This window comes from Methylobacterium sp. J-077 (assembly GCF_022829365.1).
Lineage (GTDB): Bacteria > Pseudomonadota > Alphaproteobacteria > Rhizobiales > Beijerinckiaceae > Methylobacterium.
On record NZ_JAKSYJ010000246.1, the window covers coordinates 57,423 to 114,383 of the forward strand.

Genomic DNA, 56,961 nt, shown 5'->3' on the forward strand with positions numbered 1-56,961 from the left:
CAGGCCGGTGAGGCAGCGCAGCAGCGTCGTCTTGCCGGCGCCGTTGCGGCCGAGCACGGCGAGGCAGGCCCCCGGCTCGACCGCGAGGGCGATCCCGCGCAGCACCTGCGCGCTGCCGTAATGCTGGTCGAGCCCCTCGACGGCGAGCCGTGCGGGCGGAGATGGGTTCGTCATCGGCCGAGGAACACCTCGATCACGCGGGGCTCGGCCCGGGCGCCCGCCATGCTGCCCTCGTAGAGCGTGCGGCCCTCGTGCAGCACCGTCACCCGGTCGGCGATGGCCTCGACGAAGCCCATGTCGTGCTCGATCACCAGGATCGCCCGGTCGGGCCGGCGCAGGCTCCGGATCAGCGCGGCGGTCTGGGCGGTCTCGGCGTCGGAGAGCCCGGCCACGGGCTCATCGAGGAGGAGCAGCGCCGGCTCGGCGGCCAGCACCATGCCGATCTCCAGCCACTGCTTCTCGCCGTGGGCGAGGCGGCCGGCCGGCACCTCCGCCCGGGGGCCGAGGCCGATCTCGCCGAGCACGGAGGCGATGCGGTCGGGGCGGTCCCGCGCCGGTAGGGCCGGCCCGCAGCCGATCTCTAGGTTTTCCCGCACGGTGAGCGCCGGGAAGACGCTGGGCTTCTGGAACTTGCGCCGCACGCCGGCCCGGGCGATCTCGACCTCGGAGCGCTTGGTGAGGTCAATCCGGTCGCCGAGCATCACCCGGCCGGAGACTGGCTTGGTGATCCCTGAGATAACATCGAGCAGCGTGGTCTTGCCGGCACCGTTCGGGCCGATCACCGCCCGCACCTCGCCGGGGTCGACCGCGAGCGAGACGGCATCCAGCGCCGTGAAGCGTCCGAAGGCGACGGTGAGGGCATCGACCACGAGGGCGGTCATCGGGCGCCCCTCAGCCAGGTCGGGCGCGGGCGCCAGCCCACGAGGTCGAGGAGCCCGTTCGGCAGGACCAGCACCACGAGCAGCACCAGCCCGGACAGGATGAAAGGCCACGCCTCCGGCATCGCGGCGCTGAGCCAGAACTTCAGGCCGTTGACCAGGATCGCGCCGATCACCGCCCCGCCGAGGCGCCCGAGCCCCCCGATCGCCACCCAGACGGCGATCTCGATGGAGAGATCGGGCGCCAGCACCCGCGGGTTGATGATGCCGACCTGCGGCACGTAGAGGATGCCGGCGAGCGCCGCGATCATCGCCGAGAGGCACCAAATCCCGAGCTTCAGCCGGGTGGTGCTGTAGCCGAGCGTGCGCAGGCGGGTCTCGTCGTCGCGGCAGGCGAGCATCCGCCGCCCGATCGCGGTGCCGACGAGGAGCCGCGTGCCGGCAAGAATTGCCGCCAGCGTCAGGAGGGCGGCGACGGCAAGGCCTGTGACCACGCCGGGGGAGCCCATCGGCCAGCCGAACAGCAGCGGGAAGCCGGTCATGCCGTTGTTGCCGCCGAGCCCGGTGTCGTTGCGGTACATCAGCAGCATCGCGACGTAGACAAGCGCTTGGCTGATGATCGAAAAGTAGACGCCGTTCACCCGCGAGCGGAACGAGGCGAGCCCGAACACGAAGGCGACGAGGCCGGCGAGCGCCAGCGCGAGGACGAGGGCGTACGGCGCGTGGTCGAGGCCGACCCAGTAGGCCGGCAGGCTCTTCCAGCCCATGAACTGCACGAAGTCCGGCAGCACGCCGGTGACGGCGACGCCGTGGGCCAGCAGGTGCATGGCGCAGACATAGCCGCCGATCGCGAAGAACAGCCCGTGTCCCAGGCTGAGGATGCCGAGATAGCCCCAGACCAGATCCAGGGACACGGCGAGGATGGCGGAGGCGGCGAGCTGGCCGAGCGCATTGACGAGATACGGCGCTGGCGGCGCCACGAGGAGGCCCGCCGCGGCGGCGAGGCAGAGCCCGACGAGCCCAGCGACCAGGGGATCGCGCACGGCACGGCGGGCCGGTCCGGCGGGGGCGGCCAGGGCGGTCTGCACGGCGCCGCTCATCGCCGCCGCCGCACCGCGAACAGCCCCTCGGGCCGGCGCTGCAGGAACAGGATGATGCCGACCAGCACGATCACCTTGGCTGCGACGGCCCCCGAGATCGGCTCGATCAGCACGTTGGCGCCGCCGACCCCGAGGGCCGCCACCAAGGTCCCGATGAGGCTGCCGACGCCGCCCAGCACCACCACCATGAAGCTGTCGACGATGAAGCCCGAGCCCATGCCGGGATTGACGCTGTAGATCGGGCACAGCGCCACCCCGGCGAGCCCGGCCAGGCCCGAGCCCAGCCCGAAGGCGAGGCGGTCGATCCGGCGGGTCGGCAGGCCGAGGCAGGCCGCCATGTCGCGGTTCTGGGTGACGGCACGGATGTCGAGCCCGAGCGGGGTGCGGCGCAGGATCAGGAGCGTCAGCACGAGGGTCGCCGCCGCGAAGGCGATGGCGAACAGGCGGTTCCAGGTCATCACGAAGTCGGCGTAGAGGGGAACGCCGCCGCTGACATAGGCCGGCATGACGAATTGCAGGTTCTGGGTGCCGACCGTCACGCGCACGAGGTTCACCAGGAACAGGCTCACCGCCCAGGTGGCCAGCAGGCTCATCAGCGGCCGCCGGTAGAGGTGGCGCAGGATCAGCGCCTCGACCCCTATGCCCACCAGGGCGACCGCCCCGAAGGCGACCGGGATGGCAGCGAGCAGGTACAGGTCGAGCAGGCCGGGGGCGAGGCGGCGGAAGGCCTCCTGCACGCCGTAGGTGGCGTAGGCGCCGAGCATGATGAATTCGCCCTGGGCGAGGTTGATCACGCCCATCAACCCGAAGATGATCGCGAGCCCGGCCGCCGCCATGAACAGGATGCTGGCGAAGCTCAGGCCGTTATAGACGACCGCGAGCCCGTCCCCGATCGCCACCGCCCGGGAGACTGTGGCGAGCCCGGTATCCAGCGCCGTCCGGAAGGCCGGGTCGGCGGCGTAGGCGGGATCATTCTTGAGGGCCGCGAGCCGCGCCTGCGCGGTCCCCGAGGGACTGGCCGCCACGGCCGCGATGGCCGCCCGGCGCCGGGCCGGATCGGGCGACGACAGGGCGGCCGCCTGGGCGAGGCCGGTGATCGTCGCTTTCAGCCCGGCATCCGTCTCCGCGTCCCGCGCCCGGTCGAGCACAGCCGCCGGGACGGTGGCGATGCGGCGCTCCACCACCGCCAGCCCGGCGGCGCGGGCGGCCGGATCCGGGCCGGTCAGCAGGGCGACGGTGCCGCGCGCGGTCTCGACGGCGGCGCGCTGGCGCAGGCCGAGGATCGGCGCGCGCGCCGCCGCGGCCGGCCGCACCGCGCCGGTGAACGCGTCATGACCCTCGGGTGCGTCGGGGCGGTCCAGCAGGAGGGCGCCGTCCGCCGGGCAGGACAGGCGGCGCTCGGCCAGCGCGCCGAGGAGCCCACCCGCGAAGGCGAGGTCGTCGGCCGGCAGATCCCCGCCGGCCTGCACGAGCCCCTCGGCCCCGCGGACCTGCGCGGCGCCGTCCCCGCACAGATCCGCCGCGAAGCGCGCCCGGTCGAGGGGCGCGGCGGCGGCTGGGACCGTCAGCAGCGCCAGACAGCAGAGGAGGGCCAGGAGCGCGCGGAGCGGATCAGCCATAGGGGCTGAACGGGACCGGCGTAGGCGCATTCGGGGATTGCCAGAGCACGTCGAAGCCGCGCTTCTCGTTGACCGAGCCGATGAACACGCCGCGGGAGACGTAAGTGTTCTCCCCCGTCATGGTCAGCGTGTAGCCGGACGGGTCGTCGAAGCTCAGGCCCGCGAAGGCCTTGCGCACCTCCGGCACCGCGAAGGAGCCGGCCTTGGCGGCGGCGAGCGCCCAGAGGTTGACGCTGTCATAGGCCGAGACCATCGGGTCGATCACCGTGTCGGCGCTGAACGGGACGTTCTTGGCCTTCACGTAGGCGGCCCAGTCGGCAAGGAACTTCTGATTCCGCTCACCCTTGGCGGCCTGGAGATAGGCCCAGCAGTTCAGGTGGCCGACGAGCTTGGCCGTATCGAGCCCTTCGAGATCGGCCTCCACCATGTCGAGCCCGAGGATCGGCACGTCGGTGGCGCTGATGCCCTGGTTGGCGAACTCGCGCAGGAAGTCGGGGATCGAGGAGCCCACGACGGTGAGCACCACGATCGCCTGGCCGCCCGGCTGGCTGGCGAAGCTCCGGACCTGATTCACCAGCGTCTGGAAGTTCGAGAAGCCGAACGGCACGTATTCCTCGCGCCATGCGGTCTCGGGGATGCCCTTGCTCTTCCAGTATCCCTTGAGCTGCTTGTTGATCGTGCGCGGCCAGACGTAGTCCGAGCCGATCATGAAGAACCGCTTCGCCCCAACCCCGTCGGGACCCATCAGGTAATCGACCGCCGGCAGCACGGAACTCGCGGGCGGCGAGTTTACGTAGACGACGTTCTTGGAGTTCTCGTCGCCCTCGAAGTGCAGCGGATAGAACAGCAGCCCGTCATTCTGCTCGACCACCGGCAGCACCGACTTGCGCGACACGGAGGTCCAGCAGCCGAACAGGGCCGCGACCTTCTCCTGTTGCAGCATCTGGCGGCCGACCTGGGCGTAGAGCGGCCAGTCGGAGGCGGGATCGGAGGTCATGACCTCGATCTGGCGGCCGTTGACGCCGCCGCGCCCGTTGATTTCGTCGGCGGCCATGCGGACCACATAGTTCAGCCGGCCCTCGAGATTGGCCATCGTGCCCGACGACGAGAACAGGCAGCCGAGCTTGACGGTGTCGGCCGCGAAGGCCGGGCGGATGATGGCCGGGGCCGCGAGCAGCGCCGCCGTGCCGACGAAGCTTCGCCGCGTGAGATGCGTCATCGACCTCGAAGCCCCTGTGAACGACGGGTCGATTGTCGGCTGCCGCCCGAAAGACGGGAAGGTCAAAGAGACTGCAGGTCGGCGACGCGCTTGCGCATATTGGCGGCATCTGCGCGCCCGCGGGGCGGCTCTAAGCCCAGAATGTCAAAATTGACGTTCCGGATACGCGTCCGTCCGCCGGATCCCGTGCGAGCGACTGTCTTCCGACGAGGAAGACGATGACGCAGTGGCGGGGCCATGTTGCCGGATGCGGCTCAACCGGACGTCTCGCGCCGGGTGGCATGCTTCTTGTGAGCATTCCAGAAGCGCAGCGTCGCCCCCGGCGGCCGCTCCAGGTTGGCGTGCCGTCGAGACCATGAGGTGCCGGATGGCCGGATCTCATCGACCGACCTGACACGGCCCCAAGCCACACATCTTCGCGCGCTCGGCCGGACGCCGGCGCGCACCGCCCGCAAGACCCGACATCCGCCTCCTGAGGAGAGCCGATATGTGCGACCGTCACGGCGAGTACCGCGTTCCCGACTTTTCGCCCGACTTCTCGCGGTTCAAGCCCAGCCGCCGGCGCTTCCTCGGCGGCACCGCCGCCGCGCTCACCTTCGCGGTGGGGCCCGGCATGACCGGCCGGGCCGCGGCCGCCACCGGCATCCGGGCGACCCACGGGACAGGCTTCTGCAACCTGAACTTCTTCCTCGCCGAGGCGATGCAGCTCGCCAAGGATGACGGGCTGACCATCGACTTCGTCAACACGCCGACCTTCTCGGATCAGGTCACCTTCCTCGGCATGGGCCAGGTCGATGCCGGCGTGATGCCCTATACGAGCTTCATGGCCCTCTACGACGCAGGCGCCCCGGTGAAGATCGTGGCGGGCGGCGGCATCGAGGGCTGCGTGCTCGTGGCCCAGCCCGGCCTCGACAGCCCGGAGAAGCTCCAGGGCAAGACGCTCGGCACCTTCCAGCTCGATACGCTGGAAGTGCTGCCCTACGACTGGCTGAAGAAGAACGGCGTCGCCTTCAAGGACATCACGGTCCGCTACATGGGCTCGACCCCGGAGGCCGTGGAGGCGTTCCGGGCCGGTGCGCTGGACATCATCTCAACCATCGAGCCCTACGGCACGGCGCTGCTCACCGACGTGAAGGGCGCGGTCAAGCTCTCCGACGGCACCGACATCTACGGCAAGGGCTACACCGACTGCGTGCTGGCGGTGCGCAACGAGCTGATCGCCAAGAATCCGGGCGCCGTGAAGGCCCTGATCAAGGGCATGATGAAGGCCCAGGCCCTGGCCGAGGGCGATCCTCAAGCTGCTTTGAACAAGCTCGTCGGCTCCTACTACAAGACCTCGATGCACAACGCCCAGCTCGCCATGGGCCGGCAGCCCTCGGTGGTGGACGCCCGCAACCAGACGCAGTTCATCCTCGACCGGACCGATTCCGTCGCCGAGATGGGCTACATCAAGAAGAAGCCCGGTCGCGACGCGATCGACTGGACCCTGCTGGAGCAGGTCATCGCCGAGAACCCGGATCTCTACGGCAAGCTCAAGCTGAAGTCGGCCTGAGCGGATGGCCGTCGATCTCGCCCGCGCCGCCGTCCCGCACGTCCGGCCGCGCCTCCCGTTCGGTCAGCGTCTCGCGCTGCCCGACGGCTTCGTCCCGCTCCTGCAACGCACCGGCTGGATGCTGGTCTCGGTCGGCTGCTTCGCCGGCCTCTGGGAGCTGCTCTGGGCGTTCGGCATCGCCGACGCCAAGCTGCTGCCGCCGCCGCACATCTTCCTCGGCAACCTCGCCGAGCAGGCGCGCTTCTTCAACACCGCGCAGCGCTGGCAGATCGGCACCGGCATGAATGCCGGCCCGAGCCCGGCCATGGCGGTGCTGATCACCGTGCTCGCCTCCACGGGCCGGGTTCTGGCGGGCCTCGCCCTGGCCGCGACCCTGTCGATCCTGGTCGGCGTGGCGATCCGCTACGTCGTGCTGTTCGAGCGGCTGACCCTGCCGACCATCACGCTCCTGGCGCCGGTCTCGCCGATCGCGTGGCTGCCGGTGGCGATCTTCATGTTCGGGATCGGCAACGCCCCGGCGATCTTCATGGTGTTCATCGCCCTGTTCTTCACGATGGTCCTCTCGACCATCCACCAGATCGACGGGGTCAACCGGAACTACATCAACGTCGCCCGGACCATGGGCGCGTCGAAGCGCCAGATCTACGCCCGGGTGATCGTGCCGGCGATCCTTCCGGGCCTGCTCGCGGTGCTCCGCCTCAACCTGTTCGGCGCCTGGATGGTGGTGCTGGTCGCCGAGGCGACCGGCGTCGGCTACGGGCTCGGCCAGGTGATCATGCTGGCGCGCAACACCTTCAACCCGTCGCTCGTGTTCTTCACCATCACGCTGATCGGCCTGCTCGGCTTCGCCTTCGACCTGCTGTTCCGGCTGGTCCAGCGGCGGCTGCTGTACTGGCTGCCGCGTGACACGGGGTCCGCCCTTGGCCTCTGATCCCCTCTCCCAGGATGCCGTCTCGTGCCGCGGCGTCGCCAAGGTCTGGGCGTCCGGCACCGCCCGCGCCCACGAGGCCCTGCGCGACATCGACCTCACCGTGCGGCCCGGCGAGTTCGTGGTGTTCCTCGGCCCCTCGGGCTGTGGGAAGAGCACGCTGCTCTACCTGATCGCCGGGCTGGAGGCCGCCTCCGGGGGCGAGCTCCTGGCCTTCGGTGCGCCGGTCACAGGCCCCTCCCCCGAGCGCAGCCTGATCTTCCAGGAGACCTCGCTGCTGCCGTGGCTGAGCGTCTGGCAGAATGTCAGCTTCGGCCTGTCGCTGAAGGGCGTGCCGGAGGCCGAGCGCCGGAGCGTCGCTCGGGCCGCGCTTCAGCGCGTCGGCCTCGCCGAGGCCTTCGACAAGCGGCCGGACGAGCTGTCGGGCGGGATGCGCCAGCGGGTGGCGGTGGCCCGGGCGCTCGCCATGCGCCCGAAGGTGCTGCTGATGGACGAGCCCTTCGCGGCGCTCGACGTCCAGACCCGCCAGAAGATGCAGGATTTCCTGCTCGACGTCTGGCGCGACAGCGGCGCCTCGGTGCTGTTCGTGACCCACCACATCGACGAGGCGGTGGCGCTCGCCGACCGGGTGGTGGTGTTCACCGCCCGCCCCGGGCGGATCAAGACGATCGTCCGCAACGACCTCGCCCGCCCGCGCGATCCGTTCTCCCCCGAGGCCGAGGCGATGCGGCGGCATCTCACCGAGCTCCTGCGCGACGAGGTCGACCGGGCCTTCGCCGAGCAGGAAGCGCTCGTCTGACCCTTTCCCAATCAAGATGGACCCAGCCATGGCCACATCGCTGATCCGCAGCCGGCGGATGATCACCCGCACCCTCGACCACGATCGCTGGGAGGAGATTGCCGACGGCGCGGTGCTGCAGAAAGACGGGGTGATCGAGGCGGTCGGCACCTACGCAGATCTGCACGCCCGCTATCCCGACGCGCCGGTGATCGGCTCCGGCCGCGAGATCCTGCTGCCGGGCTTCGTCAACGGCCACCACCATGTCGGCCTCACGCCGGTGCAGCTCGGCTCCCCCGACATGCCCCTGGAGCTGTGGTTCGTCACCCGCATGGTGGCGCGCAACCTGAACCTCTACCTCGACACCCTGTACTCGGCCTTCGAGATGGTCGGCTCCGGGATCACCACGGTCCAGCACATCCACGGCTGGATGCCCGGCAGCCTGAAGGAGGTCGAGGCGCGCTCCAACGAAGTGCTGCGCGCCTATCGCGACATCGGCATGCGGGTCTCGTACTGCTTCGCGGTCCGCGACCAGAACCGCCTCGTCTACCAAGCGGACATGGACTTCGTGGCGAGCCTACCGGCCCCGCTGCAGGACCCGATGAAGCGCTGGTTCGAGCGCTTCCAGATGTCTCTGGAGGATAATTTTTCCCTCTTTCGCAGCCTGCACAGCGGACAGGAAGGCGCCACCCGGGCCAAGATCCAGCTGGCGCCGGCCAACCTGCACTGGTGCTCGGACGCGGCCCTCGAAGGGCTCGCCGGGCTGTCGGAATCCTACGACGTGCCGATGCACATGCATCTCGTCGAGACCGCCTATCAGAAGGCCTATGCCGAGAAGCGCGGCGGCGGCACCGCCCTCGACTATCTCGACCGGTTCGGCATGCTTGGTCCGCGCCTGACGCTCGGCCACGGCGTCTGGCTCAACGAATCCGATATCGACCGGGTGGCCGCGACCGGCACCTGCATCTGCCACAATTGTTCGTCGAACTTCCGGCTGCGCTCCGGCGTGGCGGCGCTCAACCGCTTCGAGGCGAAGGGCATCAACACCGCGATCGGCCTCGACGAGGCTGGCATCAACGACGACCGCGACATGCTCCAGGAGATGCGCCTCGTGCTGCGCGCCCACCGAGTGCCCGGCATGGACGAGGCCGACGTGCCCAGCATGGCGCAGGTGCTGCGCATGGCCACCGTCGGCGGCGCCCGCACCACCCCCTACGGCGAGAGCCTCGGCACGATCGAAGTCGGCAAGGGCGCCGACCTCGTCCTGCTCGACTGGGACCAGATCGCCTACCCCTATCTCGATCCGGAGACACCACTCCTCGACGCGGTGATCCAGCGGGCCAAGACCGGGGGCGTCACCACGGTGCTGTGCGACGGCGAGGTGCTCTACGCGGACGGGCGCTTCACCCGGGTCGACCGGGACGCGGCCCTGAAGGCGCTGCACGACGACCTGTCGCGGGCGCTGTCGGACGACGAAGTCGAGCGGCGCCAGCTCTCCAAGGCCCTGCTGCCGCACGCCCGCCGCTTCTACGCCGACTACATCGACCCGTCGCGGCACGAGCCGTTCTACCGCCCGAGCTCGCGCGTCTGACGGCGTGCGGCTCCTCCTTATCAACCCGAACACCTCGGCCGCGATGACGGCCCGCATGGAGCGGGAAGCAGCGGCCGTGCTTGCTCCCGACGTGACGCTCACCGGGCTGACGGCCGCCCGGGGCCTGCCCTACATCGCGAGCCGCGCGGAGGCGCAGCTCGCCGGTGGAGCGGTGCTGGAGACCCTGGCCGAGCATCAAGCCGGCTACGACGCCGCCGTGATCGCTGCCTTCGGGGATCCCGGGCTGATCGCGGCGCGGGAGCTGTTCGACCTGCCCATCGTCGGCATGGCCGAGGCCGCGATGCTGACCGCCTGCCTGCTCGGCCAGCGCTTCGGCCTCGTGACCTTTTCGGGCACGCTGCTGCCCTGGTACGAAGATGCCGTAGCCCTCTCCGGCCTCTCGGCCCGCTGCGCCTGCGTCCGGGCGGTCGCGGCTGCGTTCCGCTCGGTCGCTGAGGTCCAGCACGAGTTGGAGGACGAGATCGTCGCCCTGGCCAATCGGGCCGTCACCGAGGACGGAGCCGATACGGTGATCCTGGCCGGCGCCCCGCTGACCGGCCTCGCCGTGCGGGTCAGAGACCTGGTGCCGGTACCGCTGATCGATCCGCTGGCGGCCGCCCTCGGTCAGGCGCAGGCGGTGGTTCGGCTCGGTGCGCGTCCGCCGCGCGCGGGCCGCTTTGCCCGGCCTCCGGCCAAGCCTGCCACCGGGCTGGCACCGGCGCTGCGGCGCTGGATCGAGCGGGACGACGGCTGATTGACGCCGCTCAATGCGGCGCGAACAGGCTGCCCCAGCCGGTGATCCCTGCGGTCTCTAGCCCGGCGAGGTCCATCGCCTTCCACAGGCTGACCGCCACGGAATCGAAGACCGGGATCCCGAGTTCCGCCTCCAGGGCGGGCGCGATGGCCGCCCCCGCGAGGTTGGTGCAGACGATGGCGGCCGCCTCGGCGCCCTCGGCCGCCACGGCGCGGACCATCCCGGCGATCTCGACCTCGTCGGCCTCCGCGAAGGCAAAGTTCTCCGACAGGCCGAGATGCCGCTCGGTCGAGCAATCGAGCCCTTCGACCTGCCAATTCGCTTGGATCCGTGCCTGGACGTCGCCCGTATAGGGCGTCACCAGCCCGACGCGCGTGATCCCGCGCCTGCGGAACAGGTCGCGGAAGGCGAGCGCCGAGGTCGAGGCCGGCACGCCGGTCCGCTGCGTGATCGCCTCCGACAGGGCCGCATCGTACGCGAAGCCGAGCCAGGCGCCCGCCGTACCGTTCCACAGGATCGCGGCGACGCGGGCATCGGCCAGCAGGTCCGAGGCGGCCAGCATCGGCGCCTGATCGAACTGATCGCGTGCGGCCGTCGACAGCCCGATCTGCGTCACCCGCAGGCGCGCGAAATGGGCGGTGATCCCGGGTTGCCCGACCAGCATGCGTGCCGTCATCGGCTCGAGGACGCTGTTCGAGGATGGCGTCAGCATCCCGAGCCTGATGGACCGCCGCATGTTCACCTTCAGGCTCTCACCACTACGGCTCAGCGCGAGCCATGCCGGCGCCTTGGCAAGGATCATTCCGACGCGGGCGGCACGGAAGTGGCAGGGTGGTGCCGTCGCGGCTCGGCTCGGAGCTGCACGTCGGGAGTATCGGGATGGACAGGGTATCAGCGATCGACGCGGCGGTCCGTGCGCAGCGCGGCCGGGTGGAAGCCCTGTTCGACGAACTCGCCCGGTGCGGTCGTACGGATCCCGGCTTCACGCGGCCCTCCTATAGCCCGGAGGAGACCGGAGCGCACGCCATCGTAGCGCGCTGCGGCGCCGATCTCGACCTCGCGATCCACCGGGATATCGCCGCCAACACCACCATGACGCTGCCAGGGCAGGATCGGAGCTTACCGCCGATCCTGATCGGCTCCCACCTCGACACCGTGGCGCAGGGGGGGAACTTCGACGGCGCCGCCGGCGTGGTGGCCGGTCTCGCGGCCGTCGCGGCGCTTCGCGCGCTCAGGCTGATCCCGGAGCGCGACATCACCGTCATGGGCGTCCGCGCCGAGGAGAGCGTCTGGTTCCAAGTCTCCTATATTGGCAGCCGGGCGGCGCTCGGAGCCCTGCCGGACGGGGCGCTCGACGTCCCGCGGATCGACAGCGGCCTCAGTCTCGCCGTGCACATCGCCCGGGAGGGCGGTGATCCGGACGCGCTGCGCTGCGGCCGGTCCGCCCTCGACGCCGCCGCGATCCACGCCTTCCTGGAGGTGCATATCGAGCAGGCGCCGAGCCTTGAGGAGGCCGGGATTCCGGTCGGCCTCTGCACCGGGATCCCGGGCAATGTCCGCTACCCCGACGTCCGGATCGTCGGGCGCCACGATCATGTCGGCACGCCTCGCCGCTTCCGCCGCGACGCCGCCATGGCGGGCGCCGAGATCGCCCTGGCCCTCGACCGCGTCTGGGCGGCGCACGAGGCGGCTGGCTGCCCGATGGCGGTCACTTTCGGCCGGTTCCACACTGACACCGCGGTTCATGGCCTGACGACTGTCCCTGGGGCGTTTCACTTCAGCCTCGATATGCGCGCCTACGCGGCCGAGGTGCTGACGGAGCTGGAGGCTGCGTTCCTGGCGGCGGTGAAGGAGGTCTCGGAGCGCCGCGGCGTCACGGTAGCTCTGGGCTCCCGCGCCGAGGCTGGCGTCGGCGTGGTCTCGCCTCGGATCCGTGACGGGCTCGCGGCCGCCGCAGACGCGCTCGGCATCGCCATCCGGCCCCTCGGCAGCCCGGCCTCCCACGACGCCGCCGCTTTCGCCAAGGCCGGCGTGCCGATGGCCATGCTGTTCGTGCGCAACGCCAACGGCAGCCACAACCCGGACGAGGCCATGGCGGTCGACGACCTCCTCGACGCAGTGGCGATCCTGACCGCCTGGCTGGTGGCGGAGGCCTGCGGCGGCTGAGGTTGGCTCGTCAGGCGGCGAAGCGCGCGAGGGCGCCGGTGGGCGTGCCGAGTACCGCGTCGTCGCGCATCACGGGGTGGCCGCGCACGATCGTGGCGACGGGCCAGCCGGTCACGGCGGTGCCGGCGAACGGCGTCCAGCCGCAGGGCGAGACGATCCAGGAATCCTCGATCCGACGCCGCGCCTTCAGGTCCACGAGGGTGAAGTCGGCGTCGTAGCCGGCGGCGATCCGGCCCTTGCCGGCGAGGCCGTAGACCCGGGCCGGGCCGGCAGCCATCAGGTTGACGAGGCGCGCCAGCGACAGGCGCCCGGCCGCGACGTGGTCGAGCATGATTGGCACCAGGGTCTGGACCCCGGTGAGGCCGGCCGGGCAGTCCGGCCAGGGCCGCTCCTTGGCGGCCCGCGCGTGGGGGGCGTGGTCGCTGCCGATCGTATCGACGGTCCCGTCGCGCAAGGCCGCCCAGGCCGCCGCCCGATGCCGCTCGCCGCGGATCGGCGGGTTCATCACGCCGAAGCCGCCCAGCGTGTCGTAGCAGTCCGGGGCCACCTGGGTGAGGTGGTTGACCAGCACCTCGACGGTGGCGACGTCGCGGAAATCGCGTAGGTAGGCGAGTTCCTCGGCCGTCGAGACGTGCAGGATGTGGGTCGCCCGTCCGGTTTTCCGCGCGAGCGCCATGAGGCGCCGCGTGCCCAGGAAGGCGCATTCCTCGTCGCGCCACTCCATGTGGGTCCGGTACGGCTGCCCTCGGCTGAACAGCGTCTTGCGGGCCTGGAGTCGGTCCTCATCCTCGCTGTGGAAGGCCATGCGCCGATGGCCCGAACGCATCGCCCGCTCGAGATGGGCATCGTCCTCGATCATCAGCGCCGCCGTGGAGCTGCCGGCGAAGACTTTGACGGCACAGACCCCCGGCTCGCGCTCCAGCGCGGCGAGGGCGTCGATGTTGGCCTTCGTGCCGGCCACGTAGAGGCCGATGTCGCACCAGCTCCGGCCCACGACGTAATCGCGCTTCCAGGCGAGGCGCTCGGCATCGGCGATCGGCGGGACGGTGTTGGGCATGTCGAACACGGTGGCGATCCCGCCCAGCACCGCGGCGCGGGTGCCGGTCTCGATCGTCTCCACCGCCGGGTCGCCGGGATCGCGCAGGTGCACGTGGCTGTCGATCAGCCCGGGCAGGACGTGCAGGCCCGCGGCGTCGATCACCGACTCCGCGGTGGCATCGGCTGACGACGCGAGGTCCGCGATGCGCCCATCGCGGATGCCGAGATCGATCGTCTCGGTTCCCCACGGTGTGACGCAGGTGCCGCCGCGGATCAGCAGGTCGTAATGCATCGCCGTGTCCTTCTTACGGGGCCGCCCGGAGCAGCACCGCCCCGAGGGCGGCCGCGACCGCCTGCTGGCCGGGCTCGACGACCGGCCGCCCGATGGCCCGCTCGATCCCGGCCCGATGCGGCGCCATGCCGGCGCAGCCGAGCACGAGGACGTCGGCACCGTCGCGCTCGACCAGGGTCTGTGCCGCCGCGATCAGGCGGTCGCGGATGGCCTCCCCCGCCGTCTCGTCCGCCCGCGCCTCGACCGGCCGGCTGCCGGCATAGCGTTCACCGAGGCCCATCTGGCGGACCATCCGGCGCTGGCGCCGAACGCTGCCCTCCGACAGGGCGACAATCCCGAAGCGCTCGCCCAGGGTAAGGGCGCGGAGGATACCCCACTCGGCGATGCCCATCACGGGCCGGCCCCCGGCGACCTCGCGGGCGGTGTGCAGGCCCGGGTCGCTGAAGCAGGCGATGACGAAGGCGTCCGCCGCATCCGCCGCGATGCGCCGGGCCAGCGGCATCACGACGGAATCGGCGTCCTGCTGGGATCCGATGCTCGCCGGCCCCTCGGGCAGGTCTGTCACCGCGATGGCGGGGCCGCCGGCGAGGCGCAGCGGGTCCAGCGCCGCGTCGATGGCGGCGGTCACGCTCGGGGAGGAGTTCGGATTAATGACCAGGATGCGCGCGGACCTGACGGCGCCGAGATGGTGCATGCCGCCTCCTGCTGAACCGGCGCGATGGCCTGCCACTGACGATAGTGGCCGGCGCAATGCGAAACCCGGGCCGTACCGTCCCCGGTGCAACCCGGAAGGCACTGATCTTGCCCACCCCAGCGACCCAAGGGAGAGGTGATCGATGCACGACGACGCAGCGGACGAGTCGACCGGTGTCACCCTGGTGCAGGGAGCCCGGTGGGTCGTCGCCTGGGACCCCGACAGCGGCGGCCACATCTATCGCACCGGTGCGGATGTGGTCTTCGCCGACGGCGTCCTCACCCATGTCGGGCCGGGCTATGCGGGGCCACCGCCGGATCGGACCATCGACGCCGCCGGCTGCCTGATCATGCCGGGGCTCGTCGACATCCACACCCATCTGTTCTCGGAGCCGATGAACAAGGGCATGTGGGACGAGGTCGGCAGCCAGCGCCTCTACAACACCTCGCTCTACGAGTACCTGCCGATCCTGCGGCCCGACGCGGAGGGCACGCGGGCGGCCTACGGGGTGGCGCTCGCCGAGCTCGCGTTGTCGGGCGTCACCACGGTCTGCGACCTTGCCCTGCCGAGCGACGGCTGGCTCGATCTCCTGGGTGCCTCGGGCCTGCGGGTCTGCATCGCCCCGATGTTCCGCTCGGGCCGCTGGCTCACCCGGAACGGCCACAGCGTGGAATACGAGTGGGACGCGGCGGCGGGCGAGCGCGGCTTGGAGCAGGCGCTTACCGAGATCGCAGCGGCAGAGCGTCATCCGAGCGGGCGCCTGTCCGGCATGCTCTGCCCGGCCCAGGTCGACACCTGCACGGCGGAGTTGCTGCGGGACGCTCATGCCGAGGCGATCACGCGCGACCTGCGCTTCCATACGCACGCGGCGCAGTCCCTGTCGGAGTTCCACGAGATCACCCGCCGCACCGGGATGACGCCGATCGAGTGGCTCGACGATCTCGGCGTAATCACCGAGCGCACCATCGTGGGCCACGGGATCTTCCTCGACGACCATCCCTGGACCCACTGGCACAGCCCGGGCTCGGACATGCGGCGCCTCGCCGAACGCGGCGCCACGGTCGCCCATTGCCCGACGGTCTTCGCCCGCCGCGGCATCGCGCTTCACCATTTCGGCCGCTACCTACAGGCGGGGGTCAACATGGGCATCGGCACCGATGTCTACCCGCACAACATGCTCGACGAGATGCGCCTCGTCTCGTACCTCGCCCGGGTCGTCGCCGAGAACCCGCGCGATACCCGCGCGGCGGACGTGTTCCACGCCGCCACGGTGGGCGGCGCGAAGGCCCTCGGGCGCGCCGACATCGGACGGCTCGCGCCGGGCTGCAAGGCCGATTTCGTGCTCGTCGACTGCGCGCATCCGGCGATGCGCCCATGTCGCGATCCCGTGCAGTCGCTGATTTACTCGGCCGGCGACCGAGCGGTCCGGCAGGTCATCGTCGGCGGCCGCGAGATCGTGCGCGACGGCCGCGCCCTGACGATCGACTACGCTTCCGCCGCGGCGGCGCTGGAGGAGGCGCAGGGCCGTGCGCTCGCGCAGATCCGGCAGCTCGACTGGGCGGGGCGCGGCCCCGACGCGATCGCGCCGCCGACCTTCCCGGGGCTGTGACGCCCCGGGCTCCTCAGGCGGGCCGCACGTTCCAGAAGGTCGGGAACCCGTCGAGGATGCCGGTGAGGCCGGAGCGGTAGGCGGTCGGCTGCAGGTACTGGCCCAGCGGGTAGTAGGGCACGTCCTGCATCGCCTGGAGCTGGATGTCCCGGCAGAGGGCGGCGCGGGCCGCCTCGTCCGGGGCGGTGAACCACGCGTCGCGTAAGGACTCGATCCGCGGGGTCGTGGCCCAGCCGGCATAGCCGGTCTCGCCCGTCCCGCGCAGGGCGATGTAGCCGGCGGGGTTCAGCCAATCCATGCCGGACCAGTTGGTCACGAAGGCGCTCCAGCCGCCCTCGGAGACCGGCCCCTTGCGGTTACGCCGCTGCAGCATCGCGTTGAACTCGACCGCGTAGACCTCGACGGTCATGCCGACGCGCTGGAGCAGGTCGGCCGCGACCTGGCCGAGCGCCAGCAGGGGCGCCGAGTTCGACGGCACCATCAGCAGCACCGTCTCGCCATTGTAGCCGGCGGCCTTCAGCTCGGCGCGCACCCGGGCCGGATCGCGCGCATCGGTGAGCGGCCCGAGCCCGTCCGTCGAGGCCATCGGGGTGTCGGGGCAGAAGAAGCCGAGGGGCACGTGGAACAGGCCGGGATCGTCTACGCCCACGACGCCCTGCATGCAGGCGGTCTGGTCGATCCCGCCCCACAGCGCCCGCCGGATCGCCGGATTGTTGAAGGGCGGCTGCAGATGGTTGACCCGCAGCATCGTGACAAAGCCGGTCGTGTCGAGCACGCGGGTGGTCACGCCCTTCGCGGCCTTAAGCAGGCCGAGCTGGTCATGCGAGGCGTATTCCTGCCAGTCGGCCTCGCCGGCGATCAGCGCGGATGTCGCTGTCGAGGTGTCGCCGATCACCCGCCACTCGACCCGGTCGTAATGGACCACCTTCGGACCCGAGGTCCATGTGGGCGCGCCGTCCTTGCGGGGCACGTAGCCCTCGAAGCGGGTATAGACCGTGCGGTCTCCGGGCACGCGCTCGTCCGCCTTGAAGCGAAACGGGCCTGAGCCGATCAGCTCCGGCACCTGCTGGAACGGGTCGGTGATCGCGAGGCGCTCCGGCATCATGGCGCAGACCGGCACCGAGGCCTTGCCCAGCGCGATCGGCAGCAGCGGGAACGGCTGCTTGAGCTGGAACCGGATGGTCCGGTCGTCGGGCGCCGAGAGTTCGTCGGTCATCGCCATCAGCGAGCCGCCGAACGGATCGCGCTTGGCCCAGCGCCGGAGGGAGGCGACGCAGTCGCGGGCGAGCACCGGGGTGCCGTCGTGGAAGCGCAGGCCCTCGCGCAGGGTCAGGTCCCAGCGGCGCCCGTCCTGCTCGATCCGGTGGCCCTCGACCATCTGCGGCGTGGCGCGGTAAGCGCCGTCCATGCCGTAGAGTGTGTCGAAGACCATGTAGCCGTGGTTGCGGGTGATGTACGCGAAGGTCGTCACCGGATCGAGGGTGACGAGATCCTGCTGCGGGATGAAGCGCAGGGTTGTTGTAGCCTCTGCGCGGACCAGGGATGGTGCCGCGACTGCGCTCGCAACGACGGCTCCGGCTCCCTGCAACAGCGTACGCCGCTTCATCGGACAACCCCACTTTGCGCGGGCGGTGATTGGACAACCGCTCGCGGTAGTCCGGTACGATCACCAGACCCGGCAACCCGCAGGCTTGCAGGAACGAGGCCGCGGTCCGTCGGATTCGCCCGTCGAGGGTACCCCTTTGCCGGCAGGCTGGCACTGTCGGAGACTGTGCGCGACCAATCGAGCACATCGGCATCCTGAAGTTGCGCCAGCTTCGCGCGGTGCGGGGCCGCCGAGCCGCCGCGAAATCGTCTTGCCGACGCAGCCAACCTCGGAACGCGGTGAATGCTTCCACAGCATCCCGGTACGCAAGATCAGGATGATGCCTGCCAGCGCCGCCTCGTCCGAGGCGCGCGGCCTCCCGCCTTTCGGTTGCTCAAGCTCAGATGGCAGGAGCGGCTCGCCCCCCGCCCAGAGGTCGTCGGATACTTGCGCGTCTATACCCGCCTAATTTGCCTACTGCGGATTTGTTCGGCGTTCTCAGGCCTCCGCGCTTGTCCAATCGCGTCCGCTCATGAGGCATTGTCGAGGCTAGCCCGATGACCGGATTGGGCGCAAAGCCGAACGGCCGGTTTTGCTCTCATTAGCTGCCCAGCAGGGCGTAATATGTCCGAAAGCTGCCTGTCTCCTTCGGAGCTCAAGCGGGAGATAAGCGGACCTTCCTCTCGGCTTAAATACATCCCCCACATCGACCTTCAGGGGTTCGTCCGTTGCCGCTACTTCCTTCGAGTGGGCCATCCGTCCCAGCGATCTGTCGAAGACCTCGTTGTCGTTGAGATCCAGTTCTATCGCCGTTGCTCCCTCTCGCCATTCACCTCGGGTTTGTGCCGAGCCCGGCGGGCTTGACGAAGGAAAGGCTCCGTAGAGAACTTTGCGGACCGCCGCTTGCATTCTGTCACAGCTGAGAAACAGGAGTGTTGCCGGACCGAGCTTCCAGTCGGGCGGGCTTCCTCTGAAGCTTGACGTGACTCGACCTACCGAGCTCATTGGCGAGCGCGGCAGCCGACCCACGGAGCTGATGCGATGAGGCAGACGACGCTGATCAAAGGTGCTGACTGGGCAATCGCCTGGGACGCCGCGGCGGGCCAACATGTCTACCGGCGCGCCATCGATGTCGCCTTCACCGAGGACCACATCCTGCATGTCGGGCCCGGCTTCACAGGGGCTGCCGACCAGACGCTCGACGGGCGCGACCTGATGGTGATGCCCGGCCTCGTCGACGTGCATTCTCATCTCGGGCACGAGCCAGTCTACCGCGGCATCCGCGAGGAGCACGGCCTCCCGAGTATGTACATGACCGGACTGTACGAGCGCTCCCAGGCCTTCGATACCACCGATCCCGATCTGCGCTGCGCCGCCACCGAGGTCGCCCTGTGCGAGCTCCTGAAGAGCGGCGTCACCAGTATCTGCGACATTAGTTCACCCTATGAGGGCTGGTCCGAGACCATCGCTAAGAGTGGCGTTCGGGGCTTCCTCGCTCCCGGTTTCGCCTCGGCCCGCTGGCGCCTGGAGAACGGCCACAGCTTGGGATTCGCCTGGGACGAGGCGGCTGGCCGTCGCGGCCTTGACACTGCCCTCGCCCTCATCGACAGCCTGCCCGCGCACCCGTCGGGCCGGCTTTCTGGCGTCGTCTCGCCGATGCAGATCGAGAACTGCACCGACGATCTCCTGCGCGACAGCCGTGCCGCCGCGCTCGAGCGGGGTACCCCCTTTACCCTTCACCTCGCCCAGGGCGTTCTCGAGCTGCAGGAGATGACGCGCCGTCATGGCGTCACCTCAATCCGCCACGCGGCCGACCTCGGGATCCTCGGGCCAGGAACCATCCTGGGTCATGCCATATTCCTCGACACCCATTCCTGGATCCGGGGCTGGACCCGCGACGACCTGCGCCTCTTGGCTGAAAGCGGCTGCGCGGTCGCGCACTGCCCGACGCCGTTCGCCCGCTATGGCCATCTCCTCGAGAGCTTCGGCGCCTACGTGCGCGCTGGGATTACGATGGCGCTCGGCACCGACACGAGCCCGCACAACATGCTGGAGGAAATCCGCAAGGCGGGCACCCTCAGCCGGATCGCCGCTCGCGACATCACCGATGTCTCGACCGGTATGCTGTTCCACGCCGCGACGGTGGGCGGCGCAAAATCACTGCTACGCGACGACCTCGGCCGGCTGGCTGTTGGTACGCGGGCCGACGTCGTGCTCGTCGATCTCAAGCAACCCGATATGATGCCGGCCCGCGACCCGCTGCGCTCGCTCGTCTTCCACGCAGCCGACCGGGCGGTGCGGCACGTGTTCGTGGCGGGTCGTCAAGTGGTGGCGGACGGGCAGGTGGTGCACCTCGACCATCGCGCTGCTGCCGAGCGCCTTACCGAGGCGCAGGTGCGGATGATGGCCCTGTGCCCCGCCCGCGACTACCGCGGGCGGGCGGTCGACGAGCTTACCCCATTGAGTTTGCCGATGGACGGCTGCGGGCGCCCCGAGCAGCCGTGAAGCCCCTGTCCTCAGGGCACCGTTGCATGCAGCGGCATTTTGGAACAAAGTGCGAACGCAACCCAATTCGCGAGAAGGGCGGCTATACGGACATGGCACGCTACCGCTTTCATTGCACCAACGGCCTGGAGTGCGTCCTCGACCCTGTCGGTCAGGAGATCCGCTCGGCCGCACGCCTGCCCGAGAGAGCGCGAGCCGTCGCCGGCCAGGTCATGAACAAACTCGACCGAAGCGCAGATTGGCGCGAATGGCAGGTCAGCGTCCATGATCTGCGCGGGCATCGGGTGCTCGTGCAGCCGTTCGGGATGGATGCGAAGCGCCTACTGCGCGCCGCCTGAGCCCACACGGACAACGTCATGTCATCCCCGAGTCCCGGCCGCACGCTGTTCTTCTTCGAAAAACCCTCGGCGATGCGGCAGCTGCAGCGCTTCTTCCGCTCGCCGAACACCATTTGCGTGGCCGCCGAAGGGCACCTGCTGTCGGCCGAGGAGCCAGGCAGTATTCGACCCGAGTGGAAGCCCTGGCGCTTCGATGCGTTGCCCATCGTGCTCGATACAATCCCGGTCTGTCATGGCACGAACCGGTCCGGCCACTCGCACGAGCCGAAGATCGCAGCCATCCGGCAGGCGCTGAACGGCGTCGAGCGCGTGATCATCGCCACCGATCCCGGCCGCGAAGGCTCGATGATCGCCTGGGAGGTGCTGGAGCACCTCGGCTGGCGCGGACGGGTCGACCGGCTCAAGCTCGGCGCGCTCGACGATGTCTCGATCCGGCGTGCCTTCGCGGCCCTGGCCAAGGAACCCAGTTCGGGAGAGCGCGACTACGCCGCCTACCTCGAAGCGCTGTGCAGGCAGTACGAGGACTACCACCTCGGCCTGAACGGCACACGGGCCATCTCGCTGCGCCTGCGCCCGCCTGCTTTCCGGGAGCCCTGGCGCTTCGGCGGCGTGCAGACGCCCACCCTCGCCATCCTGGCTGACCTGGAGGAGCGCATCCGCTCCTTCGTGCCGCAGGACTTCTTCAAGGTCGCCTTGTACCTGGGCACCCGGTCCGGTGCGGAGCTGACCCTGTGGCATACGCCCAAGGAGCGGATCCTCGACTCGGGCGTCGCTGAGACGATCCGGACAGCCGCCGCGACGTGGGCGGGTCCGTTGGCCGTCGAGCACAAGGACGTGCGGCGCGCCCCGCCCCGGCTGTTCTCGAAAGACACCTTGGCACGGCGCTGCGCCAAGAGATTCGGCTGGGATCCACAGCACACGGCCGGCCTCGCCCAGGAGCTGTACGATCAGGGTTATCTCAGCTACCCGCGCACCGAGTCCGAGCACCTGCCGGAGGGGCAGGCGGGTGATGCCGCCGCGGTCGTAGCAGCTATCGCGACCGTGTTGACCGATGTGCGCACCGTCTTGCAGAGAGACGAGGTCCCGCTGATCCGACGCGGCACGAAGGGACACTACGTCAAGGATCCAGGCGAGCACCACGCTATCGTGCCCCTGTGCAAGGTGCCTGAGCGCAGCCGCCTGTCAGCCGATCAGTTCCGGCTGTGGGAACTGGTCGCGAAGGCGTACCTTGCCGCCCACCTTCCCGACGGCATAGACGCCCGCACCAGCGTCACCGTCGAGGTGGAGACCCCGCTGGGTCGGAAGCGGTTTGTCGTCTCCGGCAGAGTCGTGTGCGCGGCGGGCTGGCGTGCGATTTACGGCAGCGAGGCCGAGATTGAGGCGGACGTCGTGCCCGGCAAAACCAAGCTCGAGTCCGAGGCGGCGTCCGCGCGGCTGCCGGCCGTGTACGACGGCGAGGGCGCAACTGCCGCGAGCGCAGACGTCGCCACCGCAGTGACCGAGCCGCCGCGGCGGATCACCCGCGGCGAGTTGCCGGTGGTGATGGGTCGACTGATCGACCAAGTGGATGATCCGGCGGTCAAGCGTGCCCTGGAGAACCCGGTCAACCCGAACGAGCCTAAGGGTCTCGGCACGGCCGCCACTCGCGATACGATCCTGCCCAAGCTCCTGAAGAGCCGCTATATCATGCTGGCCAATGGCAAGGATCCAGCCATCGAGGTCACCGAGGTTGGACTGGCCTTCATCACGGCGGTTCGGCGCGTGTTCCCGGCCTACGGCGATCCGGTGGGACGCGCAATGTTCGAGGCGGAGTTGGCCGAGATCGGTCGCGCGGCCACGCGTGCCGAGGCAGAGCAGCGCGCGAACACCTTCCGGCAGCGCACGCGCGCGCGCCTCGATGAGTTGATCGCCGCGATCGCGACCGCGCCGACGATCAACCTCGATCCGAGCCTGATCCCGTCCGGTCAGGCCGACAATCGGCCGCCGACACCCGCGATGCTGTCGTTCGCGGTGAGTTTGGCCGAGCGAAAGGGCGTGAAGCTGCCACGCGGCTGCAAGAGCAGTGTGAGCGTCTGCCGGGCATTCCTCGACAGCCATTCCGGACCTCGTGCGCCACGGCAGGACGCCGAAGGACACTCCGGTACGGATCGGCCGCCGAGCGCGGCGATGCTGCGCTACGCTCAAAGCTTGGCTGAGGAGCAGGGCATTGCCTGTCCGCCCGAGGCCACGACAAGTTTCGAGGCATGCCGGCGCTTCCTCGATGCGCATGCTTCACAGACGGCTCATCAGGGCAGAAGCCGGCAAAGCCCTGTCTCACGGACGGGTAAAAATCCGGGCAGCAGATCGCGCAGACCAAACACCCGAACGCGAGCGTCGACGAAGAAGACTCGTCACAACGCCTGACCAACTCTGACATGCTGCATAGCCCGTGCAGCCTGCGCGATCACGTCGGCGATGCCGGTGATCGGCTCCGTGACAAGCACGGCTGCCTGCGCCAGACTTCCGGCAAAAGGTGACGAGGGAGGAGAAAGTGAAAGCTCTACCGGCTATGGCGCTTGCGCTTGGGGTACTCTGTGCACCGCAGGTCCGGGCAGACTGGTCGACCCCGGAGGGCACGCGGCAGGTCGAGGCGAATGGGTATCCGGTCACATACCAGGAGACGGGTTCGGGAGAGCCACTCGTCCTGGTGCACGGTTCGCTGAACGACTACCGGATCTGGTACGCGCAGGTGCCGGAATTTGCCAAGAAGTACCGCGTCATCACGATGAGCCTTCGCCACTACTATCCCGAAAAGTGGGACGGCAAAGGCGACGACTTCTCGGTCGGTCAGCACGCAGAAGACGTTGCGTCCCTGATCCAACAGCTTGGGCTGGGCAAGGTGCACCTGCTCGGGCACTCCCGTGGGGGTGCCGTCGTGCTGATGGTCGCCAAAGAGCATCCCGAGTTGATCAAAACCTTGATCTTGGAGGACGCGAGCGGCATGGAGAGCTTGTTGCCTGACACGCCCGAGAGCAGGAAGATGGCCTCCGAGACGAAAGAACTGGTCGGTGGGCTGCGCCGCAATTTGGCGGATGGCAATGTCGAGAAGGCAGCCCAGGATTTCACCGACGGGCTGGGCGGTCCAGGGACGTGGGCCAAGCGCTCGCAGGCACAGCGGCAGATCCTGCTCGACAACATGGGGACCGGGGTCGATAGCGGCGAGCGCGGGAACATCACCTGTGCCGACATCGCGAAGTTTAACTTCCCAGTCCTGACGTTCACGGGCGAGCGGAGCCCGAGGCGCTACGCGGAAGCCTTCGCCGCGGCCCATCGTTGCAACGTCGGAGTCCCGGCGCCTATCGTGATCCCGAACGCTGCTCACGCCATGAACCGCGAGAACCCGGAACCGTTCAATAAGGCAGTGCTGGAGTTCCTCTCGGAGCACTAGCCCACGCCCTGACTCAGAGCCTGTTTGAGCGCCTCTGCCGACCGTGCCCATCTGTCTCGTGAGCAAACACGAATTCCGCCTGGCGGGGCGGAGTGGAGAGCAGATGTGGACGGATCGACATCGGACGCGTCATGAGGCGCGTTTGAAGGACATGGTGCTGCGGACGGGCTTGGACGAGGTGGCCCGCTTTCTGGAGCGAGCCGATCCGCCTGTCAGTCCGGATGCAACGCCCGCGCGCCTGGTGCTGGCGGGGATCGCCTGGCACCTCCGGACAGGTGGCGGGTGGCGGGCACTGCCGGCGGGCTTTCCACCTTGGCGCACGGTCTATGGCTGGTTTCGTCGCTGGATCGCGAAGGGATTGTTCGAGACTTTGATGCGGGCGTCCGCACCGCTGCCAGCGGCGGCGGTGCGGACGCCGCCCGGTGCCGCGGCTGGCAATCATCGATACGCAAAGCGTCAAGTGTATCGGGGTGCGCGGGCCACGCGGCTACGATGGCGCCAAGAAGCTCGTCGGACGCAAACGCGTGGTCCTCGTCGATGCCGAAGGCCACGTTCTGGCGCTCGCGGTCGTGCCGGCCAACGTGCAGGATCGCGATACGCTGCCGGCCCTCGATGCGGGCAAGGAGATGTGGCCCAGCCTGCGCTTGGCCCTCTTCGACGGTGCCTTCACGGCCGAGCGCTGCCGAGGCTGGTGCCACGTACACGGCATGCGCCATCGCGTGGTCGAGAAACTGCCGGACCAGAAGGGCTTCGTCGTGCTGGAGCGGCGTTGGGTCGTCGAACGGACCTTCGGCTGGCTCAGCCATTGGGGCGGCCTCAACCGCGAGCGGGCCGGGCGCCTCGACGTCGCAACAGGGCGTCTCGCCTGCGCCGCCAGCCTCATGGCCGCCAATGCACTCAACAATCCAGCGTAAGATCAAGTGCTCAAACAGGCTCTCAGACCACGGTTGCGACCTTCGCCCCGTCCATCGTCACCGTCACACCGGTCACATAGCTAGCCCGCGCCGATGCCAGGAATACCACCGTCGCCGCCACTTCGTCCGGCTCGGCCATGCGCCCGAGCGGGATGGCTGCTTCAGCCTGAGCCAGGGCCTCATCGATGCCAACGCCCAACTGCGCAGCCTCAGCCTGAATGCCCTCCGCCACTCTGTCGGTGCGCGTGAGCCCGGGATTGACGCCGACAACGCGCACGCCGCGTCCGGCATAGGCTTGCGCCAGACCGGCCGTGGCCAGCATCAGTGCCGCATTGGCCGCCCCGCCGGCCAGATGGGTGGGCGCCGCTACCTTGCCGCCGTTGCCGATCACGTTGACGATCACGCCCCTGTCCCGCGCTGCCATCCGCTTCACCGCCGGATCGAACATGTTGATGTAGCTGAACAGCTTGGCATCGAACGCAGCGCGCCAGTGCTCCGGGGTCAGTTCGTCGGGTAGCGTGCGGCGGGCGGCGCCGGCACTGTTGACGAGCACATCGACCGGGCCGAGCTCAGCCTCCAGCGCGTCGAGGGCGGCGCGCGCCAGGACCGGATCAATGAGGTCGGCGGCGTACCCTACGATTCCGTCGAGCTGTTCACGCGCCCGGTCGAGATTGGCCTGTGAGCGGGAGACGATACCGACCTTCGCTCCCTCGTCGCGGAAGGCGCGGGCGCAGGCCAGCCCGATGCCTTTTGAGCCACCGGTGACGAGGACGACCTTGCCGTCGAGGCCCAGATCCATCGCCTTTACTCCTTCTCGCAGCGTCGCCCCCTCATCTCGGGTTCGTACCGGGCGCGGCAAGTGCGCCGGCTCTGCCGCCGCTGCGTGCGTGCGGTGGACGCGCCAGCCGTCTTCCTGAGGATCAGCCGCTTTTGGGAAAGTAGCCGCCGTGGCTGAACGACCAGCATCGGAGCGAAGCGACCGTCTGGATCTGGCCGAAAGCCGATCGTCGGTGTCGCTGCTGGCTAGCACTCTATCTGGACGCTCCGACGCGGCAATAGCTGTGGATCGGCGTCAAAGTATGAATATCGCAAAAGCCCTCCTCACTCACTGATTTCGTAAGCAAATATAAACTTTGGGTGGGGTCACGATTGGCATCGATCGTAGCTCCATCTCCCAATGAATTACATCCGAAATTGCAACGACTTGAACAGAGTTGCGATAGGGCTATGTTTCAGCGCCGATCTTTGTCCAGAAGAACGATGCGGATCAGTTCTACGCCGTTGTTCGGCTCGACGCCGATGTAGCGGGGTACGGAACGCGTGTTCATTAGTACCCAGAAGACGCAAACGCTTAAGAGCCTGGAGGCATCCATGCTGTTCCTTTAACAGGCCAGCGGCCAGTCAAGCAGGCGCGAACTGTCATCATCATAGACTTTCTCGCCTGGCGAGAAGAAATTTTCGGGATCCAAGATATCGGCCTGGACAGTCTCGGATTCGGGGCTGCACACTAGAGCCAACGAACAAGATTTCCGGGAGGAAGGATGCTGCTGGAGACAGCCGCGCCCCGCGTGGAGGAACCGCGCTCGTCTCTGTCGAAGGCGCTGGCATTGCTGGTCGTCGTCGCCGAGCGCAGCCAGAAGGGCGTCAGCCTGAGCTCCGCCGCCATGCGCACCGGTCTGCACGTCGCGACGGCCCACCGCCTGCTCACGGCCCTCGTCGACGAGAACTTCCTGAACTTCGATCCTTATACGAAGCGGTACTTCCTCGGGCTGATGCCCTACGAGATCGTCAACCGGGCAGGTCCCGATCTGGAGTTCCTTCAGCTCCGCAAGACGCTTCGCCCCTTCCTCGACATCGCGCAGCAGACCATCGGCGGCATCATCAATCTGTCGGTACCGTCCCAGGGGGAGTCCCTCTGCATCGCGGTCATCGAAGGACGCGCCCAGATCCTCGTCAGCACGCTGAAGGTGGGAGCCCGGCGCCCGCTCGGCGTCGGCGCGGCGAGCCTCGCCCTTCTGGCGGCGCATCCCGCCGGGGCTCGGGCGGCGATCATCGGACGCGAGGCCGAGAGGTACCTCAAGTACGGACGGCTGACGGCCGCGATCGCGACGGAGGCCTGCGAGCGTTTTCCGATCGACGGCTACGTCGTGAACGAGGCGCTGATCATCCCCGACATCGGTGCTCTGGCGATTCCGGTCTTCAAGGACGGCGCCCTGGTCTGCGCCGTCTCGGTCACCAACACGATCTCGTACCTGCACCCCGATGCCCGGGCCGGGCTCGCCGAGACCCTGCGCCGCGCCGTCGTGGATGCGGGCTTCCAAGCCGAGGCCGCCTGACCGATGTATCCGATCGACCTCTTCTTCCGTCAGGCGGCCCGGACCCCCGAGGCGATCGCCCTGGAGTTCGGCGACGACCGGGTCACCTACTCTGATCTCGTCGCGCGCGCCGGGGCGCTCGCGGCCGGCCTGCAGGCCCTCGACCCGGAGCCGCAGTCGCGCGTCGGCATCTGCTGCTTCAACCACGTCGAGCACGTGGTGGCGTGGCTCGCCGTGCTGGCCGCCGGAAAGGTCTGGGTTCCGCTCTACCCAAAGAACAAGTCGGCCGAGATCGGGTCGGGCATAACCTTCACCGAGGCTTCGATCGTAATCGCCGATGAGGCGGCGCGCTCCCTGGTCGAGGGTACCGGAGCCGCGATCCTGGTGGCGGACCCGAACGGGGGCGCGGGAACCACGGGCGGCCTCGCCCGGGCGCATGCCGGAGCGGCGCCGTGCTTCCATGCGCTGCCGCTCCACGCCACGCAGGCGATCAAGTTCACCGGTGGGACCACGGGCAAGCCCAAGGGTGTGATGCAGCCCTACCGGGCCTGGAACACCAACATCGCGACCCAGATCGCCGCCTGGGGCCTGAAGCCTGGCGAGCGGCTGCTGGCGGCGGCGCCGATCACCCACGGCACCTCGACCTACATCCTGCCGACGCTGGGCACCGGCGGGACACTCGTCCTGCGCGACCAGCCGCGGCCGGAGGAGATCCTGCGCTGCTTCGCCGAGGAGCGCATCGCCACGACCTTCCTGCCGCCGACCGTCATCTACATGATGATGGAGCTGCCGGCGGCGCGGCGCGGCACCTACCCGCATCTGCGCAACCTCGTCTACGGCTCGGCCGCGATGCGCCCCGACGCGATCGCGCAGGCGCAGTCCGTGTTCGGCCCCTGCATCGCCTCGACCTACGGCCAGACGGAGGCGCCGCAGATCGCCACCATGATCTCGGCCGAAGAGCTCATGATCCCGGACAAGCGCGCCACCGTCGGCCGCGAGACCATGCTGACCCGAGTCGCGATTCTCGATCCCGAGGGCACCATCCTGCCGACCGGCGCCTACGGCGAGATCGTCATCCGTGGCGACCTGGTCATGACGGGTTACTGGAAGCAGCCGGACAAGACCGCTGAGACGATCCGCGACGGCTGGCTTCTGACCGGTGATCTCGGAAGCTTCGACGAGGACGGCTTCCTGTCGATCAAGGGTCGGGCGAAGGACCTGATCATCACGGGTGGCTTCAACGTCTACCCGGCCGACGTCGAGCCGGTGCTCGCCCAGCACTCCGCGGTCTCGGACTGCGCGGTTTTCGGCGTCCCCGACGACAAGTGGGGCGAAGCCGTCCACGGCGCAATCGAGCTGCGCGCCGGCATGGCGGCGGATCCCGAGGAGATCATCCGTTTCGTCAAGGACCGGCTGGGCTCGGTGAAGGCGCCGAAGTCGATCGCCTTCTACGAGGCCCTGCCGCGCAACAACTACGGGAAGCTGCAGAAGCAGGTCCTGGTCCAAGACCATGTCGAGCGCACCGCCCGGGAGAGGCAGCAGCCATGAGCAACGCCAAGACGCCGACCACCGCCTTGAGCCACCACACCACGGACGCGATCTTCTATCGCGAGAAGAACCTCGTCACCGACATCCTGAAGCCCGGCGCCGCGCCCGACTTCGTCGCGGAGGCCGCCGCCCACATCCTCGGACGGGACGTCTCCGACGGCGAGCGGCGCGTCCTCAACGCCATCATGATCACCATGATGGAGCACGGCTTCACCCCGAGCGCCATCGCGACCCGCTCCATCTACATGAGCGCGCCAGAAAACATGCAAGGCGCGGTGGCCGCCGGCCTGCTGGCGGTCGGCAGCCAGTTCGTCGGCACGGTCGAGAACAACGCCCGGATCCTGAACCAGCTCGTCGCCCTGGGAGAGGACGCGCAGCGTTCACTGGCCGAGCGCGTCGTGGACGACCACAAGGCCCGCAAGGTCCACATGCCGGGCTTCGGCCACCACCTGCACCGCCCAGAGGATCCGCGCGCGGTCCGCCTGCTGGAGATCGGGGCGGAGAACGGTCTCGAGGGCGGCCACGTCGCCGCCCTGCGCCTCCTGTCGACGGTGGTCGACCAGCGGGCGGGCCGGCACATCACCATCAACGCCACGGGCGCCACTGCCGCCCTGCTGGGCGAGATGGGCGTGCCGGTCGAGCTGATGCGCGGTTTCTCGCTGATCGGCCGCACGGCCGGGCTCGTGGCCCATATCGCCGAGGAGCAGCAGCGCCCGAGCGGCCGGTTCATCTGGGATCTCGTCGACAAGTCGATCCCGTACGAGGCCTGACGATGACGGACTACGCCCTCGTCACCGGTGGCAGCCGCAACATCGGCGGGGCGATCGCGCAGCGCCTCACCGCGGACGGATTCAAGGTCATCGTCCTCGACGTGGTGAAGCCGGAGCACGACGCCCTGGACGACTTCGTCGAGGTCGACCTGTCCGACGCGGCGGCGCTGCCCGGGACGCTCGCGAACGCCATCGCGGGGCGGACGGTGACCCGCCTCGTCAACAATGCTGGCATCGTCGCCCCCGCCTCCCTGGAGGACACCGATCCGGCGAGTCTCGACGCGGTCTCGGCCGTGAACCTCAAGGCGCCGATCCTCTGCGCGCAGGCGCTCCTTCCGGGCATGAAGGCGGCGGGCCGGGGCCGCATCGTCAACATCTCCAGCCGGGTCGCCCTCGGCAAGGAGCTGCGCACCGTCTACGCGGCGACGAAGGCCGGCCTGCACGGGATGACTAAGACCTGGGCGCTGGAACTCGGGAGGCACGGCATCACGGTAAATGCCGTCGGGCCCGGACCGATCCGGACGAGCCTGTTCGACGCGGTCAATCCGACGGGCGACCCGCGCACCGATGCGATCATCCGTGCGGTGCCGGTGGCGCGCCTGGGCACCCCCGACGACGTCGCCGACGCCGTCAGCTTCTTCCTGTCCGATCGGGCGGGCTTCGTGACCGGACAGGTTCTCTACGTGTGCGGCGGGATGACGATCGGCTCCGCCTGATCGCCCGTAGCGACCGAAGCGACACAAGAAACGCGGACGAAGTCCGCGAGCCAACCGGGAGGACAACGTGGCATCTCTGACTCGGCGAGGCCTGGGTATCCTGACATTCGGAGCCGCATTGGCGGCCGGCGCCGCACAGGCGCAGCCGGCATGGCCCATCCGGACCGTGTCGATCATCGTCCCCTACTCCGCGGGCGGCGCCACCGACGTGCTGGCCCGCAAGGTCGCCGAAGGCCTCTCCGCCGCCCTCGGGAAGACGGTTGTGGTCGACAACCGGCCCGGGGCCGGCGGCACGCTCGGCACGGCCCTCGCCGCCAACGCAAAACCGGACGGCTACACCCTGTTCCTGGGTCAGGTGTCGTCCCACGGCATCGCGCCGAACCTCTACACGCAGCTGCGCTACGACCCGGTCAAGAGCTTCGTGCCCATCGTCTTCATCGAGACGATCCCCAACATCCTGGCCGTGAACAAGGACCTTCCGGTGAACTCGGTCGATGAGCTCATCGCCTACGCGAAGGCCCATCCCGACGCCCTGAACTTCGCCTCGTCGGGCACAGGCGCCTCGACGCACCTGTCGGGGGAGATGTTCAAGGCGTTGACCGGCATCAGCATGACCCACGTGCCGTTCCACGGCAGCGCCCAGGCGCTCGTCTCGGTCATGGGCGGCCAGACGCAGATGATCTTCGACAACATGCCGTCGGTCTATCCCTACGTTACGGCGGGCAACCTGAAGGCGCTGGCGGTGACGACGCTGAAGCGGTCGCCCCAGGCCCCCGACGTCCCGACCATCGCCGCGGCGACCAAGAGCGCCGACCTGTCGCGCTACGACGTCAGCGCTTGGTTCGGGTTGTACGCCCCGACCAACACCCCGCGGCCGATCGTGGACCGCGTCAACGCGGCCGTGAACGCGATGCTGAAGGAGCCCGGCTTCGCGAATTTCATCGTCGACAACGGAGGCGTCCCCGAGGGCGGGACGCCGGAGGATCTCGGCCGGTTCGGAGAGACCGAGCTGAAGAAGTGGAAGACCGTGATCGAGCAGGCCGGCGTACCGAAGATGTAGCGCGGCGTAGGGGCGGTTCCGCCGGTCCACGGCGGGGTTTCGCCAGGACCCGTGCCGTGCAGGACCGACGACCCCTCGAAGGAAGGGACAATGCGATGACGACTGCCGCGAAGGCGACGAGCCCCGATCGCGACCTCGAAGGACGCGTCGCCGTGGTTCTCGGCGCAGGTTCGATCGGCGCCGGCTGGGGCATCGGCAAGGCGATCAGCCTTCTCTACGCACGAGCCGGCGCGCACGTCGTCGCTGTCGACCGCGAGCCGTCCGCCGCGCAGGAGACCCGAGAGCTCATCCGGCAGGACGGCGGCAGCGCTGAGGCCGTGGCCGTCGACGTCTCGGACGACGACGGACTCGTTGCATGCCTCGCGGCGGTAGGCGCGGCGCACGGCGGGATCGACGTCCTCTACTTCAACGTCGGCATCGGGAAGGCCGGCCCGTCGACGGAGACCTCGGCAGTCGATTGGCGCCGGATCTCGGACGCGAACCTGACCGCGCTCCACTTGGCGGCCACAACCGTCATCCCGGGCATGCGCGCCCGCCGACGCGGCGTGATCCTCGCAACGTCCTCGATCGCGGGCATGCGCGACGTCGGCTATCCGCACCTCGCCTACGGCGCGACCAAGGCTGCGCTGATCCAATATCTGCGCCTGCTGGCCGTCGAGAACGCGCCCTACGGCATCCGGGCCAACACCATCGTCCCGGGTCTCATCGACACGCCGCGCATCGAGAAGACTGTCGCAGGCTCCTACGCCGGTTCGCTCGAGCGCATGAAAGCTGTCCGGGCGTCCCAGTGCCCCCTCGGCCGAATGGGCACCGCCTTCGACGTCGCGGAGGCCGCCCTGTTCCTGGCCTCGGACCGGGCGTCCTACGTGACCGGCACCGAGCTCTTGGTCGACGGAGGCCTCGCCGCGACAGCACGGGGTCCGGCCCCCGGCTGATCGGACCCCGCATCCGCCGGGCGGCCCCAGCACCCCTCCTGCGTGTCCCTGCGGCGCCAGCGCCGCCGTCAAGTCCGGAGCACCGACATGGCCAACCAGAATGCCGTCCGGGGGGCGGTCATCAGCGGCATCGCCCTTTGTTTCGGGCTGACGGCGCTCCGCTATCCGATTGGCAGCTTCGCCCATGCAGGCGCCGGTCTGTTCCCGCTGTTGGTCAGCACCCTGCTGCTGCTCATCGGCCTCGTCACGCTGGTCAAGTCACGGTTCGAGCCCGCCAAGCCGTTCAGCTTCGCTTGGCGAAACATCGGCATCATCCTGCTCGGCCTCTTCGTCTTCGTGGTGGCTGCCAAGGTTGCCAGCATCGTCCTCGGCATCGTGCTCCTCGTCATGGTCTCGTCTCTGGCGGCCACCTCGTACTCGTGGAAGCGGGTGCTGGCCGTCTCGGTCGCCCTCATCGCCGTCGCGCTCGCGTTCCAGAAGCTGCTCGGCCTCAACCTGCAGGTGATCTGATGGATGTGATCACGAACCTCGCCTTCGGGTTCGAGCACGCGCTCACCTGGAGCAACCTGCTGTACTGCGCGATCGGCTGCGTCATCGGCACCATGATCGGGCTGCTGCCAGGGCTCGGCCCGCTCGCCACGATCAGCCTGCTGCTGCCGCTGACCTATTCGATCCCAGTCGACGGTGCGCTGATCATGCTGGCGGGGATCTATTACGGCGCCCAGTACGGCGACAGCGTCAGCGCGATCACGATGAAGATCCCGCACGCGTCGAGCATCGTGGCCTGCATCGACGGCTACCAGATGACGCTTAAGGGGCGCACCGGCCTCGCGTTGTTCACCGCGGGGGTGTCGAGCTTCATCGGCGGCACGGTCGCCATCGTGGTCCTGGCCTTTCTGGCGCCGCTCCTCGGGCAGGTCGCCTTTCTGTTCGGACCGGCCGACTACTTCGCGCTCATGCTGCTCGGGTTCGTCTGCGTGAGCCTCGTGACGACCGGGAGCCTGCTGAACGGCCTCGCCATGTGCCTCCTCGGCGTGCTGCTCGGCCAGATCGGGACGGATCTAGAATCGGGCACGCTGCGCTTCACCCTCGGCCTGACGCCGCTCGTCGACGGCGTCAGCGTCGTGAGCGTCGCACTAGGCTGCTTCGGCATCGCCGAGATCTGCCGGAACCTCGACGCGCGCGAGGAGCGGTCGCCGTTCAACGGCAAGATCCGGCTGATGCCGAGCTGGCCGGAATTCAAGCGTATCATCCCGAGCGCGCTGCGTGGCAGCGTGGTTGGTTCGCTTCTCGGGATCCTGCCGGGGGGCGGTCCCACCATCGCGCAGTTCGCCGCCTACGCCATCGACAAGAAGGTCTCGAAGTATCGCCACGAGATCGGCTCCGGGTCGATCGAGGGCGTCGCCGGCCAGGCTGCGGCCGACGAGGCGGCCGCCCGCACGAGCTTCATCCCGCTCATGAGCATCGGCATCCCTGAGAACGCCGTCATGGCGCTGATGATGTCCGCCTTCATCATCAAGGGTATCCAGCCCGGCCCTAACATGATCGCCAAGCACCCGGACCTGTTCTGGGGTCTCGTCGCTAGCATGTGGATCGGGAACTGCTTCCTGCTGGTCCTGAACGTGCCCCTAGTTCGGTTCTGGCTGTCGATCTTCAAGATTCCCTACAGCGTCCTGTTCCCATCGATTCTGTTTTTCTGCTGTGTCGGAACCTACAGCGTGAACAACAACCTCGACGACGTGTTCATCACCGCGGCCTTTGGCCTGCTCGGCTACATACTGATGCGCCTGAGCCTCGACCCGGCCCCGCTCATGCTGGGCTTCATCCTCGGTCCAATGCTGGAGGAGAACTTCCGCCGCGCCATGCTGCTCGGCCGGGGCAGCTTCAAGGTCTTTGTCACGCAGCCGATCAGCGCGACGCTGCTAGGCGCTATAGCCATATTGATCCTCGTCCAGTTCGCCTCCGCGGTCGTGCGGATGCGCTCGGGTGGCTTCTCGCCCGCCGATCAGGCCGGAAGCGCGGACCGGGATGCATCGCCCGCCGAGATGATCAAGACGTCCGGAGGGTAGGCTGCCTCGATGGTATGCCTCGGAGGGCGCCCTGTCAGTCTACCGTGGCGCCAGAAAACTCGACGACCTTGCGCCACTTCTCGATCTCCCCGACGATCAACGCGCCGAACGCCTCCGGCGATACCCGCAACGGCGTCCCGCCGAGATCGGTGAGTTTCTTCTCCATGACCGGATCGGCCAGGATGTCATTAACTTCCTTGTTGAGGCGAGCGATCAGATCCGGCGGGGTTTTGTGCGGAGCACCGATCCCGAACCACGCGCTTGCCTCGTAACCCGGCACCGTTTCGGACACGGTCGGCACATCGGGCAGAGCCGGCGAGCGTTCGGCCGTCGTCACGGCGAGGGCGCGCAGGGTGCCCCCGCGTACGTGGCCAATCGAAGATGGCAGGTTGTCGAATATGACGTCGGCGTGGCCCGCGATGATATCGATGATCGCCGGGCCGGCCCCGCGGTAGGGCACATGTACCATCGGGACGCCGGTCATCGCTTTGAACAACTCGCCGGACATGTGCAGCGACGTGCCGATGCCGCTCGAGGCCATGTTCACCTTGTCTGGGTTAGCTTTGCAATAATCGACGAATTCTTTCACGGTCTTGATAGGAAGTTTTGGACTGATCTCCATAATGTTGGGCGATAGCATGATTCCCGCCACTGGGGCGATGTCGCGCTGGAAGTTGAAGCTCAGCTTTTTGTACAGACTGTCGTTGATACCGTTGGCCGGATTGACAAGCAGGATCGTATGGCCGTCCGGCTCGGCCCGGACGACCACGTCGGTGCCGATATTGTTGCCTGCCCCTGGGCGGTTCTCGACAAGAACCTGCTGGCCAAGGCGCCGGCCCAGCGGTTCGGCGATGAGCCGAGCGAGCACGTCGGTCGCGCCCCCGGGGGCATAGCCGACGACGAAGCGAATTGGGCGCGTGGGGTAAGTCTGCGCGAGGGCGGATCGACCTGTCAGCGCGTTGGCCACACCGACTCCGAAGCCGGACGCCAACAATGATCTGCGCGACCATTTGGAATGCATGTCCGCCGCCTCCGTGAAGCCCCTTCTTGGATGGAGCCTGTCGATTCGTACGATACGCGAGAATGCGGGGGCATCAATCTGAGTGTGTAGGGCGGCTCGTGTGCCTTCTGACGGTTTATCTCAATCCTGATCTGAGTGGATGCTAAATCCCTCATATCGCTGCCGATGGCAGCCCCTCGACCTTACGATCTGTGGCCGCAACGAGCGCCTAGGCGAGCTCTGTCGATGAACTTGCATCTGCAATCGAGATGGGTGCATTCTGGAACTGCTAAATCCACACGTTGGAAAGCGTGACACTAGACAGCGATTATCCAAAGACAGATGAAAATTTTTACGGCCCGATATCTGCTTCCCGGAATCCTGAAACATTTCTCGAATGACTGGGATGGGCGCAAAGCGGAACGGCTGCTTGTCGGTTTAGGCGTCAACCTCTGCATGGGTACGTCCTGGCGAAGGCTGCCAGGATGATTAATCCTTCCGCCGACCCGCAGTGGTGCCGGTAACTCGTCTGGCCCCGGCACCACAAATAGCTCGCCCAGCAGCACGCTAAACGCACCATGGAAGAATGGACTGCTTCCCGCGCTGCCGCCTGACTACGATTCCGGGTACCTCGCCGGACGTCCCGACCTGCGACCGCCCGCCGGTCGGGAATCTTCGCTGGTTTACTAAACTTCTCGACCCTGCCGTGAAGCTTGCTGACCACCAGCCGCGGAGCTGTTCATGGCAGAGTTTACAGGTCAGACGTCAAACATCCGGTTCATCCTCGGGGAGGGGCGCAGGGGGCTCGCGCTCGGCGGACTCGTCACCCTCGGCCTCGCTGGCTTCGTTGGACACATTTGGGCTCGGGGCCAGGACAGCCACTTCGCGATCACGCCCGGGCAGATGCCGGCCTGTGACAGCCCGGTGAGCCGACGCGGTCTGCGCGATACCATCACCGATGCACCGGCCGCCAAGCTCGTGGGTCTGACCGTCTTGCGGATCAACACCGTTGGCGAACTTGCTTCCGAGCCCGCCTCCGCCCCGGACCGGCGCATCTGCATCGCGACCGTCTTCACGAACGCCGGGCGCAAGCTCATAGGCTTCACCCTCTCCTGGGCGAGTGAGGCCAAGGACGACGTCTACCTCGAGTTGCCCTATGGCATCGACTGACCAGCAGGAGCTCCGGCTTAGCACCCGGATCGCGGCGGGGACGAACATGTGGGCGAAGAGGGCGCGGCTCACATACATCTGTGGACCAAGCGTTCTCCCGAACCCGGCCAGGCCTCGCTCGGTCGCTGGCTTCGTGTCGGTTTCACAGCGCTGAGAGGCCATTTCATGGACTGGTTCGAGCGCCTCACCGGCTTTCCCGAGGGAGGCTACGCCGAGACGCAAGCTCGGCTGTCTGTCGTCGATGGGCGGCTGCGGTCGAGCGGGACACAGCGCAGCTACGCTGTCGGTGCCTTCGAACTGCTCAGCCTGTACGAGCTGCGGGCCCGCGCCCACGCGGCCACCCTACCGGGCCGCTTGAGGCTGTCGATCGCTGAGGGTGACGTCCGCAGGATGCACCGGCTGCCGGAGAACCGCGGTGCCCTGTTCCAGGTCGCCTCGCAGTTCAACATGCTGGAGATGGTTCACGAGGGCATTACGCCCGAGGACGGGGTGACCGGCTATGAACATGACGGGACCCAAGGGCCGGCCTGCGCTATGGCAGCGGGCGCAGCCACGATCTACCGCAACTACCTCGTGCCGCTGGAGGGCGCGATCGGCCAGACAGCGGACCGGCAACTCGATGGTCTGGCCGACCTCGGCCGTGAGTTGGCAGAGCGCCTGGGCACGCGGGTGTCCACACTCTGGCGCATGCGAAACGGCTACGCGCTCGCGACCGCGTCCGGCCTTGCGGCGATTAGCACGTTGCTGACGGACGCCGACGACGCGACGCGTGACACGTTGCGCGGGCTGCTGCAGATCGGCGTGCATTGGGACGTCGAGGTAACGGAGGGGCAGGCTCCCGGCCCGCTGGTCACCCAGGTGTTCTGCTCGGCGCTTCCGGTGGCCTACTCGGATGTCCCGGCCGCGGCCTGGGCGCCGTTCGCGCGGCTGGTGTTGGAAGCGGCCTACGAGGCGACGTTGCTGACAGGTGTACTAAACGCAACTCGCGGCGGCTCACCGCGCGTGCTGCTGACCCGGCTCGGCGGCGGTGCGTTCGGCAACGCGGACGCTTGGATCGATGAGGCCTTGCTACGGGCCTGCCAGCTTAATGTTGACGCGGATCTCGATGTGATGATCGTGAGCTACCGCCGGCCCTCGACGAGCCTTGCAGAACTCGTGCGTCGGTTCGAGGCTTCAACTTCGCCCAGCATGAGATAGCCAAACCAAGCATCGATCCAGATACTCGGCGTGTACACGGACGCTCATGGGCTACCGCGCTGCCGTAGAGGCGTGGCGCTATCCGTGCTGGCCGGACTTGCCGCGAAAAAGTGGCCGTGATCCCTTGCTCCATACCGTTCGACAGAAATTCTCCGCCGGTAGGACCAGTTCGGCGCTGGCCTGTATCTGACATCCGCGTCCCGGCGGCTATTCTGCCGAAAAACGAAGCCTTTCATCTAGCCCCCCGATCACGATCACGCAGAGATGTAGAAGCTGAGCGATTGCTAAGGCGCCGCCGAGGACGCAATCAGCGGTCGGTTCAAGGCGCGAGAACTCCTCCCGATGTCCGTTACGCCTCCAAGGCTCACTGCGACCGGTCGCGATGGACTGCCATCGATTCAGCGCAGCCAAGCGATGGTAGCTGTCCTCACCGGGGTGGCGCTCGCCACGCTCGACACCGCCATCGCCAACACAGCGCTTCCCACCATCGCCGCTGACCTCGGTGTTGATCCTGGCGCTGCGATCTGGATCGTGAACGCCTACCAACTCTCGGTGGTGGCGACGCTGCTGCCGATCGCGGCGTTGGGCGAGATCGTCGGACAACAGCGGATCTACGTCGCTGGCTTAGTCCTGTTCACGGGCGCCTCACTCGTCTGTGCCTTGGCTTGGTCTCTGCCGACACTCATCGCCGCGCGTGCGCTGCAGGGTGTCGGAGCGAGCGCGCTGATGGCGGTCAACATCGCACTGATCCGCTTCATCTATCCCGCGCATCAACTTGGCCGCGGTGTCGGGCTCAACGCCTTCGTCGTCGGCGTCGGTTTCGCGGTGGGGCCGACCGTGGCATCACTGATCCTGCTGACTGCGCCTTGGCCCTGGCTGTTCGCCATCAACGTGCCGATCGGCCTCGGTGCCCTTGTCCTGGCTTGGATAGCATTGCCCGATACAGGACGTTCGGGGCATAGCTTCGACGTAATGGGCGCGTTACTGAACGCTGCCGCGTTTGCTTTGCTCGTGCTTGGATTGGGCGAGGCGGCACACGAAAAACCGCTCTGGCACGTCCTGACGGAGATCGGTGGCGCGTTTCTCTGCGGCGCCTTACTTCTCCGCCGCCAAAGGAACCACCCGGCGCCGATGTTGGCTGCCGATCTCCTGAAGCGCCCACTTTTCGCGCTATCAGCTTTGACTGCGGTTTGTGCCTTCGCAGCGCAGGGTCTCGCCTTCGTCTCGCTGCCTTTCCTGTTCCAGCACACGCTTGGCCGCACGCAGGTCGAGACCGGCTTCCTGATGACGCCATGGCCAGTGGTGGTCGCGTTATTGGCCCCTGTCGCCGGACGCCTCTCGGATCGATATGCCCCGGGTATGCTCGGCGGAGTAGGGCTTGCTGCCCTCGCGATCGGAATGGGTCTGCTAGCGGTGCTGCCCGCGGATCCCAGCATCACAAACTTTATCTGGCGAATGGCGATTTGCGGGGCTGGATTCGGCTTCTTCCAGGCCCCGAACTTACGTGCCATCATGACAAGCGCGCCACCAACCCGCTCGGGTGGGGCGAGCGGCATCGTCGCCACGGCACGACTTCTCGGCCAAACCTTAGGTGCTGCTCTCGTCGCTGCGTGCTTCGCAGTTGCGGGAACACACGGGCCGGCACTCGCCATGGGTATTGGCTGTGCCTTTGCCGGATTTGCAAGCGTGGTGAGTTTCCTGCGTCTTGCCGTGAGGTCATAAGCTCCTTGCCGGTTGGCAATACGGTCGCCTTCTCAGCAGCCGGACCCGCTCTCTACTGATTCACACTCCACCGTGAATCAACTCAGCGGGATGACAGCGCGACAGGCCGCGCGATCCGGTCCGGCATAGGGCAGGAAGGAGAACAGACATGATGGGATGGCGGGCGCGCCTCGGTTTCTTGATTCCTCCCGGCAATCCGACGGTCGAAGTCGAGATGGGCGCTCTCGCCGCCGTGGCTGGCGTCTCGGTTCACTACACCCGGATGAATGCGACCGGCGAGACCGGCAGCCTCGCGGGCCAAGATGCACGCAACCGCGAGCAGATCGCCGGCCTCGATGCGAACATGGCCTTGCTCTGCATGGTCAAGCCGAAGGTCGTCGTTCTGGCGCACACCGCGACCAGCTACACGCTCGGGCAGTCCGAGGAAGCCGCCCTCGTCGCTCGGATGGAGCAGCGCTACGCCACGCGCTTCATCACCGCCTTCGGGAGCGTCGTAGCTGGGCTTCAGCACCTCGGCATCCGCTCCATCGCCTTCGGCACGCCCTACGCTATGGAGGCGACCCTGCAGGGCAAGGCGCTGCTCGAGGAGCACGGCTTCGCCGTCGTCAGTCACGGCAATCTGCCGGGCGTGCGCAACATCTACGACGAGACGGCGGAGCGGGCCTACGGCCTCGGCCGTCTCGTGGATCATCCCGACGCCGAGGCGCTGGTATTGAGCGGCGTCGGGATGCCCACCCTCGCGACGATGGCCGCACTGGAGCGCGACATCGGCAAGCCCGTGATCTCCGCGGCCTCGGGCATGATGTGGAATGCCCTACGCGCGGCGGGTCTTCGGGAGGTCGTATCGGAGTGCGGCGCTCTACTCGCGGGAGAGGTTGGACCGGGCAGACCAAGCTGAGACGACATCGAACTCACCGTGGACGACCTGGGCGCGTTGCGCGTGAGGCGGCCTGAAGAGACGGCGGGAGGGCCCTTGCGGAAACGACCGGCAACGCTCGGCTGGTACGGCCAACTGGATGCGACTGAGCGCCGGACGTTCTGGGCCTGCTTTGCCGGGTTCGGCCTCGATTCCATGGACAGCAGCATCTACGCGCTGGTGATCCCGGCCCTGATCGCCACGCTTGGCCTCACGCGGCCCGAGGCGGGTTACCTCGCGACCGCGGCCTTGGTGGGCGCGGCTGTGGGGGGCTGGGGCGCCGGCGTGGCAGCGGACCGGATCGGTCGGATCCGGGTCTTGCAATGGACTATCCTGTGGGTCGCGCTGTGCACCTTCGGCTCCGCGTTCGCGACCGGATTTGCGCCGTTGGCCCTGCTGCGCTTCGGCCAGGGCATGGGCTACGGCGGTGAGGCGGCGGTCGGGGCCACCCTGATCAGCGAGGTGGTTCGGCCCGCACTGCGCGGTCGCGTCGCGTCCGCGGTCAGCAGCGGCTACGCTGTCGGCTACGCGGCCGCTGTGGCGCTGTTCCCGGTCATAGCCAGCCTGTTCCCGCAGGAGTTCGGCTGGCGCGTGTTCTTCGCGATCGGGCTCGTGCCGGCTGCGGCGGTGTTCCTCATCCGCCGGTTCGTGCCGGAATCCGGCTTGTATGCCGAGAGCGCCGAGAGCGCCGAGACGGCCGGCCGTGCCGGTAGACCCGACGCGGTCTGGCGGATCTTCACGGGTGCGCATCGGCGGACGACGCTCATGGCCGCGACCCTGTCGACGGGCATCTTCGGCGGCAATTATGTGATGATCATCTGGTTGCCCACCTACCTGCGGACCGCCCTCGGCTTCTCGACCGCGACCAGCGCGGGTTACCTTGCTGCGAACATCGCCGGCTCGCTGGTCGGCCCCCTACTCTACGGCCAGATGGCCGATCGGGTCGGGCGCCGTGCGGCCTTCCGCGCGTTCCTGGTCCTTCAAGCCCTCAATGTCGGCCTGTACGTGTTCGCCGCGCCGGGCCTCGGCCTGCTCATCGGTCTGAGCTTCGCGCTCGGCGCCTGCCAGAACGCCCTAGCGTCGGGCATGACGCCGACCTTCGCCGAGCTGTTCGAGACCGCCGTGCGGGGGGGCGCCCAGGGTTTATGCCTTGGTGGCGGGCGGGGGTTCGGCTCGATGATGCCGGCGCTGGTCGGCCTCATCGCCGCGACCGCTCCCCTCGGCACGGCGATGGGCCTGTGTGCGCTGAGCGCCTACGCGGTGGCCTTCGCCGCGACTCTCGCGCTGCCTGAGACCACCGGTGTGGAGTTGGGGAGCATCAGCGAACCGTCGCCGACGAGCAGTGATGATCCGAGCCGCCCGTGGGGATCTCGACAAGCAGTCGGGCGGGATGGCAAGCAGTGAAGGCCGCATCACGGATCCCCGATGCGTCGCCGTACCTGAGGCACACGCGCGGGATCTGCCGCATACGCAGCCTTCACGGCCCGATGCCGCTGGACAGCGAGCGGAGGAACGGCAGGAGAGCTCAATGGACATCGATCGACGCCTACTCCTGGCAGGCGCGGCCGCGCAGTTCATCCCGGCTCGAACGGCCCTGGGCCAGGAGCGCCCCCTCCCCCGGGCCGACGCCCGAATGAAGGCCATCGTCGCTGGACCGGCGGGGCCGAGCCTCGCCGAGATCGACACCCCGTCGCCGGCGCCGACGGAGGTGCTCGTCAGGGTCAGGGCGACTGCCCTCAACCGTGCCGATCTGGCCGTCGCCGCGGGGCAGCCGCACAGCTCGACCGGCGGTCCTGGCCCTATCCCGGGGCTGGAGTGGGCCGGTGAGGTTGTGGCGGTTGGCACGGCCGTGAACGACTTCCATCCCGGCGATCGCGTCATGTGCTCCGGCGCCGGCGCCTACGCGGAGTATGCTGTGGCGGATCACGGACGAACCCTTCCCCTGCCCGCTGGCATGCCGTTCGACACGGCCGCGACCCTGCCGGTCGCGCTGCAGACCATGCATGATGCCCTCATCACGCAAGCGCACCTGCAGCAGGGTGAAACAGTGCTGATCCAGGGGGCGAGTTCCGGCGTCGGGCTGATGGGGCTTCAGATCGCCCGCTGGCGGAAGGCTTCGGTCGTGATCGGCACGTCGCGAAGTTCCGAGCACCGCGCGCGCCTGTCCGCTTTCGGCGCCACGCTAGCGATCGACACCAATGACCCGACTTGGCCCGAGCAGGTGCGCGAGGCGACCGGTGGGCGGGGCGTCGACGTAATCATCGATCAGGTCTCCGCGCCGGTGGTAAACGGCAACCTGCAGGCTGCGGCCGTGCTCGGACGCATTGTCAACGTCGGTCGGCTCGGCGGAAGCCGGGGTGAGTTCGACTTCGACCTGCACGCCACGAAGCGCATCAGTTACATCGGAGTGACCAACCGCACGCGGTCGATTGAGGAGCAGCGCGCGATCACCGAGCGCGTCCGAGCGGATCTGTGGGCTGCGGTCGCGGAGGGGCGGTTCAGTTTGCCGATCGACAGTCGATATGCCCTGGCTGAGGCTCCGGCTGCGCTCGTGCGCATGAAAAAGAACGAGCATTTCGGGAAGATCGTTCTGAACGTCTGACGCCCTGTCTCTAGCGTCGAACCTACCCCCGCCGGTCTGGCAAAGAGCGGTCGCTTCTCGGCCGGATCGCGGCGCGTCGCGTCGCCGGGGAGACCCCGGTCGTCCCGATCGCCCTTCTGCCGGCAAGAGGCGGCGGCGACCGCGCGCTGATCGAACGGGGCGCGGTCGCCTCGATCTCAGCCTTTCGGTACTGCGGCCGGGAGCGCTGGCTTCGATTCGGCGGCGCTGAACCAACTGCGGACGGCGCTGAGAACGTCGCTCGGGATCACCACCCACGATGGCAGGAAGCCCGACGCGTTGCCGTTCCAGCGCCCGGCCAGCGTCTGGCGTGCCTGCGCGTCCGAGCGGCGGATCTCCAGGTCGAGGATCCGCTCCTGAATCGGCAGCGTGGCGAGCTGCGCCTGGGCCGACTGCGCCCGCTTGTTGGCCATGAAGGTGTCGTCGATGGCTGCCTGGATTGCCGCGTTCTCGAAGCTTAGTTCGTCGGCGAAGCCCAGCGTCGTCACCGTGATGCCCATCGGCGCGAACTGGTCGATCACCGCCTTCTCGACAGCGGCCATGATCTCGGCCTTCTGGTGGATGGCGTCGTCCGTCGAGCGGCGACCGAATTCGCGGGCCAACGCGGCCTGCACGGTGCGGTGAACGTTGCCGTCGACCACCTCGGCGAGCGAGCGGCCGTAGAGCACCGAGGCGAAGCGCGCCTCGTCCGTGTCCTGGGCCGCCGGCTTGCTGCCGAACCAGTACAGGAACTTGGCCGCGTCCTCCTCCTTCACGAAGGCCGAGATGACGACAGAGGTCGAGAGACCGATCGAGTCCGCCGTCTCGAACCGGAAGCCCTGGTCGGTGCTCGATGTGCCGCGGTTGGCCGAGGTCGTCCACTCGCGCGACACCGGCGTGCGGTCGACAATGATCAGGCGCGCGGCCGGCACGTAGTAGTCCGAGAGCGTGCCGGTGTTCGGCAGCTTGGTGTGCGGGATCTGCACGCGCTTGGCCGCGACCTTGCTCTCGGACAGGAATCGCTCCGAGCCGAACTGCGCCTGTGTGGTCTTCGTGTCGCCGCTCTCGGGGATCACGAATGCCGATTGGTTCGGCAGTATCTCGATGTACTCGCCGTAGTCGTACTTGCTGAAGTAGGCGCGCGCGGGCTCGGGTGCGGCCGCGGCGCCGAGTCCGAAGAGAAGTACGACGAGCGGTGCGCGACGATCAGGTACGAGCCAGATCAGCGCGAGGACGGCGAGCAGCGCCAGGAACGGCAGCGTAGCGCCGCCGGCTAGGTCGGACGCGATCTGCGTCCTAAGGGGGGCGGCCTCACTGTCGGACAGTTGCTCGACGGCGGCGCGGCCCGCGATCATACCGGCCTCGATCGAGGCGAGCCGGGGCAAGCCGGTGAAGGCGGCGACAGCGCCGAGCGAGAGCCCGGCGCGGATGAGCGTAGACATTGTCAGTCTCGATGGTTCGATGCCCATGACGGGCGCCGGCGATATCAGTGTTCGCGCCGGCTCATGTCAGGGTCTTCTTCGCGAAGCTGAGCCGGGAGCCGAGCGACCGCGGCATGGAACCACGCGCGTGGTGCGTCGTTCCAGGGCACTCATCTCGACCGGAGGCATCGCGCCGGCCGGGCTTGGACGCGCTGCCGAGCCCGGCGCATGGGTATCGTCGCCAGATCTGTCACGAACCGACCGCGGCGCCTCGTCGAGATCCTCCCCGTCCGAGACCGGCCGTGATCTCGACGAGGCGGGCGACTTGGTCTCGTGACACCCTGGTGCGGTCGAGTTGACGCGCGGATCGACAGTCTACAACTCCGAATCCCCTGCCACGCAGCGTGCGGGCGATGCTTACGGCTCGACCGCCCTGGGCGTCGTCGGGTTCCTGCGCGGCTCGGATCGGTCCGATGAAGCCTCGACCGACGGCCTCGGTCGTCCGAGCAGGATAACCGCGGCCGTGGCCGTCGCGGTCACGCCGGCGAGCGGCAGGAGCGCCAGGGGCCAGCTCCCGGTCGCATCCTTGATCGCCCCGGTCGCCCAACTCGTGAAGAAGCTCGCCCCGGTGCCCACCGCGTTGATCTGAGCGATCCCCGCGACAGCCGCGCGCGTGGACAGCCACTCGGTCGCGAGTGCCCAGAAGGGGCCGCGCGACGCCGAGACGCCGAACAGGGCGAGGCACAGCAACAGCACGGTCGGGGCCAATCCGTGCAGGACGAGGCAGAGGCATAAGCCCAGCGTCGTCAGTGCGGTCGGGACGGCTGTGTGCCAGACGCGCTCGTCGCGCTGGTCGGAACTCCGGCCGCCCGCGTACATCGCTAGCGCGGCGACCGCGAACGGGATCGCGTTCACGAGGCCGACCTCCGTCGTCGAGAGGCCGAACGACTTCAGGAATTGCGGTTGCCACAACGATAGGCCGGCGTTGGCGGTGGCTTGGCCCGCGTAGATCAACGACAGCACCAGGACGGTGCGGTCGCCCATTACCGCCCAGACGGAGGTCTTCTCGATGCTGGTCCGCGCGGCCGCGTCGACGGCGAGGCGGCCCGCGAGCCAGTCCTTGTGCTCTGGCTCGAGCCAGCCTGCCTGCGCCGGCGTGTCGGTCAGCCAGACGAGGCCGACGAGGCCGATCACCACGGCGGGCATCGCCTCGACGATGAACAGCCACTGCCAGCCCGAGAGGCCGAGCCAGCCATCAAACCCGAGCAGCGCCGCCGAGATGGGCGAGCCGACGATGCCAGCCACGGGGCTCGCGACCATGAACAGGCCGATGACCCGTGCCCGCTCCCGGGCCGGGAACCACTGCATCAGGTAGAGGATCACGCCGGGCACGAAGCCGGCCTCCGCCGCGCCCAGTAGAAAGCGCAGCACGCAAAACGAGACCGGCCCCGACGTCAGCGCCATCGCCCCGGAGACCAGCCCCCACGTGATCATGATCCGCGCGAGCCACAGCCGCGCCCCGACCCGGACCATCGCGAGATTGCTCGGCACCTCGAACAACAGGTATGCGATGAAGAACATACCGCCGCCGAAGCCGAAGGCGCTCGCCGTCAGCCCGACCTCCCGGTTCATCTGCAGGGCGGCAAAGCCTGCGTTGACCCGGTCGATGTAGTTGGCGAGATAGCTCAGCGCCAGAAATGGCAGCAACCGCAGGCTGATCCTGCGCAGAGCTTCACGGCCGATCGGGTCAGCCGTCGTCGACGGGTTGCTCACGGTTTCCTCCCAGTCTTTGGGCCGGCCAGCGTCTCGACGCGCTGGTCGCGGCGGCTTTAGAAAGGCGATGGCCCGAACGCGCCGGAGAGCGAAGGCCGCATCCGCGGTGGCCCCGGGCCGGAGGCGACGCCATGCGCATACGAGATGTCACGGTCACCCTGTTCGGCTGGGACGATATCCCGCCGACGCGCTACTCCGGGCGCACGGCGCGTGCGGTGGGCAGCAGCCAGCTCGGGCTCGTCACGATCCACACCGATGAGGGCGTCGAGGGGCATGCCTTCCTCGGCTCGGCTTACGGACCGGCCGATCTCGACGCACCGCTTCTCGTGCGGGTGCTCAAGCCGGTGCTCATGGGGCGCGATCCCCTCGACCGCGAGCGCCTGAACCAGGAGCTGTGGGCGCGTGTGCGCGCCGCTTCCGTCCGGACGATCGGAGCGCTCGACGTCGCCCTGTGGGACCTCGCCGGCAAGGTCGCCGGACTGCCGATCCACCGGCTCATCGGCACCTATCGCGACCGGATACCCGCCTACGCCAGCTCGCAGATCCTCGACTCGGCCGCCGCCTACGTCGAGCAGGCGCACGCGTACCGCGAGGCCGGATGGAGCGCCTACAAGATCCACCCGCCTCAGATCTGGCGCGAGGACATCGCGATCTGCGAGGCGGTGCGTGCCGGGATGGGTGACGGCTTCACGCTGATGCTCGACGCCTGCTGGGGGTATTCCTACGAGCAGGCGCTGCGGGTCGGTCGCGTGATCGAGGCGGCGGGATACTACTGGTACGAGGATCCGCTCGCAGACTCGGATCTCTACGGCTACGTCAAGCTCAAGGCCAAGCTCGACGTCCCGATCATGGCGACCGAGTATCCGCAGGCCGGCTTCGATGCCTATGCGCCCTGGATCCTGCAGCGGGCCACCGATTTCCTGCGCGGCGACGTGGCCGTGAAGGGCGGCATCACCACGCTCGTCAAGGCGGCCCACCTCGCGGAAGCGTTCGGGATGAACTTCGAGGTCCACCACGGCGGCAACTCGCTCAACAACGTCGCCAACCTCCACGTCATCATGGCGATCCGCAACACCGAGTTCTTTGAAGTACTGCTGCCGGATGCGGCACAGAAGTATGGGCTTGCCGAGGACATCGTGGTCGATGCCAGCGGCATGGTGTACGCGCCGACGGGGTCTGGCCTCGGCGCGGAGATCGACAGCGATCTCATTCGCGCTCAGACGAAGGCCGTTCTCGCGTAAGGGCGCGACCATCCCGGTCATGGCGCCGCGAGAGACGCCTTTCGCGCCCGCGACCGGTGTCGCGCGGCCGGGTCGGCGATGAGACCGGCAGCGTCCGCGAGCCCGGAGATGTAGCGGCCCGCCTCGCGGATATCCTGCCGGATCGCCGTGGCCGCCGCGTCAGCATCGCCGGTGCGCAGGGCCGACAGCGCGGCGGTATGCAGATCGCTGCCCTTCTCCTGCAGCACGTAGTCGGGAATGACGTAGGTCAGGACCGGACCGCACCTCAGCCAGATATTCTCGATCAGCCCCTCCAAAATGGGCATGCGCGCCAGGGCGTAGAGCTCGAAGTGGAAGCGCCGGTGCAGGTCGAGATACGTGTCGAGGTTCTGGTCCCGGATGAGGGATTTCATCTCGGCGAGCAGATCGTCGAGGACGCCGAGCTCGCCCGGTGCGGCGCGTTCGGCCGCGCGGGCTGCGGCCCGACCCTCGAGGTCGCAGCGGATCGTCAGCAACTCGTCGAAGCGCTCCACGTCCATGCGCGGGACCACGGCGCCGCCGCCCTGGCCAGAGCTGCCGCGCTCGAGCACGTGCTCGGCGATCAGCCGATTGACCGCGTCGCGGACCGGCGTGAGGCTGATGCCGAGTTCGGCCGCCACCTCGCGCAGGAGGATCCGCTCACCCGGCCCGAACCGTCCGCCGAGCATGGCCGTTCGCAGTTCCGCGTAGGCCTGATCCCAGAGTGGCAGTCGCTCGACCTGTCTCAACGGCGTTTGCCCCCGCCCCTTAAGAAACCTGCCCTTCGCGGATCTAGAGGGATCAGCGAGAACGGGTTCGACCACGCTTGACATCCTAGCCGACTTCCATCGTTATAACAAACAACGAAGACGGGAGGAACGCCATGCTGACCCGCCGCAGCCTCGTCGGAAGCCTCGCTCTGGGGGCTCTCGGCGCACGGACCGCACTGGCGCAGTCGGGCTTCCCGGCGCGCGAGATCACCTTCGTGGTGCCCTGGAACGCGGGTGGCTCGAACGACATCCTGGCGCGCGGGCTGCAGCCGCTGCTCAAGGAGCGCGGCATCACGATCATCGTCGAGAACCAGCCCGGCGCGACCGGCGCGATCGGGATGCGGCGCGTGGCGACGGCGAACCCGGATGGCTACACGCTCGGCATGGGGACGAGCTCGACGCTCGCCTACATGGCCGAGGGCAAGACGCCCCTCAAAAGCGGCCAGTTCACGCACATCGCCCGGGTCTCGATCGACCCGCTGATGCTCCTCGTCCCCGGGTCGAGCCCCTACCAGACCCTCGACGATTTTCTCGCTCACATGAAGAAGAACCCGGGCAGCGTGTCGATCGGCACGCCGGGCAACTACAACCTCAACCACATCTTCGCCGCGATGACCGCCCAGGCGGCGGGGGTCAATTACATCAACGCGCCGTACACGGGCGGGGCCAAGGTCATCACCGACCTCGCCGGCGGACAGATCCAGGCTGCGGTGCTCAAGCCCGCGGAGTCGCTCGGTCAATTGCAGCAGGGCCTCGTGCGCGCGCTCGGCGTGTTCGCCGACGCGCGCCTCCGGCAATTTCCCGACGTGCCGACCTTCAAGGAGCGTGGCTACGACGTGTTCCCGTTCGGCCCGGTCGAGCAGATGGCCTACGTGGTCGCCCCCGCCAAGCTACCGCCGGAGGTCCGCGCCAGGCTGATCGACGGGTTTACCGCCGCGATCGGGGACCAGCGCTTCAAGGACTTCGCCGAGCGCAACGCCTTCCTGATCGCGCCGCTGACCGGCGACGCGCTGACCGCCGAAGTCGATCGGGTCGAGCAGTCGATCAAGGTCGTGGCCGAGAAGGTCTTCAAATCCTGAGCCGGCGCGCCGCACCAAGTCCTCGCATAATCTGATCAACGACCGGGACGGACACCGTGACCAAGATCAAGACCATCACCTGCCATGTCGTGACCACGCCGATCAAACGGCCGTTCACCTCCTCGCGCGGCTGGCTGTACAGGACCCGCGGCACCTGCCTCGTGGAGATCGAGACCAGCGACGGGATCGTCGGCTGGGGCGAGTGCTACGGCCCGCCTGCGGTCGCCAAGGCGTTCATCGACACGCAGCTCGCGCCCCGGGTGATCGGTCAGGACCCGTTCGACGTCGAGGTCGTCTGGGAGGATCTCTACAATCGGATCAAGGATTACGGACCGAAGGGCATGTCGATCGCCGCGATCAGCGGCATCGACATCGCGCTGTGGGACATCATCGGCAAGAGCGTCGGCAAGCCGGTGCACAAGCTCATCGGCGGCGCCTTCCGCACCAGCGTCGACGCCTACGCGACCGGCCTGTACTTCACCGACATGGACCGCCTCGTCGAGGAGGCGGTCGAGGAGGCACGCGGCTACGTCGAGGCCGGCTTCAAGGCCGTGAAGATGAAGATCGGCCTCGGCTCGATCGAGCGCGACATCGCCCGCGTCGCGGCGGTTCGCGAGGCGGTCGGCCCGGACATCCGCCTCATGGTCGACGCTAATCACTCCCTGTCGGTGCCGACCGCCATCCGCATGGGGCGACGGCTCGAGGAACTCGGCATCGAGTGGTTCGAGGAGCCGATCTCGCCGGAGGACCTCGACGGCTACGTCGAGGTCACCCGCGCCCTCGACATCGCGGTGGCCGGCGGCGAGAACGAGTTCACCCGCTGGGGCTTCCGCGACGCGATCACGCGCAAGGCGATGGACATCGTCCAGCCGGACGTGTGCGCGGCCGGCGGCATCACCGAGTGCAAGAAGATCGCCGCGATGGCGACGGCGCACGGCGTCGAGTGCGTGCCCCACGCCTGGGGCTCGGTGGTGGGATTGGCCGCGACCATCCACTTCCTCGCCTCGATCCCCGATCAGCCGCCGTGCCTGTTCCCGGTCCCGCCGATGCTCGAGTTCGAGCAGGAGGAGAACCCCTTCCGGGATCACCTCGCCCTCGAGCCGATCCGGCAGGTCGACGGCAAGGTCGCGGTCCCCACCGCGCCGGGGCTCGGCGTGGAGGTCGACCGCGCCGTGATCGACCGCTACCGCGCCGCCTGAGGTACGACGCGATGCGCTTCGTTACCTTCACGAGCGACGGCGCGGAGCGGGCGGGCATCCTGATCGGCGACGCCAGCGGGCCGGACGACACGATCGTCGACCTCGCCCACCCCGCGATGCAGTCCGCACTCGCCGGCTACGCCCCGCAGGTCCTCGACTTGATCCGCGCCGGCCTTGCGGACGCCGCAGCCCGCCTACGCGATCACGCCATCCCCGCGGCGGCGCGATTGCCGCTCCGTTCGGTGCGCCTGCTCGCCCCGCTGCCCACGCCGGGCCGGATCTTCGGGATCGCTCATAACTACGTCGACGCGCTGGCCGAGCGCGGCGCCCCCCACCCGACCGAGCCGTTCCTGTTCATGAAGGAGCCGTGGACGGTGATCGGCCCAGGCGAGCCTGTGGTGCTTCCGCCGGGCATCGGTGGCTGCACCTACGAGGCCGAGATCGCCGCCGTGATCGGCAGCCGGGCCGATGGGGTACGCGCGGAGGAGGCCCTCAGCCATGTCTGTGCCTACGGCGTGTTCAACGACGTGAGCGCCAGTGAGCTGATCCGCCGCGAAGGCTTTGGACCAGGCAAGAACGTCGCGACCTTCGGCCCGTTCGGCCCCTACCTCGCGACCAGTGACGAGGTACCCGACCCACAGGTGCTGCGGATCGGGCTGTCGATCGATGGAGTAAGCCTGCAAGACTCCAGCACGGCCCGGATGCTGTTCTCGGTGGCCGACCTCGTCGCCCACCTGTCGCGGCAGACTATGCTCGAGCCGGGCGACGTCATCGCCACCGGCACGCCGGCGGGGATCGCGGCTTTGCGCCAGCCGCCGGCCTGGATCCGGCCCGGCACGACGATGACTGCTTGGGTCGAGGGGCTCGGCGCCCTGATCAGCACGGTCGTCGCGGGGGAAGGTCCATGAGCGAACGCCCCGTTGTCCTGTTGACCAACCCGATCCATCCGGATGCCGAGGCGATGCTGGCGGCCCATGCCCGCCCCGTAACCGCGCCTGATCCGAGTCCCGAGACCCTGCGGGCGTTGGTCGCGCAGGCCGAGGGCCTCGTGGTGCGGGTCAAGCTCCCGGACGACATCCTCGAGGGCGCGTCGCGGCTGCGCGGCATCGTCCGCCACGGCGTCGGCCTCGATATGATCCCCGTCGCGGCGGCGACCGCGCGGGGCATTCCCGTCGCCAACCTGCCCGGCAGCAACACGCAGGCGGTGGCCGAGTACGTCTTCGCGTCGCTCTTCCACCTGCGCCGCCAGGTCTGGCAGCTCGACGGCGGCCTGCGCACCGCTGGATGGGGCGCAGTGCGGCCGATCGCCGACGGCCTCTCCGAGATCGGCGGCAGCACCCTCGGGGTGCTCGGCCTCGGCGAGATCGGCGGGCGCGTCGCGAGGATTGCTCATCATGGCTTCGGCATGCGCGTGCTCGGGGCTTCCCGCAGCGGCGCGACGCTCGGCGGTCTCGTCGAGGCGGTCGACCTGGAAGCCCTGTTCGCGCGGAGCGACGCCGTGGTGGTAGCCTGTCCCCTCACCGACGCGACGCGCGGCCTCGTCAATGCGGCGCTGATCGGCCGGATGCGGCCTGGCGCCGTGCTCATCAACGTCGCCCGCGGGCCCGTGGTCGACGCCGCCGCGCTTGCTGTCGCCCTACACGCAGGCACGCTCGCCGGTGCAGCGCTCGACGTGTTCGACGTGCAGCCGCTGCCCTCCGATGACCCACTCCGCGCCTGTCCGAACCTACTGCTCACCCCGCATGTGGCCGGCATCACGCAGACCAGCTCACGCGCGATGAGCGTCGGCGCGGTCGAGGAGATGCTGCGTATCCTGCGCGGCGAGCGCCCGCGCAACCTCGTCAATCCCGAGATCCTGTCCGCCTGAGGGAAGCCCATGCGCATTACCCGCATCCAGTCCGTCCCGATCTCGTTCCGGGTGCCTGAGGGACAGAACGTTCGCCTCGGCATCGGGCGCGCGGTCAAACGCGACGCCGTGCTCGTGAAGGTCGAGACCGACGAGGGGCTCGTCGGCTGGGGTGAGGCGCATCACGGTCGCTGCCCGGGCGCCATCGCCAAGCTCATCGACACGACGCTCGCCGAACTCGTCCTCGGCATGGATCCCCTCGACGTGAACGGTGTCTGGTCCCGGGTCTACCGGATGCAGCTCGCCAGCCACGGCATGGGCGCGGCCGCCGCGATGGCGCTGTCTGGCCTCGACATCGCCCTGTGGGATATCCGCGGCAAGGCGACGGGATGGCCGATCTACCGGCTGCTGGGGGGCGCATCCCGCGCGATGCCGGCCTACGCCGGGGGCATCTCGCTCGGCTGGCAGGAGCCGGCCTCACTGGCCGACGAGGCGCGCGCCCACGTCGCCGCCGGCTACCGGGCGGTGAAGCTGCGCGTCGGCGACAGCCCGCGGCGCGACATCGCCCGCGTCGAGGCGGTGCGTGAGGCGCTCGGCGCGGAAATCGAGATCCTGGTCGACGCCAACACCGGCTACTCAGTCGACGACGTGCGTCGGGTGATGCCTGCCTTCGAGGCGGCGGGGGTCGCCTGGCTGGAGGAGCCGTTCCCGCCGCACGATACGTACAGCTACGGTGAGGCGGCACGACTCGGTACGGTGCCGCTCGCGGCCGGCGAGAACCATTTTACCCGCTACGAGTTCGTGCAGGCCCTGCAGGCCGGCTATCTCGGCTTTGTCCAGCCTGACCTGTCGAAGACCGGCGGCATCACCGAGTCGATGCGGATCGCCGCGCTCGCCTCGGCCTGGAAGATCTCCGTCAACCCGCACACCTCGGCCACCGGCATCAACATGGTGGCGACGCTCCATCTGCTCGCGGCCGTCGACAACCCCGGCTACTTCGAGGGCGACGTGGCCAAGCACAATCCCTTCCGCGACGACGTAGTGGGGCTGCCCTACCGGCTCGACGATCGGGGTGAAGTGCGCCCACCGGACGGTCCCGGCCTAGGCGTCGAGGTCGATGAGCGCTTCCTTGCCGCCAATCCACTGATCGAAGGCCCCTGCTACGTCTGATCCCTCTCGTATCAGACGGTCCCAGAACGCTCAGGACCGTCGCACAAGCAAGAACAGAAAAGCTGGGACGACGGAGGGACGCGTGCTTCACTCGCTTCAACAGCACAGGGAGCGCTACGCCGGCGTCCTGATCGCGCTGATCGGCCTCGGCGCCATCGCGGAATCGGCGACCTACGGCCTCGGCACCCTCGCGGCGATCGGGCCGGGTGCTTTCCCCCTCGCCATGGGCGTCATCCTCGTGGTCTGCGGCCTTGGGATCGGGTTGTCGGAGGCGCAGACCACTGACGCGCACGACCACGACCGCGTCGACCTCAGCCGACCCGAGTGGCGCGGCTGGGGCTGCATCATCGGCGGTATGCTCGCCTTTCTCCTGCTCGCTCGGACCGTCGGCCTGTTCCCGGCGACGTTCGCCTGCGTCTTCACTGCGGCGATGGGTGACCGCACGACGACGCTGCCCGGCGCCTGCATCCTCGCGACGGTGATCGCGGCGTTCGGCTGCGCCCTATTCTACTACGGCCTGCACATCCAGCTGCCGCCGTTCGTCTGGGGGATGTCATGATCGGCACGGCACTCACCGATCTCGCCCACGGATTCGGGGTCGCGCTCCAGCCGACCAACTTCCTGGCCTGCTTCGTCGGCGTCCTGCTCGGCAACATCGTCGGTGTACTGCCCGGTATGGGCGTGATGGCTGCGATCTCGATCCTGCTGCCACTCACCTTCGCGATGCCGCCGGTGGCCGCGATCCTGATGCTGTCCGGCATCTTCTACGGAGCTCAGTACGGGGGCGCGATCTGCTCGATCCTGCTCAACCTGCCCTGCCATCCGCCGCACGCGGTGACTTGCCTCGACGGCTATCCTCTGACCCAGCAGGGCAAGGGCGGCACGGCGCTCGGCATCACGATGCTGGGCGGCTTCTTCGGCGCCTCGTTCGGCATCGTGATGATGATCTTCTTCGCGCCCCTTCTCGTGAGAGCGGCGCTGAAGTTCGGGCCCGCCGACGTGTGCTCGCTGATGCTGCTCGGACTGCTCGCCGGCTCGACGCTGGCCCGCGGCTCGGCAATGAAGGGCATCGCCATGACGACGCTCGGCCTCCTGCTCGGCATCTTCGGCACCGACGTCACATCAGGCTATGAGCGTTTCACCTTCGGACTGCCCGAGCTCGCCGACGGAGTCGAGATCGTCGCCCTCGCGCTCGGGCTGTTTGGCATCGCCGAGTTCCTCAAGAGCGTGAACAAGGTCGAGCCCCTGCGGGGCGGCGCGAGCGTGCGCCTGCGCGACATGCGGCCGAGCCGGGAGGATCTCAAACGCTCCGCAATGCCGATCTTGCGCGGCACGTTGATTGGCAGCCTGTGCTCGCTCATCCCGGGCACGGGCCCGACCATCGCCTCGTTCGTCGCCTACGCGGCCGAGAAGAAGATCTCGCGCACGCCGGAGCGCTTCGGACGAGGCGCGATCGAGGGCGTGGCGGCGCCCGAGACCGCGACGCACTCCTCGGTCCAGGGCGATTTCATCCCGACCATGAGCCTTGGCATCCCCGGCGACGCGGTGATGGCGCTGCTTCTGGCCGCCCTGACTATCCAGGGGATCACGCCGGGGCCGCTGCTGATCTCGCAGCACCCGGACATCTTCTGGGGCCTGATCGCAAGCTTCTGGGTCGGGAACATCTTGCTGATGGGGCTGAACATTCCCCTGATCGGCATCTGGGTGAAGCTGCTGACGATCCCCTACCGCTACCTCTACCCCAGCGCGCTGTTCTTCGTGTGCATCGGCGTTTACTCGACGAGCAGCAGTCTGTTCCAGGTCGGCGAGACGCTGGTGATCGGGATCTTCGGGTACCTGCTGCTGATCCTCGGCTTCCACCCGGCCCCGATCCTCCTCGGCTTCGTGCTCGGGCCGCGCTTCGAGGAGAATTTCAGGCGCGCCATGCTGCTCTCACAAGGCGACCTGACGGTGTTCGTGGAGCGTCCGATTAGCGCCGCCTTCCTCGCCGTCGCCGCCATCCTGATCCTCGGGCAGCTCTACGTGCGCTGGCGACGCAGGGGCGCGCTAGTGCCTGACGGCCCCGTCGTCATGGAAGGCTAAAGCTTGGCCGAGCACGACCGCTGGGTCGAGAGAGTAACGCTGCCATTCGGGCCTTATAAGATCTCGATTTTACTTATCTGATGCTCGTCAGCTCATGACTCTGAGCGCGACCGAGAAAACACGAGCACGAAGTACAGTAATCCTGGATGTGGACTAATTTACCGTTTCCGATTTGAAACGAATGGCAGCCACAATGGACCAAATGTGGGCTGCGTTGCTGTCTGTAAGTAAGCTAGGATATCGATTGAGACATGTGGCAATCTACGAGCGGTGGGTAGCGGATTGCGGTGGAGTACTTTGCCGCTCTCCGTGTATCTGCGAAAAACGGACGAGGAGCCTCGGCAAGGCCCGCCTTTCTGCTTTCTGCTTCTGCATGGCGCGATTGGTCTGACCGATGCCAAAGGCTACCGCCTGGCCGCGCGCACTCTGGCCGCGTCTGGCTACCATGTCGCCTTCGTGCACTACCTCGATCGGACGCAAGGCCGGTGCGGAGCCTAGGCTCGCTTGCGGCAGAACTTCTCGGTCGGGACAGAGACCGCCCGCGACGGAGTGCGATGGTCGGCTGCTCATGATGCTGGATCCAGTCCGCGGTCGCTGCTGAACGTCAAGCATCTTCCCATCCAGCGCCTCGCACTTAGCTCGATCTCACCCGAAGCGTCCGCTTCTGTCGTAGCAATCGCGTTCTTCTCTCGCCTGGTTTTGAGGGAGCCCGATGACCCGCTACGACTTGTTCTAGCTCCGTTTGTGCGCCCATACCGCCCTCTTGCGGTCCGAACGGTCACGATCGGGCGGATCGGCTCCCGATCGCGCGCTCGTCAAATGGTTCGTCGACAACGCCGGCCGCCTTGGCTGTGGCGTGAGCGCCGTGCCCCTCCCCTACCGCCGAGCGCGCTGCTCGCCCGATCCGCGTACGGCGGATCCGCCGCCGCGACGCCGGTATCGCGCGCCCTCAATCGCCTTCAAGAGGTGCTCGACGCACACGAGGCCGCGCTCGCCGCCCTCTCGCCTCGAGGAGATGGTCGTGACCGCGCACGGCCCGCCCCGCGTGCCCCTACCTGAAACCCCGCGAGGGGCGGCCCTGGAGCGCGCGTACGATCAGCATTTGCGCCGCCCCGCCCCGACTCTGCGCGCTGCGCGGCCGCACTTTTATATCGAACGCGACCGCATCGCCACCGAGACCTGCCCCATGCGTGAGCCTATCGCCCGCACCCAGAAGGGTGCCCTCAGCCTCCCAGAATTCCTGCACTGGTCCGGCCTCGGCAGGACCAAGGCACTGGAGGAAATTGCCGCCGGACGCCTGCACGCCGTCAAAGTCGGGCGCCGGCTGCTGATCCCGATTGCCGCGGCTAAGCTCTGGCTCGCGGCTCAGCCGGCGGCAC

49 protein-coding genes and 2 pseudogenes (2 of these 51 running past the window's edge) are annotated in these 56,961 nt (G+C 68.2%); 36 read left to right on the forward strand and 15 right to left on the reverse strand.

Going from position 1 to position 56,961, the window contains the following annotated elements; all coding sequences use genetic code 11:
• The 5 genes in view from urtE to MKL11_RS31340 are tightly spaced (each overlapping or abutting the next) and all read right to left on the reverse strand, a layout consistent with a single transcriptional unit that may run on beyond the window.
• Positions 1-174 carry the 5' end (the start) of an urea ABC transporter ATP-binding subunit UrtE gene (gene urtE, locus MKL11_RS31320; protein ID WP_243950954.1) on the reverse strand. The gene continues 540 nt to the left of window position 1, outside the view, so 174 of the gene's 714 nt are visible here — the first part of the coding sequence; its start codon is at positions 172-174; its stop codon lies beyond the left edge, outside the window.
• The gene (locus tag MKL11_RS31325) at positions 171-881 is read right to left on the reverse strand and encodes an ATP-binding cassette domain-containing protein (protein ID WP_243950956.1); all 711 of its coding nucleotides are present in this window, start codon (positions 879-881) and stop codon (positions 171-173) included. The genes urtE and MKL11_RS31325 overlap by 4 nt, the downstream gene beginning before the upstream one ends.
• Complete coding sequence (urtC, locus tag MKL11_RS31330; protein WP_243950958.1) at positions 878-1,978, reverse strand: urea ABC transporter permease subunit UrtC; 1,101 nt, start codon at positions 1,976-1,978, stop codon at positions 878-880. Before urtC ends, MKL11_RS31325 begins: the two co-directional genes overlap by 4 nt.
• Entirely contained in the window at positions 1,975-3,597 is a 1,623-nt protein-coding gene (gene urtB, locus MKL11_RS31335) for an urea ABC transporter permease subunit UrtB (protein ID WP_243950960.1), read from the reverse strand. Before urtB ends, urtC begins: the two co-directional genes overlap by 4 nt.
• Entirely contained in the window at positions 3,590-4,816 is a 1,227-nt protein-coding gene (locus tag MKL11_RS31340; protein WP_243950963.1) for a transporter substrate-binding protein, read from the reverse strand. Before MKL11_RS31340 ends, urtB begins: the two co-directional genes overlap by 8 nt.
• Before the next feature lie 487 nt (positions 4,817-5,303).
• On the opposite strand from MKL11_RS31340, the gene MKL11_RS31345 reads away from it, so the two are divergent.
• The 5 genes from MKL11_RS31345 to MKL11_RS31365 are packed head-to-tail and all read left to right on the forward strand — an operon-like array spanning position 5,304 to position 10,419.
• On the forward strand, positions 5,304-6,368 hold the full coding sequence (locus tag MKL11_RS31345) for an ABC transporter substrate-binding protein (RefSeq protein WP_243950965.1): 1,065 nt from the start codon (positions 5,304-5,306) through the stop codon (positions 6,366-6,368).
• Between the two features lie 4 nt (positions 6,369-6,372).
• Complete coding sequence (locus MKL11_RS31350; RefSeq protein WP_243950967.1) at positions 6,373-7,299, forward strand: ABC transporter permease; 927 nt, start codon at positions 6,373-6,375, stop codon at positions 7,297-7,299.
• Entirely contained in the window at positions 7,289-8,095 is an 807-nt protein-coding gene (locus MKL11_RS31355; RefSeq protein WP_243950969.1) for an ABC transporter ATP-binding protein, read from the forward strand. The genes MKL11_RS31350 and MKL11_RS31355 overlap by 11 nt, the downstream gene beginning before the upstream one ends.
• 28 nt (positions 8,096-8,123) lie before the next feature.
• On the forward strand, positions 8,124-9,665 hold the full coding sequence (locus MKL11_RS31360) for an amidohydrolase family protein (RefSeq protein ID WP_243950971.1): 1,542 nt from the start codon (positions 8,124-8,126) through the stop codon (positions 9,663-9,665).
• Between the two features lie 4 nt (positions 9,666-9,669).
• Positions 9,670-10,419 carry an aspartate/glutamate racemase family protein gene (locus tag MKL11_RS31365; RefSeq protein WP_243950973.1) on the forward strand — a complete coding sequence of 250 codons (750 nt, stop codon included), beginning with the start codon at positions 9,670-9,672 and terminating at the stop codon, positions 10,417-10,419.
• A gap of 10 nt (positions 10,420-10,429) precedes the next feature.
• Here MKL11_RS31365 and MKL11_RS31370 read toward each other — a convergent pair whose 3' ends face one another.
• Entirely contained in the window at positions 10,430-11,155 is a 726-nt protein-coding gene (locus MKL11_RS31370) for an aspartate/glutamate racemase family protein (RefSeq protein WP_243950975.1), read from the reverse strand.
• A 143-nt stretch (positions 11,156-11,298) separates the two neighbouring features.
• Here MKL11_RS31370 and MKL11_RS31375 point away from each other — a divergent pair, with 143 nt between their 5' ends.
• Positions 11,299-12,585: a hydantoinase/carbamoylase family amidase gene (locus MKL11_RS31375; RefSeq protein WP_243950977.1), complete on the forward strand. Its 1,287-nt coding sequence runs from the start codon at positions 11,299-11,301 to the stop codon at positions 12,583-12,585.
• Between the two features lie 10 nt (positions 12,586-12,595).
• Here the strand turns inward: MKL11_RS31375 and MKL11_RS31380 are convergent, their stop codons facing one another.
• Both MKL11_RS31380 and MKL11_RS31385 read right to left on the reverse strand, forming a co-directional pair.
• Positions 12,596-13,915 carry a dihydroorotase gene (locus MKL11_RS31380; protein WP_243950979.1) on the reverse strand — a complete coding sequence of 440 codons (1,320 nt, stop codon included), beginning with the start codon at positions 13,913-13,915 and terminating at the stop codon, positions 12,596-12,598.
• A 13-nt stretch (positions 13,916-13,928) separates the two neighbouring features.
• The gene (locus MKL11_RS31385) at positions 13,929-14,609 is read right to left on the reverse strand and encodes an aspartate/glutamate racemase family protein (RefSeq protein WP_243950981.1); all 681 of its coding nucleotides are present in this window, start codon (positions 14,607-14,609) and stop codon (positions 13,929-13,931) included.
• 142 nt (positions 14,610-14,751) lie between these two features.
• Here MKL11_RS31385 and MKL11_RS31390 point away from each other — a divergent pair, with 142 nt between their 5' ends.
• Positions 14,752-16,218, forward strand: coding sequence for an amidohydrolase family protein (locus tag MKL11_RS31390; protein ID WP_243950983.1), 1,467 nt, complete (start codon positions 14,752-14,754; stop codon positions 16,216-16,218).
• Positions 16,219-16,231: 13 nt separating this feature from the next.
• Here MKL11_RS31390 and MKL11_RS31395 read toward each other — a convergent pair whose 3' ends face one another.
• Positions 16,232-17,824: an ABC transporter substrate-binding protein gene (locus MKL11_RS31395; RefSeq protein ID WP_243950986.1), complete on the reverse strand. Its 1,593-nt coding sequence runs from the start codon at positions 17,822-17,824 to the stop codon at positions 16,232-16,234.
• Between the two features lie 98 nt (positions 17,825-17,922).
• Positions 17,923-18,262: pseudogene (locus MKL11_RS31400) on the reverse strand (transposase); the annotation flags it as partial.
• 582 nt (positions 18,263-18,844) lie between these two features.
• On the opposite strand from MKL11_RS31400, the gene MKL11_RS31405 reads away from it, so the two are divergent.
• From MKL11_RS31405 to MKL11_RS31425, 6 genes and pseudogenes are all read left to right on the forward strand, one after another.
• Entirely contained in the window at positions 18,845-20,308 is a 1,464-nt protein-coding gene (locus MKL11_RS31405) for an amidohydrolase family protein (RefSeq protein WP_243950990.1), read from the forward strand.
• 92 nt (positions 20,309-20,400) lie between these two features.
• Positions 20,401-20,646: a DUF6894 family protein gene (locus MKL11_RS31410; RefSeq protein ID WP_243950992.1), complete on the forward strand. Its 246-nt coding sequence runs from the start codon at positions 20,401-20,403 to the stop codon at positions 20,644-20,646.
• Positions 20,647-20,664: 18 nt separating this feature from the next.
• A complete protein-coding gene (locus tag MKL11_RS31415; protein ID WP_243950994.1) occupies positions 20,665-23,049 on the forward strand; it encodes a type IA DNA topoisomerase in 2,385 nt (794 codons plus the stop codon).
• Positions 23,050-23,332: 283 nt separating this feature from the next.
• A complete protein-coding gene (locus tag MKL11_RS31420) occupies positions 23,333-24,073 on the forward strand; it encodes an alpha/beta fold hydrolase (protein ID WP_243950996.1) in 741 nt (246 codons plus the stop codon).
• A gap of 151 nt (positions 24,074-24,224) precedes the next feature.
• A pseudogene (locus MKL11_RS33660) lies at positions 24,225-24,437 on the forward strand (transposase); the annotation flags it as partial.
• 58 nt (positions 24,438-24,495) lie between these two features.
• Complete coding sequence (locus MKL11_RS31425) at positions 24,496-24,987, forward strand: transposase (protein WP_243950998.1); 492 nt, start codon at positions 24,496-24,498, stop codon at positions 24,985-24,987.
• A 22-nt stretch (positions 24,988-25,009) separates the two neighbouring features.
• Here the strand turns inward: MKL11_RS31425 and MKL11_RS31430 are convergent, their stop codons facing one another.
• Positions 25,010-25,786 (reverse strand): SDR family oxidoreductase, encoded by a 777-nt coding sequence (locus MKL11_RS31430; protein ID WP_243951000.1) that lies wholly within the window; start codon positions 25,784-25,786, stop codon positions 25,010-25,012.
• A 742-nt stretch (positions 25,787-26,528) separates the two neighbouring features.
• Here MKL11_RS31430 and MKL11_RS31435 point away from each other — a divergent pair.
• From MKL11_RS31435 to MKL11_RS31470, 8 genes are all read left to right on the forward strand, one after another.
• Positions 26,529-27,323, forward strand: a complete 795-nt coding sequence (locus tag MKL11_RS31435; protein ID WP_243951002.1) for an IclR family transcriptional regulator — start codon at positions 26,529-26,531, stop codon at positions 27,321-27,323.
• Positions 27,324-27,326: 3 nt separating this feature from the next.
• Positions 27,327-28,850: a class I adenylate-forming enzyme family protein gene (locus MKL11_RS31440; protein ID WP_243951004.1), complete on the forward strand. Its 1,524-nt coding sequence runs from the start codon at positions 27,327-27,329 to the stop codon at positions 28,848-28,850.
• Positions 28,847-29,620: a citryl-CoA lyase gene (locus tag MKL11_RS31445; protein WP_243951006.1), complete on the forward strand. Its 774-nt coding sequence runs from the start codon at positions 28,847-28,849 to the stop codon at positions 29,618-29,620. Before MKL11_RS31440 ends, MKL11_RS31445 begins: the two co-directional genes overlap by 4 nt.
• Before the next feature lie 2 nt (positions 29,621-29,622).
• Positions 29,623-30,336 (forward strand): SDR family NAD(P)-dependent oxidoreductase, encoded by a 714-nt coding sequence (locus tag MKL11_RS31450; RefSeq protein WP_243951008.1) that lies wholly within the window; start codon positions 29,623-29,625, stop codon positions 30,334-30,336.
• Positions 30,337-30,403: 67 nt separating this feature from the next.
• A complete protein-coding gene (locus MKL11_RS31455) occupies positions 30,404-31,396 on the forward strand; it encodes a Bug family tripartite tricarboxylate transporter substrate binding protein (protein ID WP_243951010.1) in 993 nt (330 codons plus the stop codon).
• Positions 31,397-31,491: 95 nt separating this feature from the next.
• Complete coding sequence (locus MKL11_RS31460; protein ID WP_243951012.1) at positions 31,492-32,331, forward strand: SDR family NAD(P)-dependent oxidoreductase; 840 nt, start codon at positions 31,492-31,494, stop codon at positions 32,329-32,331.
• A gap of 87 nt (positions 32,332-32,418) precedes the next feature.
• The gene (locus MKL11_RS31465) at positions 32,419-32,841 is read left to right on the forward strand and encodes a tripartite tricarboxylate transporter TctB family protein (RefSeq protein ID WP_243951014.1); all 423 of its coding nucleotides are present in this window, start codon (positions 32,419-32,421) and stop codon (positions 32,839-32,841) included.
• Complete coding sequence (locus tag MKL11_RS31470; RefSeq protein WP_243951017.1) at positions 32,841-34,400, forward strand: tripartite tricarboxylate transporter permease; 1,560 nt, start codon at positions 32,841-32,843, stop codon at positions 34,398-34,400. Before MKL11_RS31465 ends, MKL11_RS31470 begins: the two co-directional genes overlap by 1 nt.
• Positions 34,401-34,434: 34 nt before the next feature.
• Here MKL11_RS31470 and MKL11_RS31475 read toward each other — a convergent pair whose 3' ends face one another.
• Positions 34,435-35,421, reverse strand: coding sequence for a Bug family tripartite tricarboxylate transporter substrate binding protein (locus tag MKL11_RS31475; RefSeq protein WP_243951019.1), 987 nt, complete (start codon positions 35,419-35,421; stop codon positions 34,435-34,437).
• A 720-nt stretch (positions 35,422-36,141) separates the two neighbouring features.
• On the opposite strand from MKL11_RS31475, the gene MKL11_RS31480 reads away from it, so the two are divergent.
• From MKL11_RS31480 to MKL11_RS31505, 6 genes are all read left to right on the forward strand, one after another.
• Positions 36,142-36,570: a hypothetical protein gene (locus MKL11_RS31480; protein ID WP_243951021.1), complete on the forward strand. Its 429-nt coding sequence runs from the start codon at positions 36,142-36,144 to the stop codon at positions 36,568-36,570.
• A 165-nt stretch (positions 36,571-36,735) separates the two neighbouring features.
• Positions 36,736-37,767: a hypothetical protein gene (locus tag MKL11_RS31485; protein ID WP_243951023.1), complete on the forward strand. Its 1,032-nt coding sequence runs from the start codon at positions 36,736-36,738 to the stop codon at positions 37,765-37,767.
• 342 nt (positions 37,768-38,109) lie between these two features.
• Positions 38,110-39,489 (forward strand): MFS transporter, encoded by a 1,380-nt coding sequence (locus MKL11_RS31490; protein WP_243951025.1) that lies wholly within the window; start codon positions 38,110-38,112, stop codon positions 39,487-39,489.
• Between the two features lie 214 nt (positions 39,490-39,703).
• On the forward strand, positions 39,704-40,387 hold the full coding sequence (locus MKL11_RS31495) for a hypothetical protein (protein ID WP_243951027.1): 684 nt from the start codon (positions 39,704-39,706) through the stop codon (positions 40,385-40,387).
• Between the two features lie 75 nt (positions 40,388-40,462).
• Positions 40,463-41,809 carry an MFS transporter gene (locus MKL11_RS31500; protein WP_243951030.1) on the forward strand — a complete coding sequence of 449 codons (1,347 nt, stop codon included), beginning with the start codon at positions 40,463-40,465 and terminating at the stop codon, positions 41,807-41,809.
• Between the two features lie 229 nt (positions 41,810-42,038).
• Complete coding sequence (locus tag MKL11_RS31505) at positions 42,039-43,007, forward strand: zinc-binding dehydrogenase (protein WP_243951079.1); 969 nt, start codon at positions 42,039-42,041, stop codon at positions 43,005-43,007.
• Between the two features lie 176 nt (positions 43,008-43,183).
• Here the strand turns inward: MKL11_RS31505 and MKL11_RS31510 are convergent, their stop codons facing one another.
• Complete coding sequence (locus MKL11_RS31510; protein ID WP_243951032.1) at positions 43,184-44,446, reverse strand: SPFH domain-containing protein; 1,263 nt, start codon at positions 44,444-44,446, stop codon at positions 43,184-43,186.
• Between the two features lie 396 nt (positions 44,447-44,842).
• Positions 44,843-46,198 carry an MFS transporter gene (locus MKL11_RS31515; protein ID WP_243951034.1) on the reverse strand — a complete coding sequence of 452 codons (1,356 nt, stop codon included), beginning with the start codon at positions 46,196-46,198 and terminating at the stop codon, positions 44,843-44,845.
• Between the two features lie 131 nt (positions 46,199-46,329).
• Here MKL11_RS31515 and MKL11_RS31520 point away from each other — a divergent pair, with 131 nt between their 5' ends.
• The gene (locus MKL11_RS31520; RefSeq protein WP_243951036.1) at positions 46,330-47,439 is read left to right on the forward strand and encodes an enolase C-terminal domain-like protein; all 1,110 of its coding nucleotides are present in this window, start codon (positions 46,330-46,332) and stop codon (positions 47,437-47,439) included.
• 17 nt (positions 47,440-47,456) lie between these two features.
• Here the strand turns inward: MKL11_RS31520 and MKL11_RS31525 are convergent, their stop codons facing one another.
• Positions 47,457-48,185: a GntR family transcriptional regulator gene (locus tag MKL11_RS31525; RefSeq protein WP_243951038.1), complete on the reverse strand. Its 729-nt coding sequence runs from the start codon at positions 48,183-48,185 to the stop codon at positions 47,457-47,459.
• 134 nt (positions 48,186-48,319) lie between these two features.
• On the opposite strand from MKL11_RS31525, the gene MKL11_RS31530 reads away from it, so the two are divergent.
• The 8 genes from MKL11_RS31530 to MKL11_RS31565 form a co-directional block, all read left to right on the forward strand.
• Positions 48,320-49,285: a Bug family tripartite tricarboxylate transporter substrate binding protein gene (locus MKL11_RS31530; RefSeq protein ID WP_243951040.1), complete on the forward strand. Its 966-nt coding sequence runs from the start codon at positions 48,320-48,322 to the stop codon at positions 49,283-49,285.
• A 56-nt stretch (positions 49,286-49,341) separates the two neighbouring features.
• A complete protein-coding gene (locus tag MKL11_RS31535) occupies positions 49,342-50,484 on the forward strand; it encodes a mandelate racemase/muconate lactonizing enzyme family protein (protein ID WP_243951042.1) in 1,143 nt (380 codons plus the stop codon).
• 11 nt (positions 50,485-50,495) lie between these two features.
• On the forward strand, positions 50,496-51,392 hold the full coding sequence (locus MKL11_RS31540; RefSeq protein ID WP_243951044.1) for a fumarylacetoacetate hydrolase family protein: 897 nt from the start codon (positions 50,496-50,498) through the stop codon (positions 51,390-51,392).
• On the forward strand, positions 51,389-52,351 hold the full coding sequence (locus MKL11_RS31545) for an NAD(P)-dependent oxidoreductase (protein WP_243951046.1): 963 nt from the start codon (positions 51,389-51,391) through the stop codon (positions 52,349-52,351). Before MKL11_RS31540 ends, MKL11_RS31545 begins: the two co-directional genes overlap by 4 nt.
• Before the next feature lie 9 nt (positions 52,352-52,360).
• The gene (locus MKL11_RS31550; RefSeq protein ID WP_243951048.1) at positions 52,361-53,500 is read left to right on the forward strand and encodes a mandelate racemase/muconate lactonizing enzyme family protein; all 1,140 of its coding nucleotides are present in this window, start codon (positions 52,361-52,363) and stop codon (positions 53,498-53,500) included.
• Between the two features lie 82 nt (positions 53,501-53,582).
• Complete coding sequence (locus tag MKL11_RS31555; RefSeq protein ID WP_243951050.1) at positions 53,583-54,059, forward strand: tripartite tricarboxylate transporter TctB family protein; 477 nt, start codon at positions 53,583-53,585, stop codon at positions 54,057-54,059.
• Positions 54,056-55,582 (forward strand): tripartite tricarboxylate transporter permease, encoded by a 1,527-nt coding sequence (locus tag MKL11_RS31560; RefSeq protein WP_243951052.1) that lies wholly within the window; start codon positions 54,056-54,058, stop codon positions 55,580-55,582. Before MKL11_RS31555 ends, MKL11_RS31560 begins: the two co-directional genes overlap by 4 nt.
• Before the next feature lie 1,021 nt (positions 55,583-56,603).
• Positions 56,604-56,961, forward strand: partial view of a hypothetical protein gene (locus tag MKL11_RS31565; protein WP_243951054.1) — the 5' portion only. It continues 23 nt past the right edge of the window; the window shows 358 of its 381 coding nt (coding positions 1-358); its start codon is at positions 56,604-56,606; its stop codon lies off the right edge, out of view.

Bases quoted from the DNA above. Each gene is read 5' to 3' on its own strand.
- MKL11_RS31325 (WP_243950956.1), bottom strand. From the start codon at position 881: ATGACCGCCCTCGTGGTCGATGCCCTCACCGTCGCCTTCGGACGCTTC.
- urtC (WP_243950958.1), bottom strand. From the start codon at position 1,978: ATGAGCGGCGCCGTGCAGACCGCCCTGGCCGCCCCCGCCGGACCGGCC.
- urtB (WP_243950960.1), bottom strand. From the start codon at position 3,597: ATGGCTGATCCGCTCCGCGCGCTCCTGGCCCTCCTCTGCTGTCTGGCG.
- MKL11_RS31340 (WP_243950963.1), bottom strand. From the start codon at position 4,816: ATGACGCATCTCACGCGGCGAAGCTTCGTCGGCACGGCGGCGCTGCTC.
- MKL11_RS31345 (WP_243950965.1), top strand. From the start codon at position 5,304: ATGTGCGACCGTCACGGCGAGTACCGCGTTCCCGACTTTTCGCCCGAC.
- MKL11_RS31350 (WP_243950967.1), top strand. From the start codon at position 6,373: ATGGCCGTCGATCTCGCCCGCGCCGCCGTCCCGCACGTCCGGCCGCGC.
- MKL11_RS31360 (WP_243950971.1), top strand. From the start codon at position 8,124: ATGGCCACATCGCTGATCCGCAGCCGGCGGATGATCACCCGCACCCTC.
- MKL11_RS31370 (WP_243950975.1), bottom strand. From the start codon at position 11,155: ATGCGGCGGTCCATCAGGCTCGGGATGCTGACGCCATCCTCGAACAGC.
- MKL11_RS31375 (WP_243950977.1), top strand. From the start codon at position 11,299: ATGGACAGGGTATCAGCGATCGACGCGGCGGTCCGTGCGCAGCGCGGC.
- MKL11_RS31380 (WP_243950979.1), bottom strand. From the start codon at position 13,915: ATGCATTACGACCTGCTGATCCGCGGCGGCACCTGCGTCACACCGTGG.
- MKL11_RS31385 (WP_243950981.1), bottom strand. From the start codon at position 14,609: ATGCACCATCTCGGCGCCGTCAGGTCCGCGCGCATCCTGGTCATTAAT.
- MKL11_RS31390 (WP_243950983.1), top strand. From the start codon at position 14,752: ATGCACGACGACGCAGCGGACGAGTCGACCGGTGTCACCCTGGTGCAG.
- MKL11_RS31395 (WP_243950986.1), bottom strand. From the start codon at position 17,824: ATGAAGCGGCGTACGCTGTTGCAGGGAGCCGGAGCCGTCGTTGCGAGC.
- MKL11_RS31405 (WP_243950990.1), top strand. From the start codon at position 18,845: ATGAGGCAGACGACGCTGATCAAAGGTGCTGACTGGGCAATCGCCTGG.
- MKL11_RS31410 (WP_243950992.1), top strand. From the start codon at position 20,401: ATGGCACGCTACCGCTTTCATTGCACCAACGGCCTGGAGTGCGTCCTC.
- MKL11_RS31415 (WP_243950994.1), top strand. From the start codon at position 20,665: ATGTCATCCCCGAGTCCCGGCCGCACGCTGTTCTTCTTCGAAAAACCC.
- MKL11_RS31430 (WP_243951000.1), bottom strand. From the start codon at position 25,786: ATGGATCTGGGCCTCGACGGCAAGGTCGTCCTCGTCACCGGTGGCTCA.
- MKL11_RS31435 (WP_243951002.1), top strand. From the start codon at position 26,529: ATGCTGCTGGAGACAGCCGCGCCCCGCGTGGAGGAACCGCGCTCGTCT.
- MKL11_RS31440 (WP_243951004.1), top strand. From the start codon at position 27,327: ATGTATCCGATCGACCTCTTCTTCCGTCAGGCGGCCCGGACCCCCGAG.
- MKL11_RS31445 (WP_243951006.1), top strand. From the start codon at position 28,847: ATGAGCAACGCCAAGACGCCGACCACCGCCTTGAGCCACCACACCACG.
- MKL11_RS31450 (WP_243951008.1), top strand. From the start codon at position 29,623: ATGACGGACTACGCCCTCGTCACCGGTGGCAGCCGCAACATCGGCGGG.
- MKL11_RS31460 (WP_243951012.1), top strand. From the start codon at position 31,492: ATGACGACTGCCGCGAAGGCGACGAGCCCCGATCGCGACCTCGAAGGA.
- MKL11_RS31465 (WP_243951014.1), top strand. From the start codon at position 32,419: ATGGCCAACCAGAATGCCGTCCGGGGGGCGGTCATCAGCGGCATCGCC.
- MKL11_RS31470 (WP_243951017.1), top strand. From the start codon at position 32,841: ATGGATGTGATCACGAACCTCGCCTTCGGGTTCGAGCACGCGCTCACC.
- MKL11_RS31475 (WP_243951019.1), bottom strand. From the start codon at position 35,421: ATGCATTCCAAATGGTCGCGCAGATCATTGTTGGCGTCCGGCTTCGGA.
- MKL11_RS31480 (WP_243951021.1), top strand. From the start codon at position 36,142: ATGGCAGAGTTTACAGGTCAGACGTCAAACATCCGGTTCATCCTCGGG.
- MKL11_RS31485 (WP_243951023.1), top strand. From the start codon at position 36,736: ATGGACTGGTTCGAGCGCCTCACCGGCTTTCCCGAGGGAGGCTACGCC.
- MKL11_RS31490 (WP_243951025.1), top strand. From the start codon at position 38,110: ATGTCCGTTACGCCTCCAAGGCTCACTGCGACCGGTCGCGATGGACTG.
- MKL11_RS31495 (WP_243951027.1), top strand. From the start codon at position 39,704: ATGGGCGCTCTCGCCGCCGTGGCTGGCGTCTCGGTTCACTACACCCGG.
- MKL11_RS31505 (WP_243951079.1), top strand. From the start codon at position 42,039: ATGAAGGCCATCGTCGCTGGACCGGCGGGGCCGAGCCTCGCCGAGATC.
- MKL11_RS31510 (WP_243951032.1), bottom strand. From the start codon at position 44,446: ATGTCTACGCTCATCCGCGCCGGGCTCTCGCTCGGCGCTGTCGCCGCC.
- MKL11_RS31520 (WP_243951036.1), top strand. From the start codon at position 46,330: ATGCGCATACGAGATGTCACGGTCACCCTGTTCGGCTGGGACGATATC.
- MKL11_RS31530 (WP_243951040.1), top strand. From the start codon at position 48,320: ATGCTGACCCGCCGCAGCCTCGTCGGAAGCCTCGCTCTGGGGGCTCTC.
- MKL11_RS31540 (WP_243951044.1), top strand. From the start codon at position 50,496: ATGCGCTTCGTTACCTTCACGAGCGACGGCGCGGAGCGGGCGGGCATC.
- MKL11_RS31545 (WP_243951046.1), top strand. From the start codon at position 51,389: ATGAGCGAACGCCCCGTTGTCCTGTTGACCAACCCGATCCATCCGGAT.
- MKL11_RS31550 (WP_243951048.1), top strand. From the start codon at position 52,361: ATGCGCATTACCCGCATCCAGTCCGTCCCGATCTCGTTCCGGGTGCCT.
- MKL11_RS31560 (WP_243951052.1), top strand. From the start codon at position 54,056: ATGATCGGCACGGCACTCACCGATCTCGCCCACGGATTCGGGGTCGCG.